This window comes from Streptomyces hokutonensis, assembly GCF_042751305.1.
Taxonomy (GTDB): Bacteria; Actinomycetota; Actinomycetes; order Streptomycetales; family Streptomycetaceae; genus Streptomyces; species Streptomyces hokutonensis_A.
The window spans coordinates 31,383-73,937 of record NZ_JBHYWD010000010.1 but is presented as its reverse complement, the minus strand read 5'-3'; the positions used below and the strand labels follow the sequence as shown (position 1 = coordinate 73,937).

Genomic DNA, 42,555 nt, shown 5'->3' with positions numbered 1-42,555 from the left:
CCCCAGGACCCGGGCCCCGCGGGCCGGCCCGCGCTCCGCGCTCGGGGGGGCCCGCCGGCCCTCGCCCCGCCCCCCCCCCCCACGACTGTGCGGGTTCAGCGGATGCGGTTGCCCTCCCCGTCCTCGCGCGTGTAGTAGCGGTAGAAGAACACCAGGAACACGCCCGCCGTGGTGGCGAGACCGATCGCCACGGACCGCAGCACGCTCTCGCCGGTCTGGCTGTAGAGGAAGCCGAGCGCGGCGCCCGCGAAGCCGGACTTCACCAGCGAGTGCAGTTCGCGCTTGAGCAGCGGGGCGAACCGGGCCACCGCCAGGCACAGCACGATGAACACCAGCGCGGTCACGAAGCCGAACAGGATGTTCCAGCCGGTGATGGGACCGCCGCTGCGGCGGTTGGCCGCCGCCCAGTAGCCGTAGACGAGTCCGAGGACGACCGGGATCGCGACCTTCGCCACGCGGTGGACGCGGGCGTCGAAGATGTCGGGCAGACCGCTCGGAGCGGTGAATCCGCCGGAGCCGGTCCCTCTGCCGGGGCGGCCGGTCATTCCGCCGGGTGTGGGTGCCGCGTGAGCCATGAGAGCACTCCTCTCTCTCGCCCCCGTCTACCAATGCACACCCCGGGAGAGGCGGTGGCAAGTCGGGGTGCGGCCTCGGTTGGCCCATGTTTCGCTGGGGCGCATGAAGCTCGTACTCTTCGGCGCCACCGGCATGGTCGGCAGCCGGATCGCCACCGAGGCCTCGGCCCGCGGCCACCAGGTGCTGGCGGTCAGCCGTTCCGGGCAGTCACCGGTCCCCGGGGTCACCGCCACGGCGGCCGACGCGACGGACGCGGCGAAGGTCGCGGACCTCGCGCGCGGCGCCGACGCGGTCGCCTCCGCGTGCGTACCGCCCAGGGACGGGAGCGACCCGCGCGGCCCCTTCCTCGCCCTCAACGAGGGGCTCGTCGCGGGCGTCCGCGCGGCCGGTGTCGGGCGGCTCCTGGTGGTCGGCGGCGCCGGCGGCCTGGAGGTCGCCCCCGGCCAGGCCCTCAGCGACCAGCCCGGCTTCCCGGAGGCCTACCTCCCCGAAGCCCTCGCCCATCGCGACGTGCTCGCCTACTACCGCACCCTCGACGACCCCGACTGGACCTACGTCTCCCCCGCCGCCGAGATCGCCCCCGGCAAGCGCACCGGCCGGTTCCGTGTCGGCGGGGACGAGTTCATGACCGACGAACAGGGCCGCAGCTTCGTCAGCGCCGAGGACTACGCGGTCGCCTTCGTCGACGAACTCGAACAGCACGCCCACCCGCGCGCCCGGATGTCGGTCGCGTACTGACGGCCGTGAGCGGCCGCGGACTCATACCGGTGCGCTCCGGCTCCGGCGACACCGATGCGCTACGGCGCCAGCAGTTGCTGCGCGTGCGCGGGCGGAGCGTCGCCTGGGTGCCGCCGCTGCTGGTGCTGGTCACCATCCTGCTGGTCGACTGGTACACCGGCGGCGAGTTCCGGACCGTCTCCTGGATCGTGCTCGTGCCCGGGATCGCCGCGGCGATCTGCGGGGTGTGGGGCACGGCCGTCTTCGGGGTGCTCGGCGTGGCCACCTACGCGCTCGCCGACCACGCCTGGCCGCGCCAGTACCAGACCGGCCTGCCCGACTTCATCCTCGTCGGCGTCGGCGGGGTCCTCGCCGTGCTGGCCTGCGTGGTCCGGGTCCGCGGCGAGCGCCGCATGCTGCACATGCGGGACGTCGCCGAGACCACCCGCCGCACCCTGCTGCGCCCGCTGCCGCCCGGCTTCGGCGGCCTCGACCACGCGGCCGTCTACCTCGCCGCGGACGCCGTCGCCCGCGTCGGCGGCGACTTCTACGACATCCAGCCCGGCCTGCACGGCACCCGCGCCCTCGTCGGCGACGTCCAGGGCAAGGGGCTCGGCGCGGTGGAGGTGGCGGCGGCACTGCTCGGCACCTTCCGCGAGGCCGGCTACCACCAGGCGGAGCTCGGCACCGTCGCCGCCCGCCTCGAGATCCGGATGCTGCGCCACGGCCGGCATCTCGCCGCGCTCGGCCGCGAGGACGTCGACCGCTTCGCCACGGCCGTCCTGCTGAGCTTCCCCGCCGGAGACCCCGGCACGGTCGAGGTCGTCAACTTCGGGCACGAACCCCCGCTGGTGGTCGGCCCGTTCGGCGTACGGTCGCTGCCGCCGGGGCACGGACTCCCGCTGGGGCTGGGCGAGTTGGCCGGCCTGGAGGGACCGCCGCCGACCCTCCGCATCACCCTCGCCCCCGGCGAGACCCTCCTCATCGTCACCGACGGAGTCACCGAGGCCCGCGACGGCGCCGGCGTCTTCTACCCCCTCAAGGACGACGTCACCGAGGGCGTCCACCTCGACCCGGGCACCGCCGACCCGCACCGCCTGGTCGCCTACGTCCGCGACGGCACCCTGCGCCACTGCGGCGGCCGGCTCGCCGACGACACCACGATCTTCGCGGTACGGCGGTCCTGAGATCCCCCTTTGCAGCCGCAGAGGCTACGGTGCTGCGGTACGCAAGTGATCGACGGTTCTATCGGGGGAGGGCACATGCCTGGAACGGTGTTGCTGCTCGCGGCCTCTCCGGTCGGCAAGGGACGGCTGGTGGACGCGGCGTCCGTGCTCCCCGTGCTCGCGGCCGTCGCCCCGCCCGTCCTGTCCGGCACGGAGACGGCCAACGTTGTCGAACTCGCCGACCCGTTGGAGCCGCAGGCGGTACTGACCCGGCTCCGGGCCGCCGCGACCGCCCCCGGACCGCTGACCGTGTTCATCGCCGGGCAGCTCCAACTCGACCGCAAACAGCACCTTCCGCACCTGGCGCTCGCGCGTACGACCCCCGCGACGGTCCGCTACACCGCGTTCCCGTGGGCCTGGATCCGCGAGGAGTTGCGCCTGCGCGCACCCGGCACGACAACCCTCCTCCTCGACCTCCACGCCGACGCCGAGACCTGGCAGTGGCTGCGCGCCCACCCGCTCGACTCGGGCCGCACCCACGCCGTTTACGGTCGCATCGCACCGCCGCCGCCCCGGCGGGAGGTGGCCGTGCCGACGTACATGAAGGCGGTGGCCACGGTGTTGCGGAGCGGGTACCGCCCGCCGCTGGAGCAGTTGCATCAGGAGGCGGTGGGAAGGCTAGGCGCCGAGGGGTACGCGGACGTCCTGCTTGCCTCGCCGGGGCTTGTCGCTGCGGGCGTCCCCGGGGGCTCCGCCCCCAGACCCCCGTCGGCCCCGAAGGGGCCTCGTCCTCAGACTCCCCCAGAGGGGGGAGCCCCGGACGGGCTTGAAAACGACCGGAGTCGGGAAGCCGACCGCAGCCCAAAGGACACCGACGGAAGCCAAATGGATGCCCGCCGCGGCCAGTTGGATTCCGGCCGAAGCCAGTTGGATTCCGGCCGAAGCCCGAAGGCCGGCGCCCCAAGCCCGAAGGCCGCCGCCCCGAGCCCAAAGGACACCGGCGGAAGCCGCGAAGTTGCCGGCCGCGGGCCAAAGGACACCGACGGAAGCCAAGAAGATACCGGCCGGAGTCAAAAGGACACCGACGGCAGCCAAATGGATGCCCGCCGCGGCCAGTTGGATTCCGGCCGAAGCCCGAAGGTCGCCGCCCCGAGCCCGAAGGCCGCCGCCCCGAGCCCGAAGGCTGGCGCCCCGAGCCCGAACGCTGCCGCCCCGAGCACAAAGGACACCGGCGGAAGCCGTGAAGTTGCCGGCCGCGGGTCAAAGGACACCGGCGGAAGCCAAGGAGATACCGACCGCAGCCCAAAGGACACCGCCCTCAACTGGGACAGCGACCCCCACACCGCCATCGCCTCCGCCGTTCAAGCGGGCCGCCATCCCGCCGCCGACGCCCTCGCCGCCGAGCACGAGCAGGCCGCCGTACGGGCGCACGGGCGGGGCTCGGAGCAGGCGCTGCACTGGACGGAGGTGCGGGCCGATCTGGCGATGCTGGCGGGGGATCCGGTGCGCAGTTGCCGTGCGTGGCTCGCGGTGGCGTCCGCGCGGCTGGCGGCGGGACAGTCACCCGGCGCACCGGCCGTCGAGGCGGCGGTCGACCGCGCTCACCACCAGTGGGGGCAGATCAACGACCCGGCGGCCGCCCGTGAACTCGGTCTCGCGCTCGCCGAGTTGAGAGGTCGGGTGCCGGGCCGCCGCGCGGGCGCCCTGGACCACGTGCGCAAGCAGCTGCTCCAACTCCAGCCCTAGGGCTGGTCAGTTGACGGTCAGGATCTCCAACGCCCCCGAGACCAGGGTCCGTACACCCGGCGCGACCGTCACCAGATCGGGCGCGAAGTTCGGGCTGTGGTTGCTGGGGACGGCGTGGAACTTCTCCATCAGGTCGGTGCCGGGGGCCGCGTCCCAGGTGGCCGCCGGGGTGCTCGTCACGAACCAGTAGGAGTACGGCACCCCGTCCGGGACGAGGTTGGGGAAGTCCTCGCTGCCCGTGGCCGGACCGGGGTCGAAGACCGTGCCCGCGCCGAGGACCTCGGTGTGCACGGCGGCGATCCGGCGGTCGGTGTCCGCGTCGTTGACCATCGTGGGGAGGCTGGTGCCGATGGTCACCTCGGGCTCGCGCGGGCAGCCCGCGGCGATGCACTCGCCGGACGCGATACGGCGGATCGCGGCGATCATCCGGTCCCGTACGTCGGCGGACTGGGTGCGCAGGTTGAGGGAGATCCGGGCGGTGGCCGGGATGATGTTGTGCCGGGTGCCGGCCTCGATGCGGCCCACGGTCAGGACGGCGGAGTCGCGGGCGGCGATCTCGCGGGACACGACCGTCTGGAGGCGGGTGACGAGGTAGGCGGCCGTGACGACCGGGTCGACCGTGGACTCGGGGCGGGAGCCGTGGCCGCCGAGCCCGTGGACCACGATGTCGATGTCCGTGGAGGCCGACATGATCAGGCCGGGCACGTGCGGGTAGAACCCGGCGGGACCGGGTGCCGCGTGCTGGGCGAGCGCCGCGTCCGGGCGCGGGACGCGCTCGTACAGGCCGTCGGCGGCCATCGCCGCCGCGCCCCCGCCCGTCTCCTCGGCGGGCTGCCCCACCAGCACCAGCGTCCCCGACCAGGTGTCCCGCCCGGCGGCCAGCGCCTCGGCGGCGCCCGTCAGCCAGGTCACGTGCAGGTCGTGCCCGCAGGCGTGCATCGCGCCGTCCACGGTGGAGGCGTACGGCAGCCCCGTCTCCTCCCGCACCGGCAGCGCGTCCATGTCGGCGCGCAGCAGCACGGTCGGTCCTTCGCCGTTGCGCAGCACCGCGGCGACACCGGTGCCGCCGATGCCCTCGACGGTGTCGTAGCCCGCCTTCGTGAGGCGTTCGGCGAGCTTGGCGGCGGTGCGGTGCTCGCGGCCGGAGAGCTCCGGGTGGCGGTGCAGGTCCCGGTAGAACTCCTCCAGGTCGGGGACCGGGAGGTCGGCGGTGAGGTCGAGTGCGGTGCGCGCGGCGGCAGACGTCATGGCGTCAGCGTAGGGCGGTCGCGAGGGCGATCACATGGCACGTCCCCAGGCGATGACGTAAGGGATCGCCTGGGGGCGGCCTTGGTGCGGGAAGCGGTCAGAACGCCGGGACCGCCGACGGACGGGCCTTGTTGATGTTGCTCACCAGGTTGTTGGTGAGCGGGAAGTTGGCCTTGCCCCAGGTCGAGTTCCACAGGGCGTCGCGGGGCGTCTTGTCCATGTTCTCCATGGTGACCAGGGCCGGTGTGTCCCAGGTGCCGTTGCCCCAGGCCACCGGCGTCTCGCCCCACTTGGCGAAGCGGAAGGCGTGGGTGCTCGCGCCGTCCTTGTGGTAGACGATCTCGACGTGGTTGCCGCTCATCGGCACCTCGTTGATCGGGTGGGTGCTGTAGCCGCCGTGCCGGGAGGCGGCCAGGTAGCTGGGCCGCTCGTCGCCCTGCTTCTGGAAGACGACGACGGACTCCCAGTCGTGACGGTGCCCGAAGGCGTCGGCGCCGTTGAGGGTCTGGTCCTTCTCGAAGTAGAGCCCGTAGACGTACGCGCACCAGCCGTTCTTGCACAGGGACTGCGAATACGTGTTGGCCTTGCCCAGGTGGTCGGTCCGGCAGCCGCCGGTGATCGACCCGCTGTTGTTGAGGCCGCCGTTGAGCCTGCCGCTCGCGTCGACGGCCGCCGCCGGGAAGCAGCCGTCGGAGTCGTAGTCGAAGAGCGGCATGTACTTGTTCTGGAAGGTGCTCGCGTTCCAGGGCAGTGGGGTCAGGATCGCCGCGTCGGCGCTGCCGGCCAGGCCGACGGCGAGTGCGGTGGCGGTGCCGACCACCAGGGCGGCCCTGGCGATCCGGGCTCTCCTGGTGGCCCTGGTGCTCGTGCTTGCTGCGGTGAACATGTGCGGGGGTCTTCCCTTGCTCGGTGGGGGCGGCGACCCGTGCGGGTCCTCGTGCGGCGAGAGAGGCCGGCCGGTCAGGCGTACGGGTCGAACGTGATCGCGCTCGGCTTGGCCTTGTTGAGGTGGTCGTCGAACTTCGCGTCCTGGAGCGGGAAGTTGGCGTCGCCCCAGTCGGAGGCGTTCAGGATGCCGCGAAGGTTGGACGCCATGTTCTCCCAGGTGAGCAGGTTCTCCTGGTGCCAGGCGCCGTCGTCGTTCTCCGGGGTCTCGCCCCACTTGGCGAACCGGAAGTCGTGGGTGCTCAGGCCGTCCTTGTGGTAGACGACCTGGACGCGCTGGCTGCTCATCGGCACGTCGGCGACCGCCTCGGTCTCGAAGTCGCCGTGCTGGGAGGCGGACAGGTACGACGGGGTGGAGTCGCCCTGCTTGACCCAGACGACGATGCATTCCCAGTCGTGGCGGTGGCCGATGCCCGGGGACGCCTCGTCCTTCTCGAAGTAGCTGGCGTAGATGGTTCCGCACCAGCCGTTGTTGCACTTGGTGCGCGAGTAGGTGTTGGCGTGGTCGAGGTGGCCGGTGCGGCAGCTGCCGGTGACGGAACCGGTCGGCTTCAGACCGCCGTTGAGGTTGCCGTCGGGGTCGATGGCGGCGGCGGGGTAGCAGGAGTCCGTGTCGTAGTCGTACAGCGGCTCGAAGTTCTTCTCGTACGTGGTCGCGTTCTCGGGGAGGTTCTGCAGCACGCCCGCGGAGGCGGTGAACGGCAGGGCGACGGTGAGGGCGACGGCGCTGCCCACGACCGCGGCGGCTCGGCCGAGGCGGCGGGTGCTGGTTCGGGACATCGGGGGCTCCAGTCGACGGTCCATGTCCACGCTCGCCCCGAACATGACAGCCGGGGTGGGCGAACAGAGATTGGCAGAAGGGGAGCGCCCGATGGAAGGGCTTTCTATCAAACGGAGGGAGGCATTTCACCGAACGGGCGCACCCGTCCCACGCGAACGGCCGACCGGACGCCCTCACCTGTACGGCCCAGCCCGCGCGGCCACACTTCCGCCGCGCTGCTCCACTTGACGGTGACAGGGGGTCGGTCAGTACCCACCGAAGGAAGTGCCGCTCATGGCTGTCCCTGAATCCAACCTCGCCATCGACTTCACCCAGGGGCTGAACGACGCCTGGTCGAAGGTCGCGCAGTTCGTGCCCCAACTCATCGGCTTCCTGGTCATCCTCGCCATCGGCTGGTTCGTGTCGAAGATGATCGCCCGTGTGCTCGACCGGGTACTGCGGCGCGTCGGCTCGGAGCGGCTGTCCGAACGGGCCGGTACGGCACGGATGTTGCGGGACTCCAAGTACGACATGACCGGCATCGTCTGCAAGATCGTGTACTACGCGCTGATGCTGATCACCCTCCAGCTCGCGCTCGGCGTCTTCGGCACCAACCCGGTCTCCACGATGATCAACGGCATCGTCGCCTGGCTGCCGCGCGGCATCGTCGCGGTGGTCCTGATCGTCGTGGCGATGGCCATCGCGAACGCGGTGCGCGGGATCGTCGGCAGCGCCCTGTCGTCGATGTCGTACGGCAGGATGCTCGCGACCATCGTCTGGGCCTGCATCGTGGCGCTCGGCGTGATCGCCGCGCTCGGCCAGGCCGGCATCGCGACGTCGGTCACCCAGCCCGTTCTCTACACGGCCCTCGGGACCGTCGCCGGCATCATGATCGTCGGTGTCGGCGGCGGCCTGATCGGGCCGATGCGCCAGCGCATGGAGCGCATGCTGATGGCGGCGGAGCGCGAGACGACCAACGCGAAGGGCAGCCTCACGGCGTACCAGGCGGGCCGCGCGGACGCGATGGGGAACCAGCCGGTGCGGGAGCGGACGGACATGGGCAGGGAGATGCCGGGGTCGTCGGACATGTGACGGGACGGCTACGCTCGGTCGTACCGCCTGGAGGAGGACAGCGGTATGACCGAGCGGGCCTTTTTCCACCGGCTGTGCGAGCTGCGCGAGCGCTTCACACCGCCGCCGGGCTTCACGTACCCGGAGATCGGCGACGGGATGTTCGTCATGACGAAGAGCCCCTGTCGTCGGCACCAGGTCACGGTCGCGGACGTGCGTGATCAGCTGGCTCCGCAGGTTCCGGACGGTGCCGGTGTCTTCGAGGCCGCCGACACCGGCAGCGAAGTCCTGGGCAAGCTCCGTGTCCCCGATCTCGTGGTCACCACGGGCGAGGCCGCCACACCCCTGTTGGCCGTTGAGATCGTCTCTCCGGCCAACCCCGGCACGGACTACGACGTCAAGAGCCGCGACTGTCCGGCGATGGGCATCCCGCACTACCTGATCCTGGACCCCCGCGACGGCACCTGGACATACCAGTGGCAGGTCGGCAGGCGACGCGGTTCCCCGGAGTACGAGAACCGGCTGCACCTGCCCTACGGGAACACCGTCACCGTCGCGGGCGGGTGGCAGGTCAAGACCGGCGGTCTGCCGCTCTACTCGCGCGCGGACATGATGCTCGCGCCCGAGTGAGGCGCCGGCGGGCGGTCCGCCGCCTTGGCCGGGCTTGCCGCTGCCGCGCCGATCAGGGCGGCTACGGCGATGACGGCGGCGCAGAATCCTCTGACGTAACGCGCGGACATACCAACCTCGCAACGACAGTGACGGCGACGGCAACAGCGATGAGTTAAGCACGCTTAATGCGTGCCTAACTTAAGGGGTTGGAGTGCGCAACGGGAAGGGCTTCAGGGGGAGTTGAGCCAACGGAAACCTGTTTTCAGTCACCCCGGCGCTGCTCCGGCAGCAGCCCGTGCCGGTGCACCAGCCAGCTGATGGCCGTCAGCCTGCACACCGCGTAGTCGTGCCCGACCGGCTCCCGCCAGTCCAGCTCCGCGAGCGCGTCCAGAAATCCGAGCGCGTAGTCGGCGAGGTCGGCGGAGTCCGGGGACGGAGGAGTCAGATCGGGGCCGCCCGCCGACAGACGTTCCCGCAGCTCGGCGACATGCTGGTCCACCGCGGCCGTGAACGCGGGCTCGAAGGCGAACTCCGCGAAGCGGGGCCCGTAAGCGCTGCTGATCTTGGCCAAAGGGGACATTTCTCCACCGTACGACAGCCTGGCGCGGGTGAGTTACGTGATTCCCGTCACCGGGATACGACGGAATGGTTACGCTCGGCGACAGGCCGTAACTACTCGGAGGTGGCTGTCGCGCGGTCCATGTTCGTGGCGTAAGTCCAGTCACAGCGGCACCAGCGGCGGTGAGTGTGCAGAGGTCGCTGACCGCAGCCCCCACATCGCAATCCGTGACTCGAAGAACCCCGGCGGAGCCGTCGTCACCGTTTCCCGCCGCCGTTTCGAGGACTTCATCAACTCACTCTCCATGTAAGTGAGTTACTCGCCAGTCTGTAACTCCGCTTACTGGCATGATTAATGCATGGTGAGACGGGACGACCCGGAAGTCATCGGGCGCAGGGTCCAGCAGTTGCGGCACGAACGAGGGCTCACTCAGCGGCAGTTGGCCGAGCCCGCCTACACACCCGCGTACATCTCCACGCTTGAGGCCGGCCGGGTCCGCCCCTCCGACGACGCGCTGCGCCACCTCGCGGAACGACTCGGCGTCGCCTACGACGAGCTGGCCACCGGCCGCCCCGCCCACCTCGCCACCGAGCTGCGCCTGCGGCTGACCGGTGCCCAACGCACCCTGGCGACAGGGGAGTCGGAGGAAGCGGCGGAGCAGTACGCCGAGCTGCTCGCGGAGGCGGAGTCGCACGGGCTGGTCGACGAGGAGGCCATCGCACTGCTCGGACTGGGCGAGTGCGGCCTCGACACCGGTGATCTCACCGCCGCCCGCATGTACTTCGAGCGCGCCGAGCAGCGCCTCGCCGACGAACCCCTCCCCGCCCGCGTCCCCGCCATCCGCGGCCGTGCCGTCGCGCACTACCTCACCGGTGAACTCCGTTACGCCGTATACCTGTTGGAGTCCACGCTCGACGAGCTGAACCGCGGCGGACTGCACGACCCCGACGCGCTGCTGCTCCTCTACGCGAGCGCGATAGGGCCGTACATGGACATGGGCGCCCACGCGAGGGCGGCCCAGGCGGCGGAGCTGGCACTCGCGCTCGCGCCGCAGGTGGCGGACCCGGCGCTGCTGGCACGCATGCACCGTTCGGTGGCGCGGACGCTGATAGCGGAGGGCCGGGTGGCGGAGGCGGACGCCTCGCTGGCCAAGGCCGCCGAGCTGTACCGTCAGCTCCAGTTCCGTACCGAACTCGCCAACTGCCACTGGATGCGCGGCTACGTCTACGCCCAGGACGGCGAACTGGAGCGCGCCGAGGTCGAGTTGAGGCAGGCGCTGGCCATGCTGACGGCGAAGCGGGCCGCGCTGTACAGCAGCCAGGTCGCGGTGGAGCTGGCCGACGTACTGCACAAGCGAGGCAAGTCCGAGGAGGCCGCCACCCTCCTCCACGGCGTCCTCAACGACCTCAGCTCCGAACGCGGCGCCCTGCACTCCGCCGCCGCCCACCGCCTCCTCGGCATCATCGCGGAGGACGCCCGCGACACGGAGGCGGCCGAGGAACACTACGTCCGCGCCCTCAGCCTCCTGGAACGCGCGGGCGCGGCCGGCGACCTGGCCGACCTGTGCCGGATGCTCGGCGATCTGCTCCGCCGTACCGGCCGGGTGGAAGCGGCGCTCGACGCCTACCGCACGGGCCTCGGCCACCGTACGGCCCCCGGCACCACGACCCTCGGCCCGGCGCCCGCACAGCCTCCTCTTTGACAAATCGGGGATACCGCACAGCGCCGACGGTTACCGTGCCAAGTACGAGTGCCAGGCGTAATCGTGCGAAACGGGATGAGACAGGCGCGTGCAGAACGAACGGACCGTGGTCGACGGCCTGCGCCTGGCCGTACGCGCCATGGTCTACGCGGTGCTCGGCGGCGCCGCTCTCATAGCGATCGCGACAGTCGTCTCGGTCCTCGGCCCGATGCTGGCGATCGACCTCTACACCCCACCCGTGGCGGCCTGGTGGACGGTCTTCACGGCGGTGGCGGTGCAAGGTGTGCCGTTCTTGTTGCTCGGCACAGTGGTCTCGGCGGCGATCGGCGCGTTCGTGCCGGAGCGGGTGTTCACCCGCCTCCTCCCCCGCAACCAGGCACTGGCCGTCCCCATCGCGGGCGCGGCAGGAGTCGTACTCCCGGGCTGTGAGTGCGCGTCGGTACCGGTGGCGAGCAGTCTGATGAGACGGGGCGTGGCCCCGGCAGCGGCGCTGGCCTTTCTGCTGTCCGCCCCGGCGATCAACCCGGTTGTCCTGGTGGCCACTTCGATCGCGTTCCCGGGCCAGCCGAAGATGGTGCTCGGCCGTCTGGTCGCGTCCCTCGCGACGGCGGTGGTGATGGGCTGGCTGTGGGCGCGCTTCGGCAGGGAGGAGTGGCTACGACTCCCGAAGCGCACGCGGACCACCGCGTCCTCGCCTGCGGGTATGAAGGCCTTCGTCGCGGGCCTGCAGCACGACTTCCTCCACGCCGGCGGCTTCCTGGTCCTGGGCGCGGCGGCGGCGGCGACCTTCAACATCGCCGTACCGCGCTCGATCCTGGACATCTTCACGGGCTCGTCCTGGCTGTCACTGCTGTTGCCGGCCCTCCTGGCGGTGGTGCTGTGCGTGTGCAGCGAGGCGGACGCGTTCGTAGCGGCTTCGCTGAGCGGCTTCTCACCTGCCGCGAAACTGGCGTTCATGGTGGTGGGCCCGATGGTCGACCTGAAACTGATCGCGTTGCAGGCGGGCACGTTCGGCCGTTCCTTCGCGTTCCGCTTCTCCTCGACGACGTGGCTGGTCGCGGTGACGAGCAGCACGCTCGTGGGCTGGTGGTTGCTGTGAGGCGCTACGGCTCGGCGGTCCTGCTCCTGCTGACGGGCGGGGCGGTGCTGCGGATCTCCCTCTTCAGCGACCTGTATCTGCGGTATGTGCAGGCGTCGTTGCGGCCGTATCTGGTGATCTCCGGTTCGCTGCTGATGGTGTTGGGGGTGGTGGCGGCGATCAGGGGGATGAGCCACAGGGACCACGAGGAGGAGGAAGAAGAGGAAGCGCACTCCCATGGTGGCCACGGCCCCCGCATCGCCTGGCTCCTCACCCTCCCCGCCCTGGCCCTCCTCCTCTTCCCACCCCCCGCGCTGGGCTCGTACAGCGCGGGCCGCGAACAGGCGCAACTCGCGGCACAGGGCGTGGGCACGTTCCCCGCGCTGCCGGCTGGGAAGGTGCTGGACATCTCGGTGGCCCAGTACAGCTCCCGGGCGATCTACGACACCGGCCACTCCCTCAAGGGCCGCACGGTCCGCATGACGGGCTTCGTCACCCACGGCTCGAACGGCACCTGGTACGTCACCCGCCTCGTCGTCACCTGCTGCGCCGCCGACGCCACGACCAGCAAGGTGGAGATCAGAGGCACCGAGGCCACCGACGCCCCCCAGACCGACACCTGGGTCACCGTCACCGGCACCTGGCTCCCCAAGGGCAGACTCGGCACGGACGGGGCGTGGCCCCCACTGCTCAACGCGACGACCGTCAAGCAGGTGAAGGAGCCGGCGGATCCGTACGAGAAGCGATGAGGCCTGAAGCCCCTCCGCCGCGGCGTGGTCGGCCGTAAAGTGCGGAGATGGGTGACAGGCCGACGAGTATCGAAGTCCCGGACGTGGTGGGGATGACCGGGCGGGAAGCGCACGCTCTCTGCCGTGATCTGGGGCTGTTCCTGGGCTACTACAACATGGATCAGCAGCTGCCGCGGAGCATGGTGATCGCTCATCAGGAGCCCCCGCCCGGAACCATGGCGGCACCTGCCGAGGCGGTCAGGATCTGGACGAGGTTGGATCCGCTGCCCGACGATCGGCGGCCGCGGTAGCCGGGAGCCGCAGGCTCCTAGATCTGCACCCGCCCCTGCCGCTGAACATCGGTAAGCCGCTGCGCCCCGATCTCCAGTGCCCGGCTCATCGCGTCCGGGGGGACGTTCGCCAGCCCACCGTTCGTGAGGGTGATGGTGTCGTCGCCGATGCGGACGGCGGCGGTGTCGAGGGTGAGGGTGGACTGGTCGCCCTCCGGGGTGGTGCCGGTGAGGGTGAGGTGGAGGCCCTCGCGGGCGTCGCCGACGTTCGGGATGGCTGCCTCCGTGACGGTTACCGTCTGCGGGCCCGAGCGGGTTGTCGCCGCCGTGAACTGGGCGCATTTCTGCGGGAGGGTCTTCAGCCAGGCCAGGGTGCGGTCCACGTCGGCGGACTTGAACGCGGCCACCTGGTAGTGGAGTTGGGCTTCGTCGTCGGTGTCGTCGAGGCCGATGACCGCCTGGGCGGTGGCGGGGGTGCCGAGGAGTTCGTCGGCGTAGAGCGCGTCGAGGAGACGCTGGCAGTCGGGGTCGGCGGTCTTCGCCTTGAGGAGGCTGTCGCGCCAGGTCGCCGTGCCCTGGGTCGGGGTCCAGGGGGCGCCCAGGTCCGTGTCCGCGATCAGCGCGGTCTGCGCCTGTGCCTGGGTGAGGACGGGGGCCGCGGCAGGGGACGCGTGCGCGGCGGGGGTTCGTACGGCGGAGGGGGAGGGCGCGCTCGTCACCTTGTGCAGGGCGGCCTCGTTCGCGCAGCCCGCGGCCGTCAGCAGGGTGCCCGCCGACAGTGCCGAGGCGAGGAGGAGGACACGGGCCGGGGAACGGGTCATCGAGGGTCCCTCCTGAGGCGGACGCGTGACGCGGATACGTGGCGCGGATGTCGGCGCGTGCTCCCACGGCACCATCGCCCGCGCCCGCCCACCAGCGCGCCGGGCCGTCCGGGTGACTGCCGGGCTCACCGTGGCCATCGGGAAACCAATACCGGGCATTCGGTTCCTCATTGGCCGCCCGTCCGCACCCCGCCTACAGTCGGAATCAGCTCACCGACCACCGCCCTGGAGACCCCCCATGTCGAAGATCCTCTTCGTGCTGACCGGCGCCGACCACCTCACCCTCGCCGACGGGACCCTGCACCCCACCGGCTACTGGGCCGAGGAGGCCGTCACCCCGTTCGAGGCGTTCAAGGCGGCCGGTCACGAGGTCGTCGTGGCGACGCCCGGCGGTGTCGTACCGCCCGTGGACCGGGGCAGCCTCGCCCCCGACTACAACGGCGGCCAGGAGAACGCCGACCGCGTCGCCGCCGTGCTCGCGTCGAGCCCCGAGTTCCGGCACCCGGTCAAGCTGACCGAGGTCGACCTCGCCGACTACGCCGCCGTGTACTACCCCGGCGGCCACGGCCCGATGGAGGACCTCGCCGTCGACGCCGACTCCGGCCGGCTCCTCACCCGGGCCCTTGCCTCCGGCAGGCCGCTCGGCGTGGTCTGCCACGGCCCGGCCGCGCTCCTCCCGGCCGTCAAGGAGGACGGTACGAACGCCTTCGCCGGGCGCCGGCTCACCGGTTTCACCAACGAGGAGGAGATCCAGGGCGGCCTCGCCGACAAGGTGAAGTGGCTGCTCCAGGACCGGCTGGTGGAGCTCGGCGCGGAGTTCCAGCAGGGCGAGCCGTGGGCGCCGTACGTCGTGGTCGACGGCAACCTCGTCACCGGCCAGAACCCGGCGTCCTCCGCCCCGGTCGCCGACGAACTCCTCAAGAAGCTCGGCTGATTGCGCCTGATTGATCTCGCCTGATTAATTCCGTCGCGGCGGCGGTCGTACGGCTGCTACGCTCCGCCGCATGAAGCGCGCCTGTTCCTCCACGACGACGCCGGAGAGTGTCCCGGCGCGCTGACTGCTGACCCAAGTCGAAGCCCCGGGGCGAGTGCCCCGGGGCTTTCTCGCGTGGTGCTCGCCTCCTGATGTGCATGAGGAGTTCACCATGTACGACCACCGACGTCTCGGCCGCGAACTCGGTCTCTTCGACACCGACCCCCTGATGGGCGCGGGACTGCCGTACTGGCTGCCCGACGGTGCCGTCATCCGGCATCAACTGGAGGAGTACGTAAGGGAGTTGGAGTGTGCGGCCGGATACCGGCACGTGTACTCGCCCGTCCTCGGCAAGCGTGAGCTGTACGAGATCTCCGGGCACTGGTCGCACTACAGCGACGACATGTTCCCGCCGATGCAACTGGGCGCGGAGGAGGTCGTGCTGCGCCCGAGCCTCTGTCCCCACCACGCCCTCATCTATCGTTCCCGCTCCCACAGTTACCGCGAACTGCCCCTCCGTATCGCCGAGTTGGGCGGCATGTACCGTTCCGAACTCTCCGGCGTCCTCGGCGGCCTGACCCGCGTCCGCGCCATCCAGCTCAACGACGCCCACATCTTCTGCACCCTCGACCAGGCCGTCGAGGAGGCCCGCGCCGCCGTCGCCCTCATCGCCCGCGCCTACGCCGACCTCGGCATCCGCGCCTCCCGCTACCGGCTGTCGCTGCCGGGGGAGGGCGGCAAGTACGTTGCGGATCCGGCCCTTTGGAGCCGGGCGACCGAGATGCTGCGGGAAGTGCTCGACGCGTCCGGGGTGCCCTACGAGTCCGCCGAGGGCGAGGCCGCCTTCTACGGCCCGAAGATCGACGTCCAGATCGAGGACGCGGCCGGCCGCGAGGCCACCCTCTCCACCGTCCAGATCGACTTCCACCAGCCCGAACGCTTCGACCTGCACTACATCGGCCCCGACGGCGCGAAACACCGGCCGGTCATGGTCCACCGCAGTGTCATCGGGAGCGTGGAACGGGCGGTGGCGCACCTGGTGGAACAGCACGGCGGGGCGTTCCCGGTCTGGCTGGCGCCCGTGCAACTGGTCGTCCTCCCGGTGTCGGAGGCGCAGGAGCAGCAGGCCCACGACCTCGCCGAGCGGGCCCGCGCCCAGGGGCTGCGTGCCGAGGTCGCCGTCGAGGGCAGCCTCGGTGCCCGGATCCGGGCGGCGCGGCTGGTCCCGTACCAGGCGGTGATCGGCGAACGGGAGGCCGACGAGGGCCTGGTCGCCGTACGACTGCGGGACGGGCGCCGGGTCGACCCGCTGCCGCCCGCCGACCTGCTGCACCGCGTCACCGTGCGGGTCGGGGCGCGCGGCGCCGAACTGTGGGCGGATGCGTAAGGTCGCAACCGAACAGCACTCTTGCGTCGAGAGGACCCTGCCGTGACCGGTCAGCCCATCCCCGTGATCATCGACTGCGACACGGGGGTCGACGACGCCCTGGCGCTGCTGTTCGCCGTCCGCCACCCGGGCCTCGAGCTGCGGGCGGTCACCTGCGTGGCCGGGAACACGGACGTGGACCAGGTCGTACGGAACACCCTGATCGTCCTGGACCACGCCGGGGCCGGTGACATCCCGGTCGCGCGCGGCGCCGCCCGGCCGCTGATCGAACCGGCCCGGTCGGCCGCGCACGTCCACGGCCAGGACGGCATGGGCGACATGGGCCTGCCCGCGTCGGCGCGCACGCCTGTCGACGTGGACGCGGTGACACTGCTGCGCCGCGAGATCCTGGCCTCGCCGAGCCCGGTCACCCTCATCCCCACCGCCCCGCTGACGAACATCGCGCTCCTCCTGCGGACGTACCCGGAGGTCACCCGCAACATCGAGCGGATCGTGTTCATGGGCGGCGCGGTGGCGGTCGGGAACGCCACGCCCGTCGCGGAGTTCAACGTCTGGCACGACCCGGAGGCGGCGGCGATCCTGCTGACGGCGGGGGTGCCGATCACGATGTACGGCCTGGACGTGTTCGAGCGGGTCCAGGTCCCGGCCGCGGATGTCCAGCGGTTGCGGGAGAGTGCGGTACCTCGGCTGAAGCTGGCCGGCGATCTGCTGGCCCACCGCGACCCGGCCGCCTCCGGCGACCCCACCCCCACCGGCGGGCTCGGCGACGCGGGCGCGGTCTGCGCGGTCGCCGACCCGGCCGGCCTCACCACCCGCCTCCTGCCGGTCGAGGTCGACCTCGCGCCGGGCCCTGGGCGGGGGCAGACCATCGTCGACCGGCGCCCCCGCCACGGCGAGTCCGAAATCCACGACGGAGCACGCGAACAGGCCCTGGTGGACGTGGGGTTGGACGTGGATGTGGAGCGGTACGTGAAGCTGTGGCTGGAGACGGTGGAGGGGGCGCAAGAGAGGCCGGTTTCCTAAGCGTCCTTGCGCGGTCTGCCTCGTCTCGGGGCAAGCGGACGCCACGAGTTCACGTCCTCGGTCGAAAGGCCGAGGACGGTGAGGTGTGCGTTGTATGTGTCCTCGACGGTTTCCCTCTCCGGTGTGCGACCGGTGCGGTATGCGTCGCCAGGCGCCGTGACCCGGGCGAGAAGGTCGGCGAGCGCCGTGAGCAGCGGCAGGGCAGACTCCGGACGCTGTCCATGGGCGTGGGAGTCGGCTTCGAGGAGGCTGAGCACCGCCGAGGTGCGCTCGTCGCCGGACCAGCCGGCCCAGCCTATCGGTGTGTTGGGAGACAGAGGTGAGGCGGACGACGGGAAGGAAACGAACCGCTCGTTCGGGACGTCGAACTTGCCGCGGTGTTGCCAGTAGGACGGCCTGAGGAAGTCCGCGGACGTGAAGCGCGGTGGGTCGGCGATCGGACGGGGCGCGTTGCCGGCCGGCCCCTCTCGGTCTTCTCGGCGTTGGGCTTCCCAGACTCTCCCCCACTCGTGCCGCTTCGCGAGGCCCGATGCCTTGTACCGGAGAGGCGCGGCCTGGGGCACGTGTTCGTCGGCAAGTAGGTCCAGCAGCACGTCCGTCATTGCGGAACCGGGGGCGTACAGAGCCGCCAGGGTAATGAAATCCTCGTTCCCGCCCAGCAGTTCGGCCAGTTGGCGAGGCGTACGGGCGACGGGCCGTGGTCCCGCCGGGGAGGTCTCGAACCACAGGTGGGTCGCTTCGCAGAGGTCCAGCAGGCGTTGCCGGAGCACCAGCTCGACCCTGGTTTCCCAGGGCTCGTCCGACCAGCGGCGTTTGTAGCCGGGCTGTTCCAGCAGCTGCAGCGAGGCGTTCTGCTCAATTGCGTTCACCCGGCGTTGCACCAGGGCCCGGTACGCCGGAGGCCAGTGCTGGGGAAGGTCGGTCACCGGCGTCGCCGAGTGGCGCGCGAACCACTGTGTCTCTGCTTCTCCCGTGGCCACGCGCCGGGCGAGCATGATTTCGAAGGGGCGCTCTCCCACTGCGAGGTCGGGAACATCCTCGACCGGACCGATCAGTTCCTCGTCGTCGGGGATCAGGCCGTATTGGGCGTACACCGTCCAGTCGAGTTCCTCCTGGAGGGCGATCATCCGTGATCTGAGCGACGACCACCGGTATCGGGCCGAGTTGAGGAATCGACCGGTGATCGGGGTGTCGGGGGCGGCGATCTCCTGCAGGACGCGTTGGGCCTCGGCTGCCAGGCGGTGCAGTTCGCTCGCTTCCATGACGGGGAATGCGGTGGGAAGCGGCAGGTCGAGGAGCCGGGTCGAGGTGAACTCGTAGATTTTCGCCCAGGCTTCACCGCCTGCTTCAGCACCGCGCAGCTGGTCGGCGCGCGACTGCCCCTTGCTTTGGCTCATCTGCTTCAGCCAGAAACTCACGGCCGAGCTGTTGAGAGTACCCAGGAGCCCGAGATGGGACTCCGCCGATTCGCTCTTCGGCAGTTTGATCACCGGTGCCGAATTGAGCGGGACGGCAGACCCTTCGAGCAGGCTGAAGTGAGGGTGGGTGGCAACCCAGGGAAAGACTATGGACCACGGATGCGCGTCCCCGGTCGCTGCGATGTGGTGCCAGTCGTACCAGGGTGCTGACTTCTTCGCGCCCTTCCGATTCCGCAGTGTCGTTCGGTACGGCCACAGTCGGCGGTGGTGTCCGGGGACGCTTCGCAGGTCGATGACGTGTCCGAAGGGGTGACTTGTGTGGGGGTAGAACGCCATCAGGGCCGGGGACGCGGACCAGTCGCGGACCTCGGAACCAGTCAGCACCGGCACGGTGGCAAACTCCTCGGCCCTTTGACGCCGGAAGGAACCGGCGGTGGCGCAGAAGAGGTCGTCGGATCCGGTGTTGGCGGCGTAGCCGATGCGGACGACACGGTCGCCGAGTCGATGGGGGCGCTGAGTCTCGCTCTCCATACGGCGCAGCACGTCGCGGGCCGCCGACGGAGTGAGGCTCCAGGGAAAAACGCTCAGCTGTCCGCGGTCCTGCAAGTAGGACTCCGCCCACTCGCTTGTCCCCTCGGCTGTGAATGCCAGGGCCCGTAGTGACTGCCAGACATGGCCCTGTTCGGGCACCTCCGGTAGCCACGGTTCGCCCCGACGGCCGACGACCGTGTGGACGGGCGTACCGGGATCCGCCGCCCGGTTGCGGCCAGTGATGATGGCGGTCGGGGTGCCGTGCCCGGGGATGTATGCCCCGGACGTGTCGATGATGTGGGTGATCTCCACTCTGGGCAGGATGCGCTCGACGAGGTTGCGCCCGAACTCACGCTTCATGAAGGCGTTGGACGTGAGGAGTCCGACCCGGCCCGCTGCGTCGCCGGGCTGAGCGAGCTCGAAGGCCAGTTCCGTGAAGGGAACCGGCAGGGCATAGGCCCCGCTGCAGCTCTCGTAGAGGGAACGGTAGGCCGAGGACAGGGCCTTGTCCGCGACGGTGACGTACGGCGGATTGGTCGTCACCACGTGGTACGAGGCCGGGGTGAGAAGCCCATGACGAGCGGTGTACTCGTCGAGCTCGGAGGGGAGGCCCGTACTCGCGGTCATCGGGCTCGGGTCGGCGGTGCGGCGGTACAGGAGGGAGTCGCCGGTCGCGACGACCAGCGGCAGGTCCGGGACCTTCTCAAGGCGGCGTTCCCCGGTGGTGTTCATCGAGGCCAGCAATAGGCGGAACCGTGTGATGCTCACGGCGCACGGGTCGATGTCGCAGCCGTGCACCGACCTCAGGGCTCGCGCCGCTCGCTGCCAGGGGCTCATGTCCGGTCTGGTCTCGGACCAGCGCTGGAACAGTCGTGCGTATGCGTCCAGCAGGAACGCCCCCGATCCACAGGCGGGGTCGATGATCCGGAGGCCGGACAGCCCTCCCGCCTGGGAGGCCTGTGGCGTCGTGTGCTCCGCAAGGGCCGGTTCGAGCACGAGATCGTGGATGAGGTCCACGACGAACGCCGGGGTGGGTACCTGGCCGTAAGACTTACGCGCGCGTTCATTGAGTGACGAGTGGAGATCGGCCAGGAACCTCGTGTCACGCGAGGCGTCGGTGAAGTCGTACAGGAGAGTGCCGTCCGGGGTTCGGCGGCGCCAGAAGGAGAGCAACTCCTGGCCCGCCTCGTGGCCGGGCCTCAGCTGCCAGAGGGGATGCGTGCTGCTGAACACCGCGGCCATGGCGGGAAATGCGCGGAGCCGGTCGATGGCGTGAACGATCAGGTCGACGGCCGATGCGTGGGGTCGGGTCGCGTAGAACGCTTCATCCGTGACGTCCGCGGAGCCGGTGGCGAAGGAGATGTCGAGCAGGTCGTTGTCCTCGCAGAACCGGATCATCGCGGTCGCGAGTACCCAAGCGGTCGCCACCTGGGAGATCCGGGCGTCCAGCCAGGTCGACCAGGTGGCCGACGTCAGGTTGCGGTGCCTGGCGGTCTCGTATTCGTCGCGCAGCTTCTTGTCGGCCGGGTCATGGGGAAGGCGTGCGCCCAGGTCCGACTCGATGCGGGCGGTGAGCCGCAGCAGGTCGCCGGCCAGGCCGTTGTCGACGGGCATGTGCCCCTTCCCGGTCGGCTTCATATGGTTCTGGGTCCGACTTTATCACCGAGAGAGTGTCATAAAGTTTGGAGAGTGTTGTGATGACCCTCTACGCTCCTCTCGTGTTGGTCGGCCGCGACGGCCGGTCCGTCCTCGACGTAAGGGGTGGGTGGGTCATGGGTGGCGATGGCGGGGGACTCAAATGGGTGTGGGTGGCGATCGTTCTGATCGTCGCCTCGCTCCTCGGTGGTGTGGCCGCCTGTATTTCCTGGGTGACGACGGGTGGGAGCCCGGACCGGGAGCGGGTGAAGGGGGCGCTGGCCGCGGGCGGTGGGACCTTCCTCGGGGTGGCGGCGCTTGGTGTCGCGATCGGGAGTTTTCTGACCGGCTGACCTTGCCGCATCCCTTTAGGGATACAGTCCTTAGAGGCGTATCCCTAAAGGGATGCGGCAGACGCATTCCTCATCGCATCTCCTGTGGATGGCTTTCAAGGAGTTCACGTGCAGCATCACGCCAGGCCGGTCAAGCCGTCGCGCCTCTTCGATCGCGGTGCCGAATGGGACGCGCTCAGCGCTTTCGTGAGCCGGCCGCTGCCGCACGCCATGCTCGGCATCGTCAGTGGCCGACGGCGCATGGGGAAGACGTATCTGCTCCGGGCGCTCGTAGAGCAGTGCGGGGGGTTCTACTTCGGGGCCACCGCCGGGACCGAGGCCGAGTCGCTCCGGCAGTTCAGCGCCGCCCTGGCCGAGCACCAGGGTTCTCCGGTGCCCTTCTCCTTCGCGACCTGGGACGACGCGATCTCGTATCTCTTCGGTCTTGCCGTTCCGGGGCGAGGGGACAGCCCGTTCCTCGTGGTCGTCGACGAGTTCCCGTACCTGGCGAAGGTGGCGCCGGAGCTTCCCTCGCTCATCCAGCGGGCGATCGACCGCTACCAGGTGGAGGAGAGCGGCATGCGGCTGCTCCTGTGCGGGTCGGCGATGTCCGTCATGGGAGGGCTGCTCGCCAGCACCGCGCCGCTGCGCGGCAGGGCTCAGCTCGAACTCGTCGTACGCCCCTTCGGATACCGGGCCGCGGCGGATTTCTGGAGCGTGGCCGACGAACCGGCCCTCGCCGCACGGCTGCACGCGGTGGTCGGAGGCACGCCCGCGTACCGTCGCCAGTTCCTCGCGGACGACGTCCCCGCCGGGCTCGGGGACTTCGACGACTGGGTGTGCCGGACCGTCCTCTCGCCGTTCAGTCCGCTCTTCCGCGAGGCGCGCTACCTGCTCGCCGAGGAGGCCGACATCCGTGACACCGCGCTCTACCACTCCGTCCTCGCGGCGGTGGCGCAGGGCAACACCACACGGGGCGGTATCGCCGGCTACATCGGCCGCAAGTCCGTCGACATCTCGCATCCGCTCAACGTCCTTGAGGACAGCCACCTGTTGGCGCGCGAGGCGGACATCTTCCGGGCCGGGAAGTCGCAGTACCGCATCACCGAACCGCTGATCAACTTCTATGAGGCGGTCATGCGTCCGGCCTGGGCACGGCTGGAGAGCGGACAGGCCGCGGAGGTCTGGGGGCAGTCGGCGGAGCGCTTCGCCGCGCAGGTGGCGGGACCGCATTTCGAGGCGGTGTGCCGGGAGTACGTGCTCGGACCCGGCAGGTCCCTGCTGAGTACGTCGCTGGGCGAGGTCGGCAGCGGTGTGGTGGCCGACCCGAAGGCCCGCCGGCAGATCGAGATCGATGTGGCCGTCGTCGAATCGGGGTCCGGTGCGAGCAGACCGTCGGTCGCGCTGCTGGGCGAGGCGAAGTGGGGGACCGTCATGGGGGTGAACCATCTGGAACGCCTGGGGCGGGCCAGAGACCTCCTCGCCGGCCGGGGCATGGATACGACACGGTGCGGGCTGGCCTGCTTCAGCGGCGTCGGCTTCAGCGAAGCCCTCCGCACGGAGGCGGAAAGAGGCGGTGTGCTGCTGATCGGCCTCGACGAGTTGTACGGCCGTGCGATGCCGACGGCGCTGCTCCCCTGAACGAACGAGCCCCGCCGCTCACGGGCCCTGAGGCTGTCGTGAATGGCGGGGCGTCCGCGGAACAGAGATACGGCTACGAGTGCGAAGCCCGCCGGCGTCGCGTGGCCACCACGATCGCCGCGCCGCCCGCCAGCAGGACCGCCGCGCCGCCGACGATCGTGCCGGTGTTGCTGCCGCCGCCGGTCTCCGCGAGGTCTCCGCCGCCGCCGTTGGGCGAGGGGGCCGCCGCCGGGGCGCTGCTCGAACCGGAGGCGGCCGGGGTCGGGTTGGACGGGGTGGACTCCGGGGTCGACTCGGAGGCGCTCGGGGTCGGGGTCGAGGACTCGTCGGCCGGCGGGGTCGACTCCGAGGCCGGCGGCGGGACCGACGCGGGGGTGGACGGCGTCGGGGTCGGGGACTCGGTGGTCGCGCAGTCCTTCGTGCCGCCGTTCCAGGCCGCGATCAGCTTGTCCTTGATGACGGTGTGGTCCGGTCCCGCGGGCAGGTCGCCGTGGACGAAGCCGTCGCCGGCGGCGGGGTTGCCGTCGTACTTGACCGCGCCGCGGTAGAGGTCGATCTGCGCGAAGCAGCCCTCGTCCGGCACCGCGATGTCGAGCGAGTCGGTCTGGCCCTTCTTCACGGTGACCGTGTCGAAGTCGACGAAGACCTGCTTGCCGGAGGTGGCGAAGGTCGGGCCGTGCGCGATGTACGAGGCGAGCGAGGCGGTGCAGCTGGCGGCGTCGCCCGCGGTGCGGACCTTGATGTGGACCTTGCCGTCGTCGGTGGGCTTCAGGTTCTGGTCGTCGACCTTGACGGAGGGGAAGAAGCTGGTGCCGTCCAGCGAGAACTGGCAGCCCTCGGTCTCGGTGACCGTGCCCGCGCCGGAGCCGGGCTTGTAGTGGCCGCCGGACTCCCAGCCGTCACCGCCGCCGCCGTGCCCCCCGGTGGCCCAGGCACCGGACGCGGCGGCTACGGAGGCCGCGGCGAGGGCGAGGGAGGCGGCGCCCGTCCCCAACAGGCGGCGCACGGTGACACGACTGGCTATGGACATACTGATCCCATCTGGCGTGTACAGGGTGTGGAGGGTGTGGAGCAACGCGAGAAACACCGGGCCCACTGGTCACATGCGCCACAGCGTGTGCTCATCGTGGGTCCACCGGAATATGACTGTCAACTTGCCTTGGTGTAGAGGGAATTCATAAGGAGACCACGTGTCCGACCTGTCCTCCCGTGACCCGAACTGGTGGCGTCAGGCCGTTGTGTACCAGGTCTATCCGCGCAGTTTCGCCGACGCCGACGGCGACGGACTCGGGGACCTCAGGGGCATCACCGAGCGGCTCACCCACCTCGCCGCGCTGGGCGTCGACGCCCTCTGGCTGAGCCCCTTCTACCCGTCCGAACTCGCCGACGGCGGCTACGACGTCGCCGACTACCGCGACGTGGACCCGCGCCTGGGCACCCTCGACGACTTCGACGCGATGGTCGCCGAGGCGCACCGGCTGGGCCTGAAGGTCATGGTCGACATCGTGCCCAACCACACCTCGCACCTGCACAGTTGGTTCCAGGAGGCGCTCGCCGCGGGGCCCGGTTCCGCCGCTCGCGACCGGTTCGTGTTCCGGGACGGACGCGGCGAGGGCGGTCAACTCCCGCCCACCGACTGGCCGTCGGTCTTCGGCGGCAGCGCGTGGCGCCGACTGCCGGACGGACAGTGGTACTTGCACCTCTTCACGCCTCAACAGCCCGACCTGAACTGGGACAACGAGGAGGTCCGGGCCGACTTCCGCACCACACTGCGCTTCTGGTCCGACCGGGGCGTCGACGGCTTCCGCGTCGACGTCGCCCACGCGCTGGTGAAGGACCTCGGCGAGCCGTTGCGGGACATCGGCCCGCTCGCGGCGAACGCCGAGGCCGTCCTCGACTCGATCCCGCCCGGCAGCCACCCCTACTACGACCGGGACGAGGTCCACGAGGTCTACCGCGACTGGCGCCGCAGCGTCTTCGACACCTACACCCCACCCCGCATGGCGGTCGCCGAGGCCTGGGTCCCGGCCGCCCGCCGCGCCCTCTACGCCCGCCCCGACGAACTCGGCCAGGCCTTCAACTTCGAGTACCTGGAGGCCGGTTGGGGCGCGGAGGAACTGCGCGAGGTGATCACCGGCTCGCTCGCCACGGCCCGCGCGGCGGGCGCCTCCGCCACCTGGGTGCTGTCCAACCACGACGTCGTACGCCACGCCTCGCGCCTGATGCTGCCGACGGGCACGGACCCGAACACCTGGCTCCTGTCCGACGGCCGCACGCCACCCGTCGATACGGCGGCCGGCCTGCGCCGCGCCCGCGCCGCGACCCTGCTGATGCTGGCGCTGCCCGGTTCGTCGTACGTCTACCAGGGCGAGGAACTCGGACTGCCCGAGGTCGCCGACCTGCCCGTAGAGGTCCTCCAGGACCCGATCTGGGAACAACAGGGCCACACCCACAAGGGCCGCGACGGCTGCCGGGTACCCCTGCCGTGGACCACGACCGGTCCGTCGTACGGCTTCGGGTCCGGCCCCGCGTGGCTGCCGCAGCCGGCGAGCTTCGCGTCGTACGCCGTCGAGGCACAGGACGGCAGCGAGGGCTCGACCCTGGAGCTCTACCGCAAGGCCCTGCGGCTGCGCCGCAAGCTGCTCGACGGGGAGTCGCTGGCCTGGGCCGCCCAAAGCCCGCCCGGGGTGCTGCACTTCACGCGCACCGAGGGCTGGCGGTGTGTCACCAACCTGTCGGCGGAGCCGGTCGCCCTGCCGCCGGGGGAGGTGCTGCTGAGCAGCGAACCGGCGGCGGGCGAGGGGCAGTTGGGGCTGCTGGCTCCGGACACGACCGTGTGGTTGGGGGCCTAGAGCGCTCTGGGGCACGCTCTGTGGCGCACTCACCCCACGGTCGGGGTCTGGCTGGCGCTGGGTGAGGCCTCGCCCGGCAGGACCGGCGGCTGGGTGGTGCTGTTCACCGGCGGGGTGAGGACGACCTCCGGCTGGCCCGCGGGCGGGGGCGGCGGGGTCAGGTCCACGGCCGGCAGCTTCGGCGGGGTCGTCTCCTGGAAGAGGACCTGGCTGAAGTTGACCAGGCCGGTGTCCTCCATCACCGTGATGTGGTCCAGGACCGTCGCGTTGGCCTGGTTGGCCAGGATCCGCACCAGGGTGTTCTCGGTCGTCCCGCGGATCTTCGCGATGGTGGCGAAGATCGAACCGTGCGTGACCCGCAGGATGTTGGCGAAGTCCGTGTCGAACTGCTTGCCGCTGTCGCCGTTCAGGGTGTTGATGAACCCCTGCTGCTGCGGGCTGGGCTGGTTCGGGATCGTGATGTTGAGCATGGGGGCGATCTTGCGGACGGTGGAGTCCAGCGCCGCGTGCCCGTCGATCAGGTGCTTGCTCGCGGTGATGACCGCGGGGCTCGCCCCCTTCTTCAGTCCCATCTGGCCGACGGGGTACTCCCACAGCCCGGCCGCGCGCACCTTGACCACGAAGTCGCGGTCGGCCTCGGTCAGCGGCCCCCACTGCGTGTTGGCGATCACGCGTGCGGGCGCGCTGGAGACCGTGTTGACGCCCAGCATTGCCGGATAGGCGAGGGCGACGAGGGTCAGGCTGAGGGCACCGCCCACAACCATCGTTCCCGTCGCGTTCCGCGAAAAGCGCACCGTACCTCCTGTGTCGTGGACCGCCCGTCGGCGGTACGGACAGTGGTGAGTACGGATCCGGGAAGCGCTCGAAGTCTTTGGTTTTGGTAAAGCCCGAGTGGGGCGCGTCACAAGTGGCGGGTGATGCCTCCGGTTCGGCGCCCCGATTACGGGTGGGTTGGGGCTAGTTGAACTGACCGGGCCGGTAGTCGCCGGCCGGCACCGTGAGCATGACGTTCATGCGGTTGAAGCTGTTGATGAGGGCGATCAGCGAGACGAGGGCCATGAGCTGCTCGTCGTCGTAGTACTTCGCGGCGTTCCCCCACACCTCGTCGCTCACCCCGCCGGCCGCGTCCGCGATCCGGGTGCCCTCCTCGGCGAGTTCGAGCGCGGCGCGCTCCGCGTCGGTGAACACGGTGGCCTCGCGCCACACCGCGACCAGGTTCAGCCGCACCGAGGTCTCGCCGGCGGCCGCCGCGTCCTTGGTGTGCATGTCGGTGCAGAACCCGCACCCGTTGATCTGACTCGCCCGGATCTTCACCAGCTCCTGCGTGGCGGCGGGCAGCGGCGAGTCGTCGACGACCTTGCCCGCCGCGATGAAGTGCTTCAGGGCCTTGCCGGCGATCGGGCTGGTGAAGGCGTTGAGTCGGGCACCCATGGTGGGCTCCTCCGCGTTTCGTGGTTTCGCTGCCGTTGCTTGCACAGGACTGACGAAACGGGCGACGCGAATGTGACACGTACGGGGAGCGGCACACGAAAACCGGTGGAGCTTTGGCTCTCTCCGCCTCTACCGTGCTGCTCGACCGAGTCGTCTGGGCAAGGACGTGCCGTTGTACACCGTGTGAGACCCCCCGAGTGCTGAAACGTCGCGCGTCGCGCTGTTGCGCCGCGCTCCTTTTTGCTGCGGTCTTCTCACTGGAACCGGTGTACTCCTGTGCTCGAAACCTGGGTGGTCATGCCCACCTGCCTGCCACTCGTCCGCCGCCGCTGCCACGCGTGCGGGGCCGGACACTTCCAAGCAAGCGGCAAGTTCCGCGTCAACGCCCACCACAAGCTGCTGGACGTCTGGCTCCTGGTCCTCTGCACGGCGTGCGGGGACACGGCGAAACTCACGGTCATGGAACGGGCGAACGTCCGCTCCATACGACCGGAACTGCTGGCACGCCTGCACGCCAACGACCTCGCTCTGACAGCGAAGTTGCTCCAGGACCCTGTTGTACAGCGACGTAACCGCATCGCCCTCGACTGGTCCGGCGCGTGGCGTCTCGACACCGGCGGATCGGACCACCTGGACCGCGAGGCGATCGACATCGAGGTCCGCTTCACGGCCCGGATCCCGGTCCGCCCGGTACGCCTGATCGCGGAGGGCTGCGCCCTGCCAAGGGCCGAGGTCGAAACCCTGATCACGGAGGGGAGGCTGGTCTCGACGGCCCGCCTGCACACCAGACTCTCCGACAACTTCACCTTCACCCTGAAGCGCTGAGGCGCTGAGGCGCTGAGGCACCTGCGCCCGTGGGGCCTGCCTGGCGGGTCCTACGGGGGCGGGGTGGGGGTCCCTCGTTGGCGGAATGTTGACCGGTGCATGGCACAGCGTTGGTGAACCCCCGCTATACGTTCGGGCCCATGCCACCACTCCCTCCACACCCCCAGCGGGCCCGTCAGGCGCCGCTTCCCGTGCTGCCCTATCGGAAGCCCACCAAGGGCCGTGACTACTGGGTGCTGAATGACGTCCTTCCGGATGCCGACGCCGTACGGGAACGGTGTCTCGCCAAGGACGACTGGGTGAAGGGGTATCCGTACACCTCGGAGACCTGGCCGGGGCTGCGGACCATGCCGGGGCTCGAGCCGGCCGAACTGGGGCGGATCGAGCGGCTGGTCAAACAGGCCACCGGGGCCAAGGAGTTGTGGGTGCAGAAGGCGCCCGGCGGCGGGACGCTCAACCACAACTGCATCCAGGTCGTGGGGGAGGGCGAGAGCGAGCCCCGGCCCCACACCGACTCGCGGTCGCTGTGCCGGTACGCCGCCGTGCTGTATCTGAATCCTTCCGTGCCGAAGGACTGCGGGACCAGTTTCTACCGGCAGCATCTGCCCGGCGGACGGCTCGGCGGGAATGTCGTGCAGGCTCCGCACAACAACCTCGTCGAGGCGCTGGGGACGCGGTTCGTGGCGCCGGACGCCTTTGAAGAGGACGTGCGCGTGCCGCACAGGTACAACAGTCTGCTGCTCTACCACGCCAACCTCGTGCACAGCGCCACCGGTTACCACGGCAGCACTCTGGAGGAGAAGCGGATGACCGCCGTCTTCTTCTGGATGGCCTGACCGGCGGTCAGTAGCGCAGCGCCGTTCCGGTCTCCGCCTTCACGTCGCCCGACAGCTTGCGGTTGCTGCGGGCGGTCGCCGTGCCGGACTTTCCGGCCGGGACGTCGGAGACGGTGACGACCACGGTGTCGAGCAGATTCCCGCCCGTGTCCTTGAACTCGACCTGTACGGCGAAGGACTTGGCCGAACCGGCCTTGTTGCCGGCGGTGACCTCGACGGTGCTGCGCCCGGCCGAGTCCGTGGTCGGCGTGCCCAGCTTCACCGCGTCCTTGGCGTCGACGCCGTTCTTCACCTCGTCGAGTCTTCGGCCGGCCTCGGCGGTCGCCGACGCGATGGCGGCCGTGGCCTGCGATCCGATGGACGCGACGGCGGACGCCGCCTTGCTCGCGACGGAGGAGGGACTGCTGTCGTCGGAGCAGCCGGTCAGGCCGGTGAGGGCGGTGAGGGTGACGGCTACGACCGCCGTCAGCGTCGTTCCTCCCCTGTGCCACGCCATGTCGCCTCCATGAGTTGCCGCTTCCCGGGCCGTCCCTCAAGTGAAGGTCCGTTGCCCTGTGCCCGCATGCCGGGCTCACTCGGACGGCGTAACCCCCCTGGTGGAGGACGTGTCTCGGCCGGATGGTCGAAGCACCACACACCACAGAGAGGTGGGGCATCGCCATGACGCAGCAGCCGCACTCGACACAGCAGCCGCACTCGACGTCGTCCACCGGCGGTGAGGAGAGGCCCCCGGTCTGGAACGACGCCGGTCAGGACCCCGGCACCCGTGGCTACGGGCCACCCCCGTCCGGCGGCGGGCTCGCGGCCGGCGGTGCCGTCTTCGCCGGTGTCCTGATGCTGATGAACGGCGTCATCGCCATCCTCCAGGGCATCTCCGCGCTCGCCAAGGACGACGTCTACACCCGCGTCGGCAGCTACGTGTACAGCATCAACCTCACCGGCTGGGGCGTGATCCTCCTCTGCCTGGGCGCCGTGGGCGTGGTCACCGGCTTGGGCATCCTCAGGGGCATGGCCTGGGCCCGCGTCTGCGGCATCGTCCTCGCGAGCCTCAGCGCGATCCTCCAGTTCATGTTCCTGCCGTACGCCCCGATCTGGTCGGTGATCATGATCGCGGTCGATGTGTTCGTCATCTGGGCACTCGCGGTCTACGACCCGAAGACCTCCGGCATTCGCCGGTAACGGCGAACAGCCGAACCGGGGGGCGGGTCAGACGTGTCCGATGCCGCCCCCGCCGAAGGAGCCGCTCCTTCCGGGCAGCCAGCGCTGTCGGCTCTGGTTCTTTCCCGTCCGGCTTCCGGAGTGATGGAGCTGGTACGGCATCAGCCGTTCCTTCTCCTCAGAGGCGACGGGCATCTCGTCGGGTTCCCGCATCTCGCGCATCTCATGGACGGCGCCGGTGGCGGGGAGGTGGGGCTGCTCCTCGGGGAGCGGCCGCGGAAGTTCCTGGTCCCGGACCTTCATACCGAAATGTATGGCCCAGACCAGCGCGCCTGCGATCAGCAGGCCACCGAGAAAGGCTGCGCCCACGTCGAGCGTGTTGTGCGACGACGCGGCCAGCAGTTCGTACGCTGCCGTGCTCATACTCCGAGTATCACTCTTTGGGAGTGAATGTGACTATCCGCGCGAGATAAGCGGTGACCTCGGCGGGGTCCCGGGTGATCAGCGCCACGTGGTTGTCGGGGCGGACCAGCACCAGGGCCGGGGCCGGGGCCGTCACGCCGTACACCCGCCTCGCGTGCCCCTCGTGGTCGTGCAGGTCGGCCAGGGAGTCCGAGGCACCGTCGTCCACCGTGAATCCCTGCAGCAGGCCGTCGTGCTCCGCCGCCAACTTGCCCACGGCGTCCGCGACTTCGGCACCGAAGCCGAGCAGCGTGAACCGCGGGTCGGCGTACACCTGGAAGAGCCGGACCGGGTGGCCCGAGGCGTCGAGGCAGGGGGCGTCGGGTGCGCGGTCGCCCGGGCGCAGGACGGCGGGATCGCCGACGGAGCCGCCGGACGGATCAGCTACGCCGGCGAGGGAACTCCACGGGTAGCCCGTGCCCATCGGCGGCGGAGCGGCGGCCTCGACACCCGTGCCGGGCTCCTTGACCGCCTCGAGCACCCGGGCATACAGATCGGTGGAGATCCCCAGCGTCCAGGCCGCCACCGGAAGCCGCTCCTCCTCGTACGTGTCCAGGAGCCCGGGGCCGGCCTGCCCGGTGGCCGCGAGGGCCAGCTTCCAGCCCAGGTTGTAGGCGTCCTGGATGCCGGTGTTCATACCGAGCCCGCCCGCGATCGGATGGACATGGGCCGCGTCCCCGGCGAGCAGGACCCGGCCGACCCGCATCCGGTCGACCATGCGGACATTGACCCGCCAGACGGACAGCCAGGTCGGGTTCGTCAGCGTGACGCCGGGCACGCGCGCGTGCCGGTCGAAGATCCGCTGGAAGCTCTCCAGTGAGGGCGGCAACGGCTCGCCGTCCGCGTCGAGTTCGGGCCCCGCCTGGAACTGGAAGGAGTCCGTGCCGGGCATGGGGCACAGCATCACCCCGCCGCCGTCCGACGTGAACCACTGATGCCAGGCGTCCCGGCCGATCCCCTCGGCCTCCACGTCACCGACCACCATCGACTGCTCCGGCTCGGTCGTGCCGTCGAACCGCACCCCCAACGCCCCGCGCACCCGGCTGCGCCCGCCGTCGCAGCCGACGAGACAGCCGGCCCGGACGCGCTCCCCGTCGGCGAGGACGGCCGTGACACCGTCCGCATCCTGCTCGAACCCGGTGACCTCCCTGCCGGGTTCGACGCCGACCCCGAACTCCGCCAGCCGCTCGCGGAGGATCTGCTCCACCTGCCACTGCCCTATGAGCACCCCCCGCTCGTACGGCGCGCCGGGTGTGGGGACCGCGTCCGCGGACGGGTCGGTGTCTTTCACATGCGCGCCGTCGAAGTACTTGCGGAAGGGGAGTCGTGTGGTCCCGGCGGCGAGTACGCGCTCGGTGACGCCCACGTCCTCCAGTACCTCCAGGGTGCGCGGCTGCAGGCCCTTGCCCCGGGACTCCCGGTGCGGGGCCGGCGCCGCGTCCACGATCCGCACCCCCACACCGCGCCGGGCCAGCTCGATGGCGAGCGTGAGGCCGGTCGGCCCGGCGCCCACGACCAGTACGTCGTCGGTCATCGCGATCCCTCTCGTCGTCGTTGCCTCAAGGGAACACCGGGCAGGGCGAAAATGCAACCAGGTCTCAGAAGATTCTCGACTTCACTACATCTCTGGTCTCATTTGATTCTCGGTCTCACTGTCTGGTAGTGTGGCCCGCATGGACGAACTCCCCGGCCTCCGCGAGCGCAAGAAAGAACGCACCCGGAACCTCATCGCGCAGGAAGCCCTGCGTCTCTTCCGCGAGAAGGGGTTCGACGAGGTGTCGGTCGTCGAGGTCGCGGCGGCGGCCGAGGTCTCCAAGGCCACCCTGTTCCGGTACTTCCCGGCCAAGGAGGACCTGGTCCTGCACCGCTTCGCCGACCACCTCGGCGAAGCGGCCCGCGTGGTCCGCGAACGCCCGCCCGCCCTGTCCCCCACGGCCGCCCTGCGCGCCCACTTCCTTGACCGCCTCGCCGCCCGCGACCCGATCACCGGCCTGAACGACCACCCGGACGTGCTCGGCTTCATGGACCTGCTCTACGGCACCCCGAGCCTCCAGACCGGCCTGGTGCAGCGCTACCGCAGCCAGGAGATCGACGCCCTCGCCGAAGCCCTCCCCGACGCCGCCGACTCCACCCCGCTCACCAGACGCCTCGCCGCCACGCACCTGATCGTCGTCCAGCAGGAACTCGGCATGGAGAACTGGCGCACGGTCGCCGCGGGCCGCACCGCCGACGAGGCGTACGACGATGCCGTCGCCGAGGCGGAGCGCGCGTACGGCCAGCTCATGACCGGCCTGGACCCGGTGTTCCCGGCCGGGACCGGAGGCGGCTGATGGTGTAGTTGGCTACACCGTCCACTCGGCACCCTGCTCTCCCGCGTCGGCCCGAACACGGTGCCAGCCTGGTGAGCATGGGTACGACAGTGCGGCAGGCGACGCGGGCGACGGTTCAACTGGCCAGAGGTGTGGCCATGACCCTCGGGACGTATCTCTTCGTCACCGTGCTGCTGATCGCGACCATGGGGACGCTGTTCGTGGTCGGTGCCTGGATGCTGCCCGAGGCGGTGCTGCTGGTGCGCCGGATCGCGGGCGCGCGGCGGCGCCAGGTCGCCGGGTGGAGCGGGCGGGAGATCGCGGAGGCGTACGGGCCGCTGGACGGACGGCCGCTGCGGGAGCGGTTCGTGGCGGCGGTGCGCGATCCCGGCACGTTCCGGGATCTGCGGTGGATGCTCGCCCAGTACGCGTACGGGCTGCTCGGACTGCTCGCCGTCCCGCTGTGGATCGTGGGACTGCCCGTCGACGGCGTGTGGTGCGGGCTGCTGCGGCGCCGGGCGCTCGTCCTGCCGCTGATCGGGCGACTCGCGGATCTCGACGCGCGCTGGTCGACCGCCCTCCTCAAGCCGTCGCCGAAGGCGCTGCTCACCGAGCGGGTCGAGGAACTCGCCGAGACCCGGGCCGGAGTGATCGCCGCGCACGAGGCCGAACTACGGCGTATCGAGCGGGACCTGCACGACGGCACGCAGGCCCGGCTGGTGGCGCTGTCCATGCGGATCGGACTGGCGAAGCGGGCCTACGACCAGGACGGCGGCGGTGATCCGGAGGTCGCCCGGCGGCTGCTCGGGCAGGCGCAGGACCAGGCGGAGGAGGCGCTGACGGAGTTGCGGCACGTCGTACGCGGTATCCACCCGCCGATCCTCACCGACCGCGGGCTCGCCGGTGCCGTACAGGCGCTCGCCGCCGGCAGTGGGCTTCAAGTCGCCCTGGATGTGGAGGAGTTGGCGACGGGTCCGCGGGCTCCGGCGGCGGTCGAGGCCGCCGCGTACTTCCTGGTCGCCGAGGCGCTCACCAACGCGGCCAGGCACAGCGGCTCGGACCGCGCCGAGGTCCGGCTCGCCCGGGTGCCGCACGGGCTGACGGTGTGCGTACGGGACGACGGAAAGGGCGGCGCCGAGGAGGCGGACGGCACTGGACTGCTCGGTCTGCGCCGTCGTATCGCCGCCCTCGACGGGACCGCCAACGTGAGCAGCCCCGCCGGAGGACCCACGGTCGTCGCGGCGGAGCTGCCCTACACCTGGTGAACAGGCTTCAGCTGACGGCTAGTTGGAGAAGTAGATGTACTTCCAGTCGCTGTACGTCGTCGAGTTGACGCTGTCGCCGGACGAACCGTTGATGTACGCGGCCCGGATGCGGGCCTTGATGCCTGACTCGCCGGGGGCGCCGAGGTTCACCGCGACCTTGCCGTTCGTGCCGAGGCCGAAGTACTCGGAGTCGGAGTCGTACCAGCGGCCGTTGTAGTAGACCTGAAGGTCGAGCCGCTCCTGGCGGTTGGGGTAGTAGGTCATCGTCGTCGTGACGATCGGCGCCGAGTTCTTGTGGAACCAGTAGTACGACGTCGAGCCGATCTTCGCCGTCTTGTAGTGCTTGGTGATCGCGGTGGAGATCTTGACCTTGGCGTAGGCGTTGACCTTCACCGTCTTGGACGCGTAGCGGGCGTCACCGGCGAAGACCGCGGAGACGGCGGTGTCGCGGGTCATGTCCACGGTCACGGTGAAGTTGCCGCTGGAGTTGACCTTGCCGGTCTTGACCAGCTTGTTCGGCTTGTCGGTGCCGAAGGGGTCCGCGTAGATCGAGACCGTGCGGTTCTTGTAGGTCTTGCCGAGGTGCGCGGTGAACTTCACGTCGGCGCCGTAGGAGTACAGCTTGCCGTTGTTGTTCAGGCTCAGGCTGGTGGCCGCGCGGGACACGGAGACCTTGTCCGAGGCGCTGACCGCAGCGTGCCCGGCGTCGCCGACGTAGGTCACCTTGTAGGTGACGGTGCCGCCGGCCGGCGGGGTGTCCGCGAAGGAGTACGTGCCGTTCGTCTGCACCGTGACGGCGGGCAGCGCCTTGCCCTTCGGGGACTCCAGGTCGGTCCGCGTGACCTGCAGCTTCACCCCGGCGGGCAGCGCGACCGCGGACGAGAGCTTGCCGGTGACGGTGAGCTTCTTGGCGCGGGTCGCGGAGGAGGGGGCGTTGACCGTGAGGGTCGGGACGTTCTTCTCGGGGTCGGTCAGCGCCTTGAGCGTGTAGCCGCCGCCGGACTTCGCGACCAGCGCGAAGATCCGCGAGTTGTCCGGGGCCCAGGTCAGGTCGGCCGTGCCGTAGACACCGTTGCTGTACGTGCGGATCGTCGACGCGGCGTTCGGCTTGCGCGTCGCGATCGTGCCGCCGTTGGCCTGCGCGACCGTGCCGTCCGGGGCGATGTCGGCCTGCTGGGCGCCCGGATAGGCGCCCGACTGGCGGAACTTGCCGTCCGCGTAGGCGTCCCGCACCGCGCCGTTGACCAGCACCTCGTCGGCGCCGGGCACCAGGTCGATGTCGTAGACGCCGCTGTTGAGCGAGTAGTCGCCGTTGTAGTAGGCGACCTTCTGCGGGGTGGCCCCCGAGACGTCCAGGACGGCCAGCGAGTCGGTGGAGAGGCCGGTCTCGCCGATGGCGAGGATGCCGGGCCGGGACGCGGCGGTGTCGAGGAAGCCCGGGTCCCAGATCGAGACGTCGGACGGCAACTGCCCGAGGGTCACCGGGTCGGTGCCGCTCGCCGGGTCGGTTGCCGGGTCGACCGAGCCGAGGTTGCCGGACCACTGGTCGCCGTAGGTGAACCAGACCTTGCCGGCGGAGAAGGCGAGGTAGCGCGGGCCCTTGCCGGTGGCGACGGGATAGCGGGCCTTGACGTCGAGAGTGGCCGCGTCGATCGCCACGATCTCGTGCGTCTCCTGCGCCGCCGCGTAGATGGTGGCCCCGTCGTCGGAGACGGCCAGGTCGGAGACCCCGCTGATGTCGCCGACCGAGGCGAGGACGTTGCCCGAGTAGTCGGTGGCCGCGACCGTACCGGCCGAACTGTCGCCCACGAACACCCGCTTGAGGGCGCCGTCCGCGACCAGGCCGCCGGGCGAGGCGACGTTGGCGGTGGCCGCCGAGGCCGTACCCGTCGCTACGACGCTGAGCGCCGCCGAGCCGAAAAGAACCGCGAGCGCTGTCGCGGTGGAGATGCTGCGCATCCGCACGTGCTGTTCCCCCACAAGGAAAACCGGTCAGGAGACCGGGAGTTGAGAGCGCCGCGCAACGCCCGGACGTGACCGCGGATGAGAGTCGCGGTGACGCGCGGGGCGCGGCTGCTATGCGCAGCTTATGGCATGCCTGTGACAGGTGGGAAAGGGTTTGTCGCGCGAAGGGGTCTGCCGGGAGGGTGCGGAACCTCCCGGCAGGCTCGGCCCCGCGTCAGTTCTGGTGGACGGAGTTGTGGCCCGGTCCGCCCGACAGGACGTCCGTGCCGGTGCCGCCCCAGATCGTGTCGTTGCCGGAGTTGCCGTAGATGGTGTCGGCGCCGGCGTTGCCGTAGAGGACGTCGTTGCCCGTGCCGCCGTAGATGAAGTCGTTGCCGGCGCCGCCGCTGATCCGGTCGTTTCCGGCGCCGCCGGTCAGGCTCTGGCCGCCCGCGCCGCCGGTGATGAGGTCGTTGCCCGCGCCGCCGTCGGCCGCCGCGCCCACGGTGGTGATGGTGTCGTTGCCGTTGCCGCCCTGGGCGATGGTCGCGACGCCGCCGTGGAGGGTGTCGTTGCCGTTGTCGCCCCAGCCCACGGAGTACTTGCCGAGGGTGATGGTGTCGTTGCCGGTGCCGCCCGAGGCGTAGTTGCCCTCGACGCCGCCGTCCTCGGTGTACTTGTCGTTGCCGGCGCCCAGGTCGGTCGAGGCGAAGTAGTACGTCTGGGACGTCCTGTTGTGGTACGTGACGGTGTCGTTGCCGTCGCCGAGCGTCAACTCCAGGGTGGGGTAGGGGTCCTGGCTGTCCTGCATGGTGACCGTGCAGGAGACCTTGGTGTGGTCCGAGGCGGTCGGGTACGCGCAGCCGGTGCCGGGCTTGATGGTGACGACGTCGTCGATGACGTACGTGATCTCGACGGTGCCGGTCGTGTGCGTCGCGGTGACGACCGCCTTGTTGGCCTGTCCGGCGGCGGCCGTGTAGAGGACCTCGTTGCCGCCGTTGCCGAGCGCGGCGGTGGCCGGAGCGGTGGCCGCGCCCGCGGTACCGGCGAGGAGCAGCGGGGCGGCCAGACCGGTGCCGAGGGCCAGGGCCAGCAGACGGCTGACAGAACGAGAGGACATCGCACAACCTCCGTGAAACGTAAGGGGAGTTGGCGGAAGCCGAGGAATTCGAGTTCCGACACCGCGTACGACCCGCCCTTCCGGGGCTTGGTTGTGCCCTTTTTCGTACGAGAGTCGCCCCGGTGTGAAACGTCAGCCGCGATTCAGCGCGAATTCATGCAATGGACCGCTGATCAATGACAACCATCGCTATGAGGTACGGGCCAGTTCCGTCGCGTCACGGCGGAACGCCCACCGCATCTCCGGTTCCATCGCGAGGCGGAAGACCCGGCGGACGGGCGGTGTGCACAGCGCGGTCACCACGGCGGCGGCGACCACAGTCACCGTGATCTCGCCGAGCGGGCCCTGGACCCATGAAGGGCCGTACCAGCCCCAGGACTTGGCGCCCTGCGCGAGAAATCCGTGCAGGAGATAGCCGTAGAGCGTGCCGGCGCCCAGTGCGGTGAACCAGGTGCGGCGGCGCGGCACCCAGGCGAGGAAGCAGGCGACCAGGAGGGTGGAGACGGCGAACAGGCCCAGCGTCATCAGGGGCCCTTCCCAGTCGGGCGCGCCGAGTTGCTCCGCGCTCGCGTTGTGGAAGAGCCAGGAGTAGTCGAAGTACGGGACTGCCCAATAGGCCACCGCGAGCGCGCACATGAACACCAGGACCGCCAACTGCCGTACCTCGGGCCGTCGTACGAGCTGGAAGTGCTCCGGTTTCAGGGAGAGACCGAGCACGAAGTACGGGAGGAACTGCAACACGCGTTGCAGATCGAGGTCGTTGCCGATGGAGGGGGAGAGCGTCGCCGGCATCGCGATCGCCAGGGCGAGGAGCAGCGGGTGGCGGACGTGGTTCCAGATGGGTGTGGTGAGGCGCCAGACGAACAGGGCCGCCAGGAACCACGTCAGATACAGCGGGTCCAACAGGCTTATGGCGCGGTCGGGTTGGTGGTCGGTCCAGCGGGTGAAGAGCGTGTACGCCGTCTCGAAGACGACGTACGGCACGACGATCCCCGTCAGCAGCCGCCTGATCTGGGGCGGGGTGGCGCGGAAACTCCGGGAGAAATAGCCGGAGATGATGATGAACGCCGGCATGTGCACCGCGTACACGAGCGTGTACAGCGCGGTGACGCTGCGGCTGTCGGCGCGCAGCGGCTCCCAGGCGTGGCCGATCGCCACGAGGACGATCGCGAGGTACTTGGCGTTGTCGAAGAAGGGGTCGCGCTGCTTCCCGGGGACGGGCTCCGGCGCGCCGACGGCGGCGGACGGTCGTACGGGGGTCTCGGCGGAGGCGGTGGGAGAAGCACGCATCCCGCTCGCCTCACCGCTTCCCGCCGATCCAAACCCCCTCTTTCGCGTGACGCGCGTGACACGTACGGGACGGCTGACGCTCAGCCGAAGCGGCCCGCCACATAGTCCGCCGTCCGGGAGTCCTTCGGGGAGCCGAAGACGTCGTCGGTGGCGCCGGCCTCCACGATCCCGCCGGGCGTGCCCTGCTCGGCGAGGAAGAACGCGCACTGCTGGGAGACGCGGGCGGCCTGCTGCATGTTGTGGGTGACGATCACCACGGTGACCTGCCCGGCCAGTTCGTGGATGGTCTCCTCGACCCGGCGGGTGGAGGTCGGGTCGAGCGCCGAGCACGGTTCGTCCATGAGGAGGACCCGGGGGCGTACGGCGAGCGCGCGGGCGATGCACAGGCGCTGCTGCTGGCCGCCGGACAGAGCGCCGCCGGGCTGCCGCAGCCGGTCGCGGACCTCCTTCCACAGGCCCGCCCGGGTCAGCGACTCCTCGACCAGCTCGTCCTTCTCGCGGCGGCTCACCCGGGTGCCCGTCAGCCGCAGACCGGCCACCACGTTGTCGTAGATCGACATCGCGGGGAACGGGTTCGGCTTCTGGAAGACCATGCCGATACGGCGGCGGGCGTCCGTCAGCCGCCAGGAGGCGTCGTAGATGTCCTCGCCCTCGAAGAGCACCTCGCCGCCGAAGGCCGCCGACGGGATCAGCTCGTGCATCCGGTTGAGGGTGCGCAGGAACGTCGACTTGCCGCAGCCGGACGGTCCGATCAGCGCGCTGACCTGGCCCGCGGGCATGGTCAGCGACACCTGCCCGAGCACCTGGTGGGTGCCGAACCAGGCCGAGACGGCACGGGCTTCGAGGGTCGCGGGGGCGGCCGTCGGGTCGACGACGGGCAGGACGGCGGTGTCGGTCACGGTCATGTCTGGTTCCCTCGGTTCACAGCAGGTTCGGCAGCAGTTCGGTGGTGCGCGTGGCGACCTGGAGGCCCAGGACCGCGACGAGCGGGGCGAAGACGATCCACGTCTGGTGACGGCCCCAGCGGTGCCAGGCCCATACGGCCGCTACGGCGGCCAGCAGCAGCGCCTGCAGCCACATCACCAGGGGCCACGGCACGCCGTCGGGACGGGCGAGGGGCTCCTCCGAGCCGGGCAGGGTGCCGGAGCGGATCACCGCGGCCGGCGTCTGGAAGGCGGTCGAGATCAGGTCGGCGTCGACGCGCAGCACGCCGGCCGGCATGAAGTGCGGGCCGGTCGCGGTGACCAGGACCAGCCGCCCCTTGCCGGCGGCGAGCGGGACGGGCGCAGGATCACCGGCCCGGCGGACGTCGGTGACCTGGTACGTCGCCTTGCCCTGGCCGGTGGTCACGGTGAACGTGACCCCCTCGCGCAGCTCGGCCAGCCGCCCGAACGGGCCGCCGTAGGCCGCCGCCCTGCCCATCAGCACGCTGGTGCCGGACTGCCCGGGGAACGGGGTGTCACGGCGGTGGCCGGGACCGTCGGTCAGGACGGTGGAGTCGGTGCCCTCCAGGACGACCTGGCTCAGACCCAGGGACGGGATGCGGATCAGGGCGACCGGAGTGCCAGGCGCGAGGAGCTTTCCCTGCTGGTCGGTCTGGGACACCGGGGCGGTGCCCAGGGCGAGTTGGCCGCGCAGCTCGTCGAACGCGGCATGCTGCGCGGAGTGTTCCTGGGCGCCGCTGAACACGAGCAGCTGCGCGGTGATGCCGAGCAGGAGGGCGGCGAGGCTGAGCAGGCCGCCGCGCGCGAGATGGCGGACGGCGGTGACGCTCCGCACGCTCTGGACGCTCCGGACCAGCGCGCTCGGCGCGGCCGGGGCGGGCCTGACGGGGGTGGCGACGGTCACGGCGGCCCGCCTCCTTCGCTGTCGGGGTTGGTCGGTGGCCGCCGGGGAGACGGTGAGGTCTCCCCGGCCGCACGATCGGTCAAGCGGTCAACTGGTCGTGGATCAGGTGGACTTGATGGTGAAGTTGGCGCCGGACTTGGTGTTCACCGTCGTCGAGCCCGCGTAGTAGGCGTGCAGCGTGTGCGTGCCCCGGCTCAGCCTCGGCAGGGTGATGGTGACCTTGCCGCCGCTCAGCGTGCCGGTCGCGATGATCCGGCTGCCCTCGTAGATGCGGACGGTGCCGGTCGGCGTGGTGCCGGTCGCGGTGACCTTGACGGTGACCTTCGCGCGGGCCGTGTGGCCGATGGTGGCGGGCGCGGTCTTGGAGATCGCCGGGTTGGCCTTGGTGATCTTCAGGGAGACCGTCGCGGAGGACGCGTTGAGCTTGGTCGCGCCGGCGTAGGAGACGGTCAGGGTGTGCGTGGCGACCTTGAGGTGGTTCGACACGTTCACGGTGACCTTGCCGGAGCTGTTCAGCGTGCCGGTGCCGACGACCGTCGAGCCGTCCTTCACGGTGACCTTGCCGCTGGGGACGACACCGTGCGTGCCGGTCACGGTGACCGCGACCTTCGGGGTCGTGCCGTACGCGGTGGTGGCGGTGGTCGCCTTGGTGGTGCTCGCGTACTTGACGGCGCCGGTCCAAGTGGCCGCGGTGCCGGTGCCGTTGACGTTGTTGGCGGTGACCGTGGCGGTGTAGGTGCCGGTGGCGAGACCGGTGAAGGAGTACGACGTGGTGGAGGCCGCGACGTCCTTCGTGGCTACGACGCCGCCGTCCGCGTCGGTCAGCGTGACCCGGTAGTCGGTGACCGGCATGGCCGGGACGATGCTGCTCGGGGTCCAGCCGATCTTGAGGCTCGCGTCGCCGGGCGTGGACTTCAGGGCGGGCGCGTTCGGCGTGTGGATGTCGAAGGTGTCGCCCTCCTCCAGGCCGCCGAGCTTGGCGTGCTTGGCGACGGAGACGGAGCCGTTGTAGGACTCGTTGACGAAGCCGAACTTGGCGATGACCGACTCGGCGGCGTCCGAGGCCAGCTGCGCCGTGTGGCTGCCGCTGGTGACGAAGACGTCGTACAGGTCCTTGTCGAAGAAGATGCTGGTCGGGTCGATCGCCCGGCTCGGTACGACGTTGTAGACGTCGCGGCCGAACGTCGCGTTCTCGTAGTAGGCGTTGACCGGGGCCAGCTTGCCGTTCACCGTGGTGACCGGGCTGGTCGCACCGTCGTCTCCGGGCAGTTGCACGGAGGCCAGGTGAGCGCCGGCTGCCGCCGCCGTCTTGCTGTAATCGGGGGCGATGCCGTTGTTCTGGGCGATCCAGGAACCGACGGAGAACGGGACGAGCGCGCCGTCCTCGGTGAGGACCGAGTTGGCCTGGTTCTCCTGGACGACGGTGACGCTCGCGGCGACGTCGCCCTGGGCCACGCCGATGGCGTTCAGGAAGAACTTACGGGTGCCGGAGCTCAGTTGAGGGATCTTCGGGTGCACGGTCTGGCCGTTCACCACGGTCAGCGCACCGATGTAGATGTCGTGCAGCTGCTTCACGGTCAGGGTGTCCAGGGCCGAGCCCTTGACCGCGACGCCGACCGCGTCACGCGCCATCGGGATGTAGGTGAGCGCTGTGCCGGAGCTGGACGGACCGCCGGAGGAGCGGGCGAAGTCGACCTGGCCCTTGACCGAGGCACCGGAGGAGTCCAGGTCGCCGGTCAGCGACTGGCTCAGGGCGGTGCGGCCGGCGCCGGAGCCGTTCGGGCGCAGGAAGGTCGTGCCGTTGGTGCGGGTGGTGATCTTCGTGCCGGTGGCGCCGGTGCCCGGCTCGATCGCGTCGTAGGACGCGATGCCCGCGCCGTTCGCCGACTTCACGGCGCTGGCGGAGTAGCTGGTGCCGTTGACGGTGTCACCGGCCAGGGCGTTGGTGACGTCCTGGGTGGTGTCCGAGCCGACGCCGACAAGCTGGCGGAAGGTCCCGGCGGGGGTCGGGTCGGCGGACGCCGGGCTCGCCAGAGCCAGCGTGCCGGACACCACGGCGGCGGCGACCATGGCCGCCGAGAGGCGCATTCTGCGCATTGCGGTTCTCCAGAAGGTGTGCGAGGTGACGTGCCATCGGATGGATCTGGTGATCTGAGAGGGTGGTGCGAGCCGTGGGGCCCCCCCGCCCGGAGGGGGGGGCCGGGGGGTGTTGGGGGGGCGCGGGGGGAGCGGGGGGGTGGGGAGAGGTTATTGTTT

General features: G+C 70.4%; 40 protein-coding genes. 21 read left to right on the top strand and 19 right to left on the bottom strand.

Going from position 1 to position 42,555, the window contains the following annotated elements; genetic code table 11:
- Window positions 1-95 precede the first annotated feature (95 nt).
- On the bottom strand, window positions 96-575 hold the full coding sequence (locus tag ACFXC1_RS25920) for a hypothetical protein (protein ID WP_381246234.1): 480 nt from the start codon (window positions 573-575) through the stop codon (window positions 96-98).
- A 103-nt stretch (window positions 576-678) separates the two neighbouring features.
- On the opposite strand from ACFXC1_RS25920, the gene ACFXC1_RS25915 reads away from it, so the two are divergent.
- The 3 genes from ACFXC1_RS25915 (at window position 679) to ACFXC1_RS51230 (ending at window position 4,205) form a co-directional block, all read left to right on the top strand.
- Window positions 679-1,314, top strand: coding sequence for an NAD(P)-dependent oxidoreductase (locus tag ACFXC1_RS25915; RefSeq protein WP_381246233.1), 636 nt, complete (start codon window positions 679-681; stop codon window positions 1,312-1,314).
- 5 nt (window positions 1,315-1,319) lie between these two features.
- Window positions 1,320-2,480: a PP2C family protein-serine/threonine phosphatase gene (locus tag ACFXC1_RS25910; RefSeq protein ID WP_381246232.1), complete on the top strand. Its 1,161-nt coding sequence runs from the start codon at window positions 1,320-1,322 to the stop codon at window positions 2,478-2,480.
- 75 nt (window positions 2,481-2,555) lie between these two features.
- Window positions 2,556-4,205 carry a hypothetical protein gene (locus ACFXC1_RS51230; protein ID WP_463294207.1) on the top strand — a complete coding sequence of 550 codons (1,650 nt, stop codon included), beginning with the start codon at window positions 2,556-2,558 and terminating at the stop codon, window positions 4,203-4,205.
- Between the two features lie 6 nt (window positions 4,206-4,211).
- On the opposite strand, the gene ACFXC1_RS25900 is transcribed toward ACFXC1_RS51230, so the two are convergent.
- From ACFXC1_RS25900 to ACFXC1_RS25890, 3 genes are all read right to left on the bottom strand, one after another.
- Complete coding sequence (locus ACFXC1_RS25900) at window positions 4,212-5,453, bottom strand: amidohydrolase (RefSeq protein WP_381246230.1); 1,242 nt, start codon at window positions 5,451-5,453, stop codon at window positions 4,212-4,214.
- 97 nt (window positions 5,454-5,550) lie between these two features.
- The gene (locus ACFXC1_RS25895) at window positions 5,551-6,339 is read right to left on the bottom strand and encodes an NPP1 family protein (protein ID WP_381246228.1); all 789 of its coding nucleotides are present in this window, start codon (window positions 6,337-6,339) and stop codon (window positions 5,551-5,553) included.
- Window positions 6,340-6,413: 74 nt separating this feature from the next.
- Window positions 6,414-7,178 (bottom strand): NPP1 family protein, encoded by a 765-nt coding sequence (locus ACFXC1_RS25890; RefSeq protein WP_381246226.1) that lies wholly within the window; start codon window positions 7,176-7,178, stop codon window positions 6,414-6,416.
- A gap of 274 nt (window positions 7,179-7,452) precedes the next feature.
- Between ACFXC1_RS25890 and ACFXC1_RS25885 the strand changes: the two genes are divergently transcribed.
- Entirely contained in the window at window positions 7,453-8,250 is a 798-nt protein-coding gene (locus tag ACFXC1_RS25885) for a mechanosensitive ion channel family protein (protein WP_381246225.1), read from the top strand.
- Window positions 8,251-8,295: 45 nt separating this feature from the next.
- Window positions 8,296-8,859 carry a Uma2 family endonuclease gene (locus tag ACFXC1_RS25880; RefSeq protein WP_381246223.1) on the top strand — a complete coding sequence of 188 codons (564 nt, stop codon included), beginning with the start codon at window positions 8,296-8,298 and terminating at the stop codon, window positions 8,857-8,859.
- Window positions 8,860-9,103: 244 nt separating this feature from the next.
- Here the strand turns inward: ACFXC1_RS25880 and ACFXC1_RS25875 are convergent, their stop codons facing one another.
- Window positions 9,104-9,421, bottom strand: a complete 318-nt coding sequence (locus ACFXC1_RS25875) for a DUF6401 family natural product biosynthesis protein (protein ID WP_381246222.1) — start codon at window positions 9,419-9,421, stop codon at window positions 9,104-9,106.
- 28 nt (window positions 9,422-9,449) lie between these two features.
- Here ACFXC1_RS25875 and ACFXC1_RS25870 point away from each other — a divergent pair, with 28 nt between their 5' ends.
- The 5 genes from ACFXC1_RS25870 to ACFXC1_RS25850 all read left to right on the top strand — a co-directional run bounded on the left by ACFXC1_RS25870 (window position 9,450) and on the right by ACFXC1_RS25850 (window position 13,219).
- Window positions 9,450-9,710, top strand: coding sequence for a DUF397 domain-containing protein (locus ACFXC1_RS25870; protein ID WP_381246220.1), 261 nt, complete (start codon window positions 9,450-9,452; stop codon window positions 9,708-9,710).
- 48 nt (window positions 9,711-9,758) lie between these two features.
- A complete protein-coding gene (locus ACFXC1_RS25865; protein ID WP_381246219.1) occupies window positions 9,759-11,102 on the top strand; it encodes a helix-turn-helix domain-containing protein in 1,344 nt (447 codons plus the stop codon).
- 139 nt (window positions 11,103-11,241) lie between these two features.
- Window positions 11,242-12,201 (top strand): permease, encoded by a 960-nt coding sequence (locus tag ACFXC1_RS25860; protein ID WP_381246923.1) that lies wholly within the window; start codon window positions 11,242-11,244, stop codon window positions 12,199-12,201.
- The gene (locus ACFXC1_RS25855; RefSeq protein ID WP_381246921.1) at window positions 12,198-12,929 is read left to right on the top strand and encodes a TIGR03943 family putative permease subunit; all 732 of its coding nucleotides are present in this window, start codon (window positions 12,198-12,200) and stop codon (window positions 12,927-12,929) included. Before ACFXC1_RS25860 ends, ACFXC1_RS25855 begins: the two co-directional genes overlap by 4 nt.
- 47 nt (window positions 12,930-12,976) lie before the next feature.
- Window positions 12,977-13,219 carry a PASTA domain-containing protein gene (locus ACFXC1_RS25850; protein WP_381246217.1) on the top strand — a complete coding sequence of 81 codons (243 nt, stop codon included), beginning with the start codon at window positions 12,977-12,979 and terminating at the stop codon, window positions 13,217-13,219.
- 17 nt (window positions 13,220-13,236) lie between these two features.
- Here ACFXC1_RS25850 and ACFXC1_RS25845 read toward each other — a convergent pair whose 3' ends face one another.
- Window positions 13,237-14,019 carry a hypothetical protein gene (locus tag ACFXC1_RS25845; protein ID WP_381246216.1) on the bottom strand — a complete coding sequence of 261 codons (783 nt, stop codon included), beginning with the start codon at window positions 14,017-14,019 and terminating at the stop codon, window positions 13,237-13,239.
- A 238-nt stretch (window positions 14,020-14,257) separates the two neighbouring features.
- On the opposite strand from ACFXC1_RS25845, the gene ACFXC1_RS25840 reads away from it, so the two are divergent.
- The 3 genes from ACFXC1_RS25840 (at window position 14,258) to ACFXC1_RS25830 (ending at window position 17,402) form a co-directional block, all read left to right on the top strand.
- Window positions 14,258-14,953, top strand: a complete 696-nt coding sequence (locus ACFXC1_RS25840; RefSeq protein ID WP_381246215.1) for a type 1 glutamine amidotransferase domain-containing protein — start codon at window positions 14,258-14,260, stop codon at window positions 14,951-14,953.
- Between the two features lie 154 nt (window positions 14,954-15,107).
- On the top strand, window positions 15,108-16,379 hold the full coding sequence (thrS, locus tag ACFXC1_RS25835) for a threonine--tRNA ligase (RefSeq protein WP_381246213.1): 1,272 nt from the start codon (window positions 15,108-15,110) through the stop codon (window positions 16,377-16,379).
- 42 nt (window positions 16,380-16,421) lie between these two features.
- Window positions 16,422-17,402 (top strand): nucleoside hydrolase, encoded by a 981-nt coding sequence (locus ACFXC1_RS25830; RefSeq protein WP_381246211.1) that lies wholly within the window; start codon window positions 16,422-16,424, stop codon window positions 17,400-17,402.
- Here ACFXC1_RS25830 and pglX read toward each other — a convergent pair.
- Window positions 17,399-20,965, bottom strand: coding sequence for a BREX-2 system adenine-specific DNA-methyltransferase PglX (pglX, locus tag ACFXC1_RS25825; RefSeq protein ID WP_381246210.1), 3,567 nt, complete (start codon window positions 20,963-20,965; stop codon window positions 17,399-17,401). The two genes, ACFXC1_RS25830 and pglX, sit on opposite strands and share 4 nt — an antisense overlap.
- Window positions 20,966-21,048: 83 nt before the next feature.
- Between pglX and ACFXC1_RS25820 the strand changes: the two genes are divergently transcribed.
- The gene (locus tag ACFXC1_RS25820) at window positions 21,049-21,339 is read left to right on the top strand and encodes a hypothetical protein (RefSeq protein ID WP_381246208.1); all 291 of its coding nucleotides are present in this window, start codon (window positions 21,049-21,051) and stop codon (window positions 21,337-21,339) included.
- Window positions 21,340-21,447: 108 nt separating this feature from the next.
- The gene (locus ACFXC1_RS25815; protein WP_381246206.1) at window positions 21,448-22,959 is read left to right on the top strand and encodes an AAA family ATPase; all 1,512 of its coding nucleotides are present in this window, start codon (window positions 21,448-21,450) and stop codon (window positions 22,957-22,959) included.
- 73 nt (window positions 22,960-23,032) lie between these two features.
- Here ACFXC1_RS25815 and ACFXC1_RS25810 read toward each other — a convergent pair whose 3' ends face one another.
- Window positions 23,033-23,989: an LAETG motif-containing sortase-dependent surface protein gene (locus ACFXC1_RS25810; protein ID WP_381246204.1), complete on the bottom strand. Its 957-nt coding sequence runs from the start codon at window positions 23,987-23,989 to the stop codon at window positions 23,033-23,035.
- Window positions 23,990-24,149: 160 nt separating this feature from the next.
- Here ACFXC1_RS25810 and ACFXC1_RS25805 point away from each other — a divergent pair, with 160 nt between their 5' ends.
- Entirely contained in the window at window positions 24,150-25,811 is a 1,662-nt protein-coding gene (locus ACFXC1_RS25805) for a glycoside hydrolase family 13 protein (RefSeq protein ID WP_381246202.1), read from the top strand.
- A gap of 29 nt (window positions 25,812-25,840) precedes the next feature.
- Here ACFXC1_RS25805 and ACFXC1_RS25800 read toward each other — a convergent pair whose 3' ends face one another.
- Together ACFXC1_RS25800 and ACFXC1_RS25795 are read right to left on the bottom strand one after the other, a co-directional pair.
- Entirely contained in the window at window positions 25,841-26,569 is a 729-nt protein-coding gene (locus ACFXC1_RS25800; RefSeq protein ID WP_381246918.1) for a DUF4142 domain-containing protein, read from the bottom strand.
- Between the two features lie 199 nt (window positions 26,570-26,768).
- Window positions 26,769-27,242, bottom strand: a complete 474-nt coding sequence (locus ACFXC1_RS25795; RefSeq protein WP_381246201.1) for a carboxymuconolactone decarboxylase family protein — start codon at window positions 27,240-27,242, stop codon at window positions 26,769-26,771.
- 297 nt (window positions 27,243-27,539) lie between these two features.
- On the opposite strand from ACFXC1_RS25795, the gene ACFXC1_RS25790 reads away from it, so the two are divergent.
- Both ACFXC1_RS25790 and ACFXC1_RS25785 read left to right on the top strand, forming a co-directional pair.
- Complete coding sequence (locus ACFXC1_RS25790) at window positions 27,540-28,067, top strand: DUF1062 domain-containing protein (protein WP_381246199.1); 528 nt, start codon at window positions 27,540-27,542, stop codon at window positions 28,065-28,067.
- A 140-nt stretch (window positions 28,068-28,207) separates the two neighbouring features.
- Entirely contained in the window at window positions 28,208-28,903 is a 696-nt protein-coding gene (locus ACFXC1_RS25785) for a DUF6445 family protein (RefSeq protein WP_381246198.1), read from the top strand.
- A gap of 7 nt (window positions 28,904-28,910) precedes the next feature.
- On the opposite strand, the gene ACFXC1_RS25780 is transcribed toward ACFXC1_RS25785, so the two are convergent.
- Window positions 28,911-29,399: a hypothetical protein gene (locus ACFXC1_RS25780; protein ID WP_381246197.1), complete on the bottom strand. Its 489-nt coding sequence runs from the start codon at window positions 29,397-29,399 to the stop codon at window positions 28,911-28,913.
- Window positions 29,400-29,563: 164 nt separating this feature from the next.
- Here ACFXC1_RS25780 and ACFXC1_RS25775 point away from each other — a divergent pair, with 164 nt between their 5' ends.
- A complete protein-coding gene (locus tag ACFXC1_RS25775) occupies window positions 29,564-30,082 on the top strand; it encodes a DUF7144 family membrane protein (protein ID WP_381246195.1) in 519 nt (172 codons plus the stop codon).
- Window positions 30,083-30,109: 27 nt separating this feature from the next.
- Here ACFXC1_RS25775 and ACFXC1_RS25770 read toward each other — a convergent pair whose 3' ends face one another.
- Both ACFXC1_RS25770 and ACFXC1_RS25765 read right to left on the bottom strand, forming a co-directional pair.
- On the bottom strand, window positions 30,110-30,484 hold the full coding sequence (locus ACFXC1_RS25770; RefSeq protein ID WP_019075063.1) for a DUF6479 family protein: 375 nt from the start codon (window positions 30,482-30,484) through the stop codon (window positions 30,110-30,112).
- Window positions 30,485-30,494: 10 nt separating this feature from the next.
- Window positions 30,495-32,057 carry an FAD-dependent monooxygenase gene (locus ACFXC1_RS25765; RefSeq protein WP_381246194.1) on the bottom strand — a complete coding sequence of 521 codons (1,563 nt, stop codon included), beginning with the start codon at window positions 32,055-32,057 and terminating at the stop codon, window positions 30,495-30,497.
- A gap of 139 nt (window positions 32,058-32,196) precedes the next feature.
- Between ACFXC1_RS25765 and ACFXC1_RS25760 the strand changes: the two genes are divergently transcribed.
- Both ACFXC1_RS25760 and ACFXC1_RS25755 read left to right on the top strand, forming a co-directional pair.
- The gene (locus tag ACFXC1_RS25760; protein ID WP_381246193.1) at window positions 32,197-32,853 is read left to right on the top strand and encodes a TetR/AcrR family transcriptional regulator; all 657 of its coding nucleotides are present in this window, start codon (window positions 32,197-32,199) and stop codon (window positions 32,851-32,853) included.
- A gap of 77 nt (window positions 32,854-32,930) precedes the next feature.
- Window positions 32,931-34,097, top strand: coding sequence for a sensor histidine kinase (locus ACFXC1_RS25755; RefSeq protein WP_381246191.1), 1,167 nt, complete (start codon window positions 32,931-32,933; stop codon window positions 34,095-34,097).
- Window positions 34,098-34,115: 18 nt separating this feature from the next.
- On the opposite strand, the gene ACFXC1_RS25750 is transcribed toward ACFXC1_RS25755, so the two are convergent.
- From ACFXC1_RS25750 to ACFXC1_RS25725, 6 genes are all read right to left on the bottom strand, one after another.
- Window positions 34,116-36,056, bottom strand: a complete 1,941-nt coding sequence (locus ACFXC1_RS25750; protein WP_381246189.1) for a YncE family protein — start codon at window positions 36,054-36,056, stop codon at window positions 34,116-34,118.
- A 220-nt stretch (window positions 36,057-36,276) separates the two neighbouring features.
- Complete coding sequence (locus ACFXC1_RS25745) at window positions 36,277-37,161, bottom strand: calcium-binding protein (RefSeq protein WP_381246187.1); 885 nt, start codon at window positions 37,159-37,161, stop codon at window positions 36,277-36,279.
- 189 nt (window positions 37,162-37,350) lie between these two features.
- Window positions 37,351-38,451 (bottom strand): acyltransferase family protein, encoded by a 1,101-nt coding sequence (locus tag ACFXC1_RS25740; protein WP_381246185.1) that lies wholly within the window; start codon window positions 38,449-38,451, stop codon window positions 37,351-37,353.
- A gap of 80 nt (window positions 38,452-38,531) precedes the next feature.
- A complete protein-coding gene (locus ACFXC1_RS25735; RefSeq protein ID WP_381246183.1) occupies window positions 38,532-39,356 on the bottom strand; it encodes a phosphate ABC transporter ATP-binding protein in 825 nt (274 codons plus the stop codon).
- A gap of 16 nt (window positions 39,357-39,372) precedes the next feature.
- Window positions 39,373-40,299, bottom strand: a complete 927-nt coding sequence (locus tag ACFXC1_RS25730) for a sortase (RefSeq protein ID WP_381246181.1) — start codon at window positions 40,297-40,299, stop codon at window positions 39,373-39,375.
- 102 nt (window positions 40,300-40,401) lie between these two features.
- Entirely contained in the window at window positions 40,402-42,396 is a 1,995-nt protein-coding gene (locus ACFXC1_RS25725) for an Ig-like domain repeat protein (RefSeq protein ID WP_381246179.1), read from the bottom strand.
- Window positions 42,397-42,555: the final 159 nt, after the last annotated feature.

Excerpts from the sequence above, each read along its gene's own strand:
- ACFXC1_RS25725 (WP_381246179.1), bottom strand. The coding sequence starts at position 42,396 with ATGCGCAGAATGCGCCTCTCGGCGGCCATGGTCGCCGCCGCCGTGGTG.
- ACFXC1_RS25885 (WP_381246225.1), top strand. The coding sequence starts at position 7,453 with ATGGCTGTCCCTGAATCCAACCTCGCCATCGACTTCACCCAGGGGCTG.
- ACFXC1_RS25850 (WP_381246217.1), top strand. The coding sequence starts at position 12,977 with ATGGGTGACAGGCCGACGAGTATCGAAGTCCCGGACGTGGTGGGGATG.
- ACFXC1_RS25790 (WP_381246199.1), top strand. The coding sequence starts at position 27,540 with ATGCCCACCTGCCTGCCACTCGTCCGCCGCCGCTGCCACGCGTGCGGG.
- ACFXC1_RS25820 (WP_381246208.1), top strand. The coding sequence starts at position 21,049 with ATGACCCTCTACGCTCCTCTCGTGTTGGTCGGCCGCGACGGCCGGTCC.
- ACFXC1_RS25810 (WP_381246204.1), bottom strand. The coding sequence starts at position 23,989 with ATGTCCATAGCCAGTCGTGTCACCGTGCGCCGCCTGTTGGGGACGGGC.
- ACFXC1_RS25755 (WP_381246191.1), top strand. The coding sequence starts at position 32,931 with ATGGGTACGACAGTGCGGCAGGCGACGCGGGCGACGGTTCAACTGGCC.
- ACFXC1_RS25735 (WP_381246183.1), bottom strand. The coding sequence starts at position 39,356 with ATGACCGTGACCGACACCGCCGTCCTGCCCGTCGTCGACCCGACGGCC.
- ACFXC1_RS25795 (WP_381246201.1), bottom strand. The coding sequence starts at position 27,242 with ATGGGTGCCCGACTCAACGCCTTCACCAGCCCGATCGCCGGCAAGGCC.
- ACFXC1_RS25845 (WP_381246216.1), bottom strand. The coding sequence starts at position 14,019 with ATGACCCGTTCCCCGGCCCGTGTCCTCCTCCTCGCCTCGGCACTGTCG.
- ACFXC1_RS25860 (WP_381246923.1), top strand. The coding sequence starts at position 11,242 with ATGGTCTACGCGGTGCTCGGCGGCGCCGCTCTCATAGCGATCGCGACA.
- ACFXC1_RS51230 (WP_463294207.1), top strand. The coding sequence starts at position 2,556 with ATGCCTGGAACGGTGTTGCTGCTCGCGGCCTCTCCGGTCGGCAAGGGA.
- ACFXC1_RS25890 (WP_381246226.1), bottom strand. The coding sequence starts at position 7,178 with ATGTCCCGAACCAGCACCCGCCGCCTCGGCCGAGCCGCCGCGGTCGTG.
- ACFXC1_RS25915 (WP_381246233.1), top strand. The coding sequence starts at position 679 with ATGAAGCTCGTACTCTTCGGCGCCACCGGCATGGTCGGCAGCCGGATC.
- ACFXC1_RS25840 (WP_381246215.1), top strand. The coding sequence starts at position 14,258 with ATGTCGAAGATCCTCTTCGTGCTGACCGGCGCCGACCACCTCACCCTC.
- ACFXC1_RS25775 (WP_381246195.1), top strand. The coding sequence starts at position 29,564 with ATGACGCAGCAGCCGCACTCGACACAGCAGCCGCACTCGACGTCGTCC.
- ACFXC1_RS25760 (WP_381246193.1), top strand. The coding sequence starts at position 32,197 with ATGGACGAACTCCCCGGCCTCCGCGAGCGCAAGAAAGAACGCACCCGG.
- ACFXC1_RS25780 (WP_381246197.1), bottom strand. The coding sequence starts at position 29,399 with ATGGCGTGGCACAGGGGAGGAACGACGCTGACGGCGGTCGTAGCCGTC.
- ACFXC1_RS25750 (WP_381246189.1), bottom strand. The coding sequence starts at position 36,056 with ATGCGCAGCATCTCCACCGCGACAGCGCTCGCGGTTCTTTTCGGCTCG.
- ACFXC1_RS25900 (WP_381246230.1), bottom strand. The coding sequence starts at position 5,453 with ATGACGTCTGCCGCCGCGCGCACCGCACTCGACCTCACCGCCGACCTC.
- pglX (WP_381246210.1), bottom strand. The coding sequence starts at position 20,965 with ATGCCCGTCGACAACGGCCTGGCCGGCGACCTGCTGCGGCTCACCGCC.
- ACFXC1_RS25865 (WP_381246219.1), top strand. The coding sequence starts at position 9,759 with ATGGTGAGACGGGACGACCCGGAAGTCATCGGGCGCAGGGTCCAGCAG.
- ACFXC1_RS25745 (WP_381246187.1), bottom strand. The coding sequence starts at position 37,161 with ATGTCCTCTCGTTCTGTCAGCCGTCTGCTGGCCCTGGCCCTCGGCACC.
- ACFXC1_RS25880 (WP_381246223.1), top strand. The coding sequence starts at position 8,296 with ATGACCGAGCGGGCCTTTTTCCACCGGCTGTGCGAGCTGCGCGAGCGC.
- ACFXC1_RS25740 (WP_381246185.1), bottom strand. The coding sequence starts at position 38,451 with ATGCGTGCTTCTCCCACCGCCTCCGCCGAGACCCCCGTACGACCGTCC.
- ACFXC1_RS25765 (WP_381246194.1), bottom strand. The coding sequence starts at position 32,057 with ATGACCGACGACGTACTGGTCGTGGGCGCCGGGCCGACCGGCCTCACG.
- ACFXC1_RS25920 (WP_381246234.1), bottom strand. The coding sequence starts at position 575 with ATGGCTCACGCGGCACCCACACCCGGCGGAATGACCGGCCGCCCCGGC.
- ACFXC1_RS25895 (WP_381246228.1), bottom strand. The coding sequence starts at position 6,339 with ATGTTCACCGCAGCAAGCACGAGCACCAGGGCCACCAGGAGAGCCCGG.
- ACFXC1_RS25875 (WP_381246222.1), bottom strand. The coding sequence starts at position 9,421 with ATGTCCCCTTTGGCCAAGATCAGCAGCGCTTACGGGCCCCGCTTCGCG.
- ACFXC1_RS25770 (WP_019075063.1), bottom strand. The coding sequence starts at position 30,484 with ATGAGCACGGCAGCGTACGAACTGCTGGCCGCGTCGTCGCACAACACG.
- ACFXC1_RS25785 (WP_381246198.1), top strand. The coding sequence starts at position 28,208 with ATGCCACCACTCCCTCCACACCCCCAGCGGGCCCGTCAGGCGCCGCTT.